The following is a 57671-nucleotide window of genomic DNA, read 5'->3' on the forward strand; positions in this document are numbered from 1 at the left end:
CCCGCACAACGTCCATCTCGTGCGTGATGAGCAGGATCGTGACGCCAAGCTCGCGGTTGATCTTTGTGAGCAGCGCAAGCACCTCACGGGAGGTCTCGGGATCGAGCGCACTCGTGGCCTCGTCCGCAAGAATGAGGCCGGGGTTCGTCGCGAGCGCGCGGGCGATGCCGACGCGCTGTTTCTGTCCGCCGGACAGCTGCTCGATGTGTGAGTCGGCGTAGTCCGAAAGCCCGACAAAGCTGAGGAGCTCGGCCACTCGGGCCCCGCGCTCCGTGCGTGGAGTACCCGCCACAACGAGCGGGTACTCCACGTTTTTCGCGATTGTACGCGAGTGGAACAGGTTGAACTGCTGGAAGATCATGCCGATGCGTGACCGGACGCTTCGCAGCTTGGCCTCGGAGAGGGCGGTGATGTCGACGCCATCCACGAGGATCGCGCCGCTCGTCGCCCGCTCCAGGCCGTTGACGAGTCGAAGCAGGGTCGACTTGCCTGCACCCGAGTAGCCAATCACGGCGTGGATCTCGCCAGATGCGATGTCGATCGAGACATCGTCAACGGCGACAACCTCGGTGCCAGACCGGCCGCGGGCTGGATACCGCTTGCCGACCCCCTGCAGTTCAACTTTCGTCATGAAGAACGAGCTTAGCCCTTGGTCGCGCGGTAGTTGTCCTCGGCGTCGGCAAGGAGCTTAGCGAGGTCGTCCTGCGAGAGCTTCACGGAGACCGCGCCCTCACCGACGTAGTCCTTCAGCGCGGCCTGGAAGGTCTCGTTGTTCTGGTAGATGTCGACGAGCTTCAGGTAGGTCTCGTTGTCCTTGTCCTCGGCGCGTGCCGCGAAGATGTTGGTGTACGGCTCCACCGCGGCGTCGTCGGCGCTATCCGAGCCGAGCGAGTCCTTGAAGTCGAGCCCGCCGAGCTCAACGAAGTCGTTGTTGACGATGCCGCCGTCAACGTCGGGCAGCGAGGCCGGGATAATGTCAGCCGCGAGCTCGGTGACCTTCACGCGCGACTTGTCGGCAACGATGTCGTCGGGAGTCGAGGTCGCGCTGCCGCCATCCTTGAGCTCGAGCAGGCCGAGCTTCTGGAGCACGAGCAGGGCGCGGGCGCGGTTCGACTCGTCGTTCGGGATCGCGATTGTGCCACCCTCTGGGATGTCCTTCACGTCGGTGTACTTGCTCGAGAACAGGTTGAGCGGGTACACGACTGTCGAGCCGAGCGCGACGAGGTCGTCGTCGGCGTCGACGTTATGGGTCGCGAGGTAGATGATGTGCTGGAACTGGTTGAGGTCGAGATCCCCGGCCGAGACGGCCGGGTTCGGCTGCGGGTACTCGCTGAAGTCTACGATCTCGACCTCAATGCCTTCCTTCTCAGCCTCGTCGACGAAGGTCTCCCAGTAGGGCTGGCCGCCGGGGACGACGCCGATGCGCACAGGGCCCGTCGTCTCAGCGCCGTCATCCTTGGGAGCCGAGTCGCTCGCGCAGCCCGTGAGTGCGGTTGCGGCGATAGCGAGGGCCGCGACCGATGCGGCGATGAGACTGCGCTTCTTCACAGACATGATGTTCCTTTTCGTTTGGTGAACTGAGCGTAGGTCGACGCCGTGGCGAGAATCTTGCGCAGTGGCAAGAATCACTATGCCCCGACCGGTACTAGACAATCCTCGCCGTAACGCCACGAATCCCCCAATCGGAGCGTCACATTGCGTCATCCGCGTGGGATACTGAGGTCGAACATTCAGCGAATCGGGGCGGAAAACATCGGCACCCGAGCACATCGGAAGGATCCGTCGGTTCACATGAATCAGCCCACAACTGACCACCTCGAGGCCTGGAACACAAAGCAGGCACTGGCGGAGCGAATGATTCCGCTCATCGGTCAGCTCTACCGCGATCACGACATCGTCATGTCAGTCCACGGACGCAGCCTGATCGGCCGCTCAGCCATCGACATCATTCGCGCCCACAGCTATGCACGCAAGATCGATGAGGTTGAGCTCGACATTGCAGAGACCTCCGCGATCGTCGCGGCACTCACGGCAATCCAACCCGGCCCCGTCTCGATTGACCTCGCACTCCTCGCGAACGGCTTCCGCGCCGCTGCGACAACCGACCTCGAGGCGTACCTCCGCGACGAGCTCGCGCCCGCCCTCGCCGCCAAGCCCGCAAGCGGACGCGACGTTGTGCTCTACGGTTTCGGACGTATCGGTCGTCTCCTCGCCCGCATCATGATCGAGCACGCGGGAAGCCAGAACGGCTTGAACCTGCGCGCAATCGTCGTCCGGAAGAACGGCGAGAACGACCTGCAGAAGCGCGCCAACCTTCTCCGCCGCGACTCGGTGCACGGCCCCTTCAACGGCACCATCAAGGTCCTTGAAGACGAGAACGTCATCCTCGCGAACGGCGTTCGCATCCAGGTGATCTACTCGAGCGACCCGGCAGACGTCGATTACCCCTCGTACGGTATTGAAGACGCGATCCTTGTCGACAATACCGGGCGCTGGCGCGACGCCGAGGGCCTCGGCAAGCACCTCGAGAACTCGGGCATTTCCCGCGTCATCCTCACCGCTCCGGGCAAGGGCGACCTGCTGAACGTCGTCTACGGCGTGAACAACGACAAGATCAGCGACGCTGACACGATCCTCAGCGCGGCATCGTGCACGACGAACGCGATCACGCCAGTGCTGAAGGTCGTGAACGACGCGTTCGGAGTGAAGCAGGGCCACGTCGAGACCGTGCACTCGTACACGAACGATCAGAACCTCATCGACAACTTCCACTCGGGCGATCGGCGTGGGCGTTCCGCTGCACTGAACATGGTGCTCACCGAGACCGGCGCCGCGAAGGCTGTCGCGAAGGCGCTGCCGGAGTTCGAGGGCAAGCTCACTGGAAACGCCATCCGCGTTCCCACACCAAACGTGTCGATGGCTGTGCTCAACCTGCAGCTCGAGCGCGAGACAACCACCGAAGAGCTCAACGCACTTCTCGAGCAGGTCTCACTCACGGGCGCACTTCGCACGCAGATTGACTACGTTGAGTCACCCGAGATCGTCTCCACCGACTTCGTCGGGTCGAACCGAGCAGGGATCGTCGACGGCCTCGCGACCCTCGTCACGGGCTCAAGCGCAGTGCTCTACGTCTGGTACGACAACGAGTACGGCTACAGCTGCCAGGTTGTTCGCATTATCGAGCAGCTCGCGGGCGGACATCCACTGCAGCTTCCCGCTCTCGCCAAGTAAGCTGAAGACACAGACACCCGTACAGGAAGGAACTCGTTATGTCCGAGAAGTACCTCATCGGAGTTGACGGATCAGATCACAGCCGCGCCGCCCTGAAGTGGGGGCTCGCACGCGCCACGGAGCGCGGCGCGACCGTCGAGCTCATCCACGTCGCAGACGACTCCTTCCTGTCCGAAAGTGTCGCCTTCCTCTCGGAGGCACAGTCGGCCTCGGAGCAGATGCTCGCGCACGAGATCGAACGCGCGCGAACCGAGCTTGGGTTCACCGGGGAGATCGCGGGAAGCGCCGTTGTCGGCCACCCGATCGCAGAGGTCGAGGCTGCGTCGAAGCACGCAGACCTGCTCGTCCTTGGCGCGCACACAGGCGGCAAGTTTGCTGGCTCCGTCTTCGGCACTCGCGCGGTGAAGATCGCGGCGGTTGCGCACTGCCCTGTCGCCGTCATCCCGGCAGAGCAGGAAGGCGCCGGCAGCGGCGTCGTCGTCGGAGTTGATGGATCAGAAGCGTCAAAGCGTGCAATCGCGTTCGCCGCCGAAGAGGCCTCGTTCCGTGGCGTGCCCCTCGTCGCGGTCTACGCGTGGATGCCGCCGCTCACCCCCGGTCTCGAATACCTCTGGAGCGAGGAGCTCGTTACCGCTCAGCAGGCAGCGGCCGAAGAGTCAATCGCGATCGGCACTGCGGGCCTTGCTGAGCGCTACCCAGATCTCGAGGTTCGCCGCGAGATCGTGCAGGCTCCCCCAGTCACCGCTCTGCTGCAGGTCGCCGAGACTGCCGAGATGGTCGTTGTCGGTAGCCGCGGTCGCGGCGGCATCTCCCGCCTGCTTCTCGGGTCGGTCAGTCACGGCGTGCTCAACGCGCTGCCGTGCACGACCGTCGTTACCCGCGCGGAGTAATAGTCCATGGCCGGCGATCTTCGCATTGAGCGCGTCGTCACCTTCGGGGTGCTCGGGGCCGGGCGCCCCGGGTACCCGCCGGAGGGCATTGCGTTAGACAACAATGTGTGGATTGTTGGTGACGACGACAGCGCCCTCATCATCGATGCCGCTCACGACGCTGACGCCGTAGTGACCGCTGTCGGCGACCGAGACCCGCTCGGCATCCTGCTCACCCACGGGCACGAGGATCACGTCAACGCAGCGATCGCCCTCGCGGATGCGCTGGACACCCACACCTACCTCCACCCTGACGACCTCTTTTTGTGGGAGGACACTCACGGGGCCGACAGGCTTCCCGACTTCGAACTTGCGGATGGCGCGTCGTTCTCAGTTGGCGGCGCCGAGCTCGTCACGTTGCATACGCCAGGTCATACGCCAGGCTCGGTGAGCTTCTATGCGGGTTCGCTTGGCACGCTCCTGTCTGGCGACACCCTCTTCGAGGGTGGCCCGGGTGCCACCCGCTGGGAATACTCGAGCTTCCCGAGGCTCATCGAGTCGATCAGCAACAGGCTACTCACATTGCCTGCCGTCACGACGGTGCTTCCTGGCCACGGATCGGCGACGACAATTGGGGCGGAGGCCCCGCAGATCGCAGCCTGGGCCGCCCAGTCAACCTAACAGCTCGCTAGAGGACTTCGCCGAGGCGCCTGAACGTCCGGTCAATGTAGCTCATCGGCTCGGCCGCCTCCCCGAAGTGGGCGTCGAGCACCCCTGCGACGACAATCACTGACGAACCGACCTCGAGTTGATGCAGCGAACGGCAACGCAGCGCGGCGCGCACGCCGGGCAGCAACGGTTCGCCAGTAGGGAGCGTCTCCCACCCCTGCTCGGAAGTGAACCGCTCAGTTCCAGAGACTGCAAACGTCTGCGCGATCCCAGCGTGGCGCGCGTCGAGCAGGTGCACAACGAATGAGTCGGCGTGTAGCACTCCCCCTGCGCTACCCGTAGCTCGTGTGACTGAGAACGAGAGCGCCGGTGGGTCGACGGCCACGGAAGCGACGCTCGAGACCGTTAGGCCAACCGGGCCCACGGGCGTCTGCGCGGTGATCAGGCCAACCCCCGCCGGGTGATCGCGGAATGCCCGCTTCAGCGCGTCGCCAGCCTCAAACTCGTTCACCGATGTTCCTCCGCAGTTCTCTCAGATTGTGGGGACGTGGCCGGTTCTCCGACCTTCCCCCGGTCCAACCCGTGAGGATGCGGGGCTATTCCCCTCGGCTCGGCATAGGCCGCGGCGGTGCGAACGAACACCGTGAGCCAGGCGAACAGGAGGCTCGCCGCCATGAATTCGGTGCCGGTGAGGTTGTAGTAACCAAACGGCACCCACAACAGCACCGCGACGACGATGCCGACAACGACGATCAGCGAGAACACGACGAGCTCCCTCGGAACGTCGACGATACGCCTGAGCGACACGAAGACGAACACTGCGAACACGACGAGCATGCCACTCGCTGACCCAACGTGAACGACGATGTTCTCTGCATCGGGGACCGCACCTGCAACAGCCATGCACAACCCAATTGCGGCAAAGAGCCACGAGAGCAAGCGCACGAGCTTCGGGTCGTCGGAGTTGCGGGCGATGAGGCCACGCCGAATGTCGTGGCCAATGTAGTTTGACAGCGCGACGAGCACGAAGCCCGTGATGATGAGCGAGACGTTGAACCTATAGCCGCTCGAGCCCGACTCGTTGCCGAGCTGCGAGAAGTGGAGCTGCCACCAGGAAGCGTCTGGCGAACTCACCATGCTCGCCATCGTGCCAGTGAACAGTTGTAGAGTTGCGAGCACCGCGATGGAGCCCGAGCTGACCCGCGAGCCAATGAGCGCCCCAATGTACGTCATCGCAGCGGTTGCCGCGCCCGACAGCACACCACCGCCAAGTGGGTCGACAGTCAGGCCCTGGAAGCCAAGTTGGAACAAGCTCGCGATCGCCATGACCGCGAGGTACGCGAGCATGCCTGTCGCGAGCGTGAGCGCGAACACGTCGAAGGCCCGTTTCGCGAGCGGCAGTTGGCGCCGCCAGAGGTCACGCCCGCGTCGAGTCTCGACTATGTGTCCGAGCAGATAGGCAAGGCCCGCTCCACCCCCGGCGCACCACGCCGCGATGTTGCCGAGGGATGCGTCGCCCGCGAGGGGCAGTCGCCGGCCGAACATCACGAGCGCCGTCAAGATCCCGGCAACGACGAACGCAGCAACCGCCAGCCGGGTGGCGCGGGACTCGATTGCAGCGGAGCCGCTGCCGACGCGAGGCAAGAGCCTCCCCTGTCGGAGGGTGCCACTCCCCCCACCCTGAGGGTGGCTGTGCGATTCAAATTCGGTTCGGGCGTGCGGTGTCAAGGGATATCCGTTCAATCTGCGCGACACGCGGGTCCCTCGATTTCGGATCTCGCGCGGTTCCACACTAGACTGATCAGGTTCGCTTCGGTGAACGGAGGGCCTGTAGCTCAGCTGGTAGAGCGCCACGTTTACACCGTGGATGTCGTCGGTTCGATCCCGGCCGGGCCCACCGACATACCCCTCACTCGGATTTCTGAGTGAGGGGTATTGCGTTTCTGCGACAGTGGCTGCACTTCTGGCGCGCTCGCATTACGCCTGTGAGCCACACAGCTCGTTTCATTCTTCTGGGATCTGCCCTTATCAATGCCGGTTTCTCGCTCTTCAGGGATTTCTTCTGCAGATCCCATACCGTGGGCTCGCGCGCGTGAGTGTGTCCACCTGTCCACAGCCCCGCCCGAATGTGCTCGCCTAATGCGACTGCCCACTTTAGCCAGTCACCAGACTGTGCAAAGATGGTTCCCTGCATCGCAAGCACCAATGATCAGCACGCTCACACCAGTCGCGCAGTGGGGAATCGTCTTGCCGGCGCCCCCGGTTTCTGCTTCGACATGCACCAGACGGAGATGATTTCGTGAGCTCACCCGAGCGCACTACCCCCGACAAGACGCCCGACTCGCAGCCCTACGCCGCTCAGGCGGAGACGGGGCGCGCACACGAGGAACTGGCAGACCCTGCGACTCATGCGGGTCCCGCGCCGACGGCTACGCCCGCGGCAACCGAGCCGCCAACAAACACCGAGCCGCCAGCACACACGGACCCTCCAACAAACACAGAGCCTCCAACAAACACGGACCCTCCAACAAACACAGAGCCTCCAACAAGCACAGGCGCGCTCCTGCTCGAGCCCGGAGACCTCGACCTGCCCGATACCGTGCACCTGCACGAGGCTGTGCAGATCAACGATGACGACAGTGACGAGCGCATCACGGCGAAGCTTCGCACGCACGGTGTCCGTATTGGCAAGGGCATGATCTCCCCTCGCGTGTTCTGGCCGGCGCTCGCTATCATCCTTGTGCTTGTCGCCTACGCCGCCTTCTGGCCAGACTCCGCTGAGGCGACGTTCAGCACAGTACAAGGTTGGATCGTGGAGAACCTCGGCTGGTACTACATGCTGATTGTCGCGGCGTTCATCGCTATCGCCACGACCCTCGGATTCTCACGGCTTGGCCGTATCAGGCTCGGCCGCGATGACGACGAACCAGAATTCGGCCTGTTGTCGTGGTTCTCGATGCTGTTCGCAGCGGGCATGGGCATCGGCCTCGTCTTCTACGGTGTCGGGGAGCCCCTGACGTATGCGACCGTCGACCCGAAGCCAGGCTGGGAGGGCAACCAGGCCGAGATCGCTGGCCTCGCGATGGCGCAGACGTTCGTGCACTGGGGAATCCACCCCTGGGCTATTTACGCAATCATCGGCCTATCGATCGCCTACGCGATTCATCGTCGAGGCCGCCCGGTATCTATCAGGTGGGCCCTCGAGCCATTGTTCGGCGAACGCGTAAAGGGTTGGACGGGCGACGTCATCGATGTGCTTGCCATCCTTGGCACAGTCTTCGGCGTGGCGACGTCACTTGGGCTTGGCGTGCAACAGATCTCTGCGGGCATGCTTGAGATCGGCATTGTTGACACTGTCGACAACACGACCCTCGTCGTGCTCATCATCGCGGTCACGCTGGTCGCAATGTTCTCGGTGATCAGTGGGATCGGCGCTGGCATGAAGTGGCTGTCGAACATCAACCTGTCGCTCGCAGGCGCGCTCCTCATCTCGCTGCTACTTCTCGGCCCGACGCTGTTCCTCTTCCAGAACCTCACTGAGTCCCTCGGCTTCTACCTGGCGAACTTCATGCAGATGACCTTCGACGTCGGCGCGTTCCAGCGCGGCGAGGGCACGAGTTGGTTCGCAAACTGGACCATCTTCTACTGGGGATGGTGGATCTCCTGGTCCCCCTTCGTCGGCATCTTCATCGCCCGCATCTCCCGTGGACGCACTGTGCGCGAGTTTGTTGCAGGCGTCATGCTTGTTCCGACATTCGTTGGAATTCTCTGGTTCTCTGTACTCGGAGGCAGCGGCCTGTTCCGCCAATTCTTCGGGGCCGGCGACCTTGTACAAGACGGAACACTCGACGTTGACAGCGTGCTGTTCAAGATCCTCGGCGATCTGCCGTTCGGCACAATCTTCTCGGTCGTCGGGATCCTGCTCGTCGCGATCTTCTTCATCACGTCGTCTGACTCGGGTTCGCTCGTGGTCGATATGCTCGCCTCAGGCGGACACCCGAACCCTCCCACATGGTCGCGTGTGCTCTGGTCGGTGATTGAGGGGCTCGTTGCGATCGCGCTACTGCTTGCCGGCGGCCTGAAATCGTTGCAGGCTGCCGCGCTCGCAACAGCGCTCCCCTTTAGCGTGATTCTGCTTCTGATGGCCATCGCAACGGTGAAGGCGCTACGTATTGATGACAGGGTCCTCGAGCGGGCCGAGCGCACTGCAAGAATTGAACGTCTCACCGAGCACATGACCGCACAGTTCGCAGAGAACATCGGCGACCATCTCGCGGTCGAGAACTATGTCGACGACCGCATCGACTACCGCATCTCTCGCACCCGCGGGGCATTTGCGCCCCGCCGTGGAGCGGCAACGCATCAGGTGAAGCCCCGCAACACTGGAAGTCCGGGAGCACGCTAGGTATCCCCCACTGCACGCAGACGGCGGCCCTCACCGAGAAATCTCGATGAGGGCCGCCGTCTCGGTAAACCGTCTAGTTAAACGGTCTAGTTGTGCCACCGATCTGGCTGCTACGCGATAGCGGCAATCGCCTCACGGTACGCACCAAAGTCGCGAGCCTCGCCGGGGGCGGTCTCAAACGATGCGAGCACCTTGCGCCCCTCCCCGATCACGAGGGTGGCGCGGGTCGCGATGCCGCGCTCCTCAATGAACACGCCGTACTCCTTCGACACTGCTCCATGCGGCCAGAAGTCGGAAAGGATCGAGAACTCGTACCCCTCGGCCTGCGCCCATGCCTTCAGCGCGAAGACGGAATCGACTGAAACACCGACGAGGCGCACCTTGCTGTCTTCGAAGATCTGCAGGTTGTCGCGAAGCTCGCACAGTTCACCAGTGCAGATGCCCGAAAACGCGAGCGGGAAGAATACGAGCGCAACCGGGCCCTCCGTGACGAGCTCACTGAGCGTGAGTTCTTCGCCGTGCTGATCGGAGAGTGTGAAATCGGGGGCGATTGCGCCTACCTCAAGAACCATTGTCAACAACCTTTCAGGCGTCACCGCGCCGCTTAGTGGATCCTCTACGCCCAAGACTAGTGGCGGCTCAGGGGAAATATTGTTCGGGATTCACACAGACCTCCCTCAGATTCTGCGTTTGGTCGTGGATGTTCGCTAGTCTGGAAGGTGCCCGCTAACCTTGCGGGGAGTTTTATGAGTTGCGTGCTCAACGGGGCTGAAACCACATGCCCATGGTTTTGCGCGTGGTGGCGAATGGAGCACTTTCCGTGGCTGTGAACACACAAGATCCTTACTCGCAGGATCACGAAGACATGGATCCCGCTGAGACCGCCGAATGGCGCGAGTCGCTTGACGGCGTCGTAGAGACGCACGGTCCCGGCCGCGGTCGCGAGATCATGACGAGTCTGCTCGAGCGCTCGCGCGAACTGCACCTCAGCGTGCCGATGGTTCCAACGACCGACTACGTCAACACGATCGCGTCAGAGAACGAGCCGAGCTTCCCAGGGGATCACGACACTGAGCGCCAGTACCGCTCATGGATTCGTTGGAACGCCGCGATGACCGTACACAGGGCGCAGCGCCCCGGCATCGGTGTCGGCGGCCATATCTCGACGTACGGCTCAGCGGCCTCACTGTACGAGGTTGGCTTCAACCACTTCTTCCGCGGCCAGGATCACCCCGGCGGCGGCGACCAGATTTTCGTGCAGGGTCATGCCTCCCCCGGTATCTACGCGCGCGCGTTCCTTGAAGGACGTCTGAGCGCTGACCAGCTCGATGGCTTCCGCCAGGAGAAGTCGCACGCGCCGAACTCGCTGCCGAGTTACCCGCACCCGCGCCTCGCACCTGATTTCTGGCAGTTCCCGACGGTGTCGATGGGGCTTGGCCCGATCAATGCGATCTACCAGGCTCAGGTCAACAAGTACCTCACCAACCGTGGCATCAAGGACGCAAGCGACCAGCACGTCTGGGCGTTCCTCGGTGACGGCGAGATGGACGAGGTCGAGAGCCGCGGCCAGCTGCAGGTCGCAGCGAACGAGGGCCTCGACAACCTCACCTTTGTTGTGAACTGCAACCTGCAGCGCCTCGATGGCCCGGTGCGCGGCAACGGCAAGATCATTCAGGAGCTTGAGAGCTACTTCCGTGGCGCAGGCTGGAACGTCATCAAGGTCGTCTGGGGTCGCGAGTGGGACGACCTGCTCCAGCGCGACCAGAGCGGCGCGCTGCTCAACCTCATGAACACCACTCCTGACGGTGATTTCCAGACGTATAAGGCCGAGAGTGGATTGTTCGTTCGCGAGCACTTCTTCGGCCGCGACGAGCGCGCGCTCGAGCTCGTCAAGGACTACACCGACGACCAGATCTGGGGCCTCCGCCGTGGTGGCCACGATTACCGTAAGGTCTACGCGGCCTACAAGGCAGCGATGGAGCACAAGGGTCGCCCGACCGTCATCCTCGCAAAGACGATCAAGGGATACGGCCTCGGGCCGCACTTCGAGGGCCGCAATGCGACCCACCAGATGAAGAAGATGACGCTCGAAGACTTGAAGCTCTTCCGCGACACCATGCACATCCCGATCTCTGACGCGCAGCTCGAAGAGAACCCGTACCTCCCGCCGTACTACCACCCGGGCGAGAACGATCCGACGATCCAGTACATGCACGAGCGCCGCCGCGAGCTTGGCGGCTACCTCCCCGAGCGCCGCTCGACGCACATCGACCTCGCGGTGCCGGAGGAGAAGAGCTACGCGATCGCCGCAAAGGGTTCGGGCACGCAGGAGGCCGCGACCACGATGGTCTTTGTGCGTCTACTCAAGGACCTCATGCGCGACAAGAACATGGGCAAGCGCTTCGTGCCGATCATCCCCGATGAGGCACGGACGTTCGGCATGGACTCGTACTTCCCGACCTCGAAGATCTACAACCCGCACGGCCAGAACTACACCTCGGTCGACCGCGAGCTGCTCCTTGCGTACAAGGAGAGCCCGGAGGGCGTGCTGATCCACGTCGGCATCAACGAGGCTGGTGCAGCCGCGGCGTTCACGAACGTGGGCACCTCGTACGCAACACACGGCGAGCCGCTCATTCCGATCTACATCTTCTACTCGATGTTTGGGTTCCAGCGCACGGGCGACGCCATCTGGGCTGCCGGCGACCAAATGGCACGCGGCTTCATGATTGGCGCAACCGCTGGGCGCACCACGCTCACCGGCGAGGGCCTCCAGCACGCGGATGGCCACTCGCTGCTGCTCGCATCGACGAACCCCGCGGTCGTGTCCTACGACCCCGCCTATGGCTACGAGATTGGGCACATCATGCGCTCGGGCGTCGAGCGCATGTATGGCGGCACGCACGAGGATCCGAACGTCATGTACTACCTCACGGTGTACAACGAGCCGATCATCCACCCCGCAGAACCTGCAGATGTCGACGTAGACGGCATCGTTCGAGGCATCCACCGCGTCAGCACCGCGTCGGCGGGCACTCACAAGGCACAGATTCTCGCCTCAGGCGTGGCAGTCCCGTGGGCGATCGAGGCCCAGGAGCTCCTCGCAACTGACTGGGACGTTGCAGCCGATGTGTGGAGCGTCACGAGTTGGAGCGAGCTCCAGCGCGACGGCCTCGCAGCCGACCAGCACAACTTTGAGAACTTCGGGGGCGCACAGCGCACCGCGTACCTCACCGAGAAGCTCGCAGGCGCCGAGGGACCGAAGGTTGCAGTTAGCGACTGGACGCCAGAGGTTCCCGAGCAGATTCGCCCGTACGTTCCTGGCGACTACTCGGTGCTCGGCGCGAACGGCTTCGGCTTCTCGGACACACGCGCGGCAGCGCGCCGGTTCTTCAAGATCGACCGCGAGTCGCTCGTGGTGAAGGTGCTGCAGCGCCTCGCGCTCGAGGGCAAGATCGACGCGAGCGTGCCGGTTGCCGCGGCCGAGAAGTACAAGCTCGCTGACGTCAACGCCGGAACCACTGGCGGCGCGGGCGGGGACGCCTAGCGGGCGAACGGATGAGTCCCAACAAAGCTCAGGAACTCGCCTGGCTCCGCACGATCTCGGGCGAGCTGGCTACGCTGACGGTGACGCGGCTCGAGGACACGCTCCCCTGGTACGGGAGCATGCCCCCGAGCCGCCGATCGGCAGTCGGCCTTGTGGCGCAGACCGGGATCAGCTCGTTTATTCAGTGGTACGAGAACCCCGGTTCGACCCCGTGGATCGCCTCTGACGTTTTCAGCTCGGCTCCTCGTGAGTTGCTGCGCTCGATCAGCCTGCAGGAAACGCTCCAGCTCATTCGTGTTGTCGTGACAGTCGTCGAGGAGCGCGTGGCTCCCCGCAGTGACTCGCTCCGTGAAGCGATCATGCACTATTCGCGTGACGTCGCGTTTGCTGCTGCGGACGTGTATGCGAGACAGGCAGAAGCTCGAGGCTTGTGGGACGCACGGCTCGAGGCCCTCGTTGTGGATTCGATCCTGACAGGCGAATCCGACGACGAACTTCCGAGCAGGATCGCCGCGCTCGGCTGGCACGGTGACGGCGAAGCGGCAGTGCTTGTTGGCAGCGCCGAACGCTCCGTCGATGTCGATCAGATGCGACGGACGGCGCGACACGCGGGTGCCGATGTGCTCATCGGATTGCAGGGCACCCGGCTCGTGCTCGTTCTCGGCAGAATGGCCCCGCCTCAGCAGGCCGATCCGACAGCAGCCGCCGAGGAGCCGCAGCGAACCTTCCTCGAGATCGCAGCCAAGCTGTCCGACGGCTTCGCTGATGGGCCGCTCGTGCTCGGGCCGACTGTCGACAACCTCATCGAGGCGTCTCGAAGCGCCCGGGCTGCGCTTGCGGGCGTCGCGGTCGCACGGGCGTGGCGCCATGCGCCCCGCCCGGTTCCCGCTGACGACCTCCTTCCCGAGCGGGCACTCGCGGGCGATGGACTTGCCCGGAGAACACTCATCGAGCAGATCTACGAACCGTTGCTCGCCCACTCGGCCGAGCTCATGGAGACCCTCTGGTGCTACCTCGACAACGGCAGGTCGCTCGAGGCGACAGCCCGCGAGCTGTTCGTGCACCCGAACACGGTTCGTTACAGGCTCAAGAAGGTCTCCGAGGTGATTGGCTGGAACGCGACTGGGGCACGAGAGTCCCTGATTCTGCAATCTGCCCTCATCGCTGGTTCGATTGCACAGCAGGGCGGCAGGCGTCAGCCGAAGCGAGGCTCCTAGCCAAGTTTCGGCACCAACGGGACCCTTTCTGGCCGCTACCTACAACGAATCTTTGAATTTATCGTTGGTTATATGCAGCTAGTTCCGCTCGCATCTGAGAAACTATTTGACGTGATTGTTATCGCTTGCCCGGGTCAGGGCTCCCAAACCCCCGGTTTCCTTACTGACTGGATCGCGGATTCAGCGTCCCGCAGCTTCCTCGAGGCCGCCTCGGAGGCCTCGGGCGTCGACCTCGTTCGGCACGGAACCCAGAGTGACGCTGAGACGATTCGCGCAACTGAGATTGCCCAGCCGCTGATTGTCGCGGCTGCAATCCTGTCGTGGCGTGCACTTGCCGCGCGGCTTGATGGCGCAGGTCTCGACGCGACCACGTTAGGCGCCACAGTTGGCACCGCTGGTCACTCTGTTGGCGAGTTTGCCGCGGCGGCGATCTCAGGCGTCGTGAGCGAGACCGACGCCGTGCGCCTCGTCGGCGTACGCGGCCGCGCAATGGCGGAGGCAGCCGCTGTTGAACAGACAGGAATGTCGGCGGTGGTTGGCGGCGTTGAGGCTGACGTGCTTTCGGCAATCGAAGCTGCGGGTCTCACTGCCGCGAACCGAAACGGTGGAGGGCAGATTGTCGCCGCGGGTGCACTGGCGGATCTCGCCAAGCTCGGTGAGTCGGCGCCGCGCGGTGCTCGCGTGATCCCGCTGCAGGTCGCTGGAGCGTTCCACACAAGCTACATGGCGTCGGCAGTTCCCGTCCTCGCGCAGGCAGCAGAGTCCACTGCGGTCAGCGATCCCTGGCTAAAGCTCTGGAGCAACGCCGACGGCGGACTTGTCACATCTGGTGCCAGCTTCCGCGACTCACTCGTCTCGCAGATCGCGAGCCCTGTTCGCTGGGACTCATGCATGGAGTCATTCCAGGCGGCCGGCATCACCGGATTCATTGAACTCACCCCCGCCGGTGCTCTCACCGGCATCGCGAAGCGCGGCATGAAGGGCATCCCTTCGGTCGCCGTAAAGACTCCGGCTGATCTTGATGCTGCCGTGCAGCTCATCACCGACGCAGCCTGATCGAAAGGATCGACTCATGGCAACTCTTGTACAGCCAACTGGCCCGGCGCACACACGCGTGCTCTCGGTTGGCGCATCCCGCGGCGACCTCGACGTACCGAACGACGACCTCGTTGGCCCTATTGACTCGTCTGACGAGTGGATCAGGCAGCGCACGGGCATCGTTCAGCGCCGCCGGGCCCGCAAGGGCCTGAACGCTGTCGATCTCGCGGTTGAGGCTGGCCAGGAGGCCATTGAGAAGTCTGGTCTCGAACTCGCAGACATCGACGGTGTGATCATCTCGACGATCTCGAACGTTGCGGTGACGCCGTCAATGGCAGCGCTCGCCGCGCACAGGCTCGGTCTCACTCCCGCGGCGGCATTCGATATTTCTGCCGCCTGCGCTGGCTACGTGTATGGCGTCGGCCAGGCCGACGCACTCGTCCGTTCGGGTGTCTGCAAGAACGTCCTCGTGATCGGTGCCGAGAAGCTCTCGGACGTCGTTGACCCGACCGACCGTTCGATCTCGTTCTTGCTGGGTGACGGCGCTGGCGCCGTGGTCGTCGGAGCGAGCGATCACACCGGTATCGGCCCGACAGTGTGGGGCTCGGACGGCGAGAAGTGGGACACGATCAGCATGACGTCGACGTTCGAGGAGTACCGCGAGGCTCCCGGAGTCGTTGCGTGGCCTACGCTGCGCCAGGACGGCCAGACCGTGTTTCGCTGGGCAGTGTGGGAGATGGCGAAGGTCGCACGCCAGACGCTCGAGGCCTCCGGTATCGAGCCGTCTGATTTGGCCGCGTTCATTCCGCATCAGGCGAACATGCGAATCATCGACGAGCTTGCGAAGCAACTGAAGCTGCCCGAGACCGTCGCGATTGCACGCGATATCGAGATGCAGGGAAACACCTCTGCAGCGTCGATCCCGCTTGCGATGCACGCGCTGCTCGCAGAGCGCCCCGAGCTCTCGGGGGGCCTGGCACTCACGATCGGCTTCGGGGCCGGTCTCGTCTACGGCGCCCAGATCATCGAACTTCCGTAGCTTTTCGCTCTGGGACGCACCGCGCGCCCTGTCGACTTCCCGCGGGAAGTTGCGAGAAACTACTGCACGAGGTTTACTACAAACCCCCATTAAATAAGGAGAATCCAATGGCATTCAGCAACGAAGAGGTCCTCGCAGGTCTCGCCGAGCTCGTCAACGATGAGACCGGTATTGCGGCCGACGTTGTCGCCCTCGACAAGTCGTTCACCGACGACCTCGACATCGATTCGATCTCGATGATGACAATCGTCGTGAACGCAGAAGAGAAGTTCGACGTGAAGATCCCCGACGAAGAGGTCAAGAACCTCAAGACCGTCGGCGACGCAGTCGACTTCATCGTCAAGGCTCAGGCCTAAGCGAAGCTTTCGCGGCGGGATGAGCGGCGGCCACTATCGGCCGCCCCATCCCCGCCGCTCGCTTCATCACACAGACTTTCGGGAGAACAGCCCCACAAGGGCGACTCCCCCAGAGCCACGCGGAGAGCGCAACACATGAGCAAGAAGATCGTCGTCACCGGTATCGGTGCGAGTTCGCCCCTGGGCGGTACCGCTAGCGAGAGCTGGGAAGCTTTGCTTGCAGGCGAGTCGGGCGTACGTACTATCGAGGCCGATTGGGTTGAGAAGTACGACCTTCCAGTGTCATTCGCTGGCCAGGCCCGAGTGCAGCCGGCTGAGGTGCTTGAGCGCCCAGTCGCCAAGCGCCTCGACCCGTCGAGCCAGTTTGCCCTCGTCGCGGCGAAGGAAGCTTTCGCCGACGCTGGCTCACCCGAGATTCCCGCAGAGCGTCTGGGCGTCGACTGGGCAACAGGCATTGGCGGCATCTGGTCGCTGCTTGACGCGTGGGACACGCTTCGTGAGAAGGGCCCGCGTCGCGTGATGCCCCTCACGGTTCCCATGCTCATGCCGAACGCGCCGTCAGCGGCGATCTCCATGCATTTCACAGCTCGCGCGTTCGCGCGCACCGTCGCCTCAGCCTGCGCCTCGAGCACCGAGTCGATTGCAAACGCCTACGAGCATCTGCAGCTTGGACTCGCCGATATCGTGATCGCAGGCGGCTCCGAAGCCGCCATTCACCCGGTCACGCTCGCGTCGTTCTCGTCGATGCAGGCGCTGTCACGCCGAAACGACTCACCGGAGACTGCCTCACGCCCCTACAACACTGACCGTGACGGTTTCGTGATGGGCGAGGGCGCCGCTGCGCTCGTGCTCGAGACCGAGGAGCACGCGCTCGCTCGCGGTGCCAAGATTTACGCCGAGATCGCCGGCGGCGGCGTGACCGCTGATTCCTACCACATCACCGCAAATGACCCCGAGGGGCACGGCGCCATCCGCGCGATGAAGCTCGCACTCTCGCAGGCGGGTGCTCACCCCGAGGATGTCACCCACATCAACGCGCACGCGACGTCGACCCCTGTCGGTGACATCAATGAGTACACTGCCCTGCTCGGAGTGTTCGGCGATCGCGCACGCGAGATCCCGGTTTCCGCAACAAAGGCCGCGACTGGACACCTGCTGGGCGGCACAGGCGCCCTGGAAGCACTGTTCTCGGTGCTCGCTGTGCATAACCGCGTCGCTCCCCCGACGATCAACCTCGTCGATCAGGATCCCGAGATCCCGCTCATGGTGTCAAGCGAGCCGCAGCAGCTCGCCGATGGCCCGCAGCTCGCGATCTCGAACTCCTTTGGGTTCGGTGGCCATAACGCCGTCGTCGCCATCCGCTCGTACGACGCCTAGCGCGACACATAGGAGCCGTCGGGCGGGCGCTATTCGAACAGCGCCTGCCCGACGAACTCACCGGCGCCGATCCCGCCCGGCACCGCCCACAGTCCAGACCCAATGTGACGAATATACTCGTTGAGCAAGTCTGGCTGCAGTGAGCGCTGCACACGAACGAATGTCTCGGGCGAACGCTGGAACGAGATAAAGAAGAGGCCCGCGCCAAGCTGGCCGAGTCCGTTTGAACCGTCGACGTAGTTGTAGCCGCGGCGCAGCATTTGACTGCCCGAATTGTTCTTTGGGTGCGCGAGACGCACGTGCGCGGCAATGTCGATCACTGGTTCCCCAGAGGCCGGCAGCTTGGCAGCAAAGTCAGGTTCGTCAAACTCGTCGGCACCGGTGAGGGGCGCGCCAGCTCGTTTCGATCGCCCGAAGATGCGCTCCTGCTCGGCGAGAGACGCGCGATCCCACGTCTCAATCGTCATCTGTATCTTCCGCGCGACCAGGTAGCTTCCGCCGCGGAGCCAGGCTGGCGCTTCCTCACCGACCCACACATGCTCGGCGAGCCCCGACGAGTCCTCGGCCATGACGTTCGCCGTCCCATCTTTGAAGCCGAACAGGTTCCGAGGCGTCTCCTGAGCCCGCGAAGTCGACGCGGTACGGCCAAAGCCAAGCTGGCTCCAGGCAAGGTGCGCGCGGCCAGCGGCAATGCGTGAGAGATTGCGGATTGCGTGCACCGCGATCTGGGGGTCATCGGCGCATGCCTGCACGCACAGGTCGCCTCCGCTCTGCGTATCGTCGAGAATGTCGAACGCGAAGGCCGGGAGCGGTTCGAACTCGGCGGGGAGCAGCGAGCGGAGGCCGAAGGGGTCGCCTGCCTGTGTCTCCGCGGCCCTGTCGGCATGCCCGACGAAAAGGCTGCGTCCGAATCCGAACGTGAGCGTGAGGTTGCCAACTCCGAGCCCCGTCGCCTCGCCGGTGTCGTCTGGCGGCAGAAGGCCGTTGTCAGGCTCCATTCCGTCTCCGACTTCCTCGCCGCGGGTCAGCCTCTCGGCGGCCTCAGTCCAGTCACGGAGGAGCGCGATGAGGTCGTCACGGGTCGCGCCGGAGTTCATCGTGAAAGCGGCGAAGTGCAGTCGATCTTGCGCTGGGGTAACGATGCCCGCCTGGTGAGCGCCACGGAATGGCACGGCGCCGGGGCTCGGTGCATCGCCATGGTGCCCGTCACGCGAAAGCAACGTTCTGGCGGCGGCGGCCCCGCCTGCGCCGCCTGCAGCGAGGCCGATCGCCCCAGCGCCGAGTAGCCCGAGAAGTTGGCGTCTCGATGTACCACTCGGTAGCTGCGTCCGAGGATCCTGATCGGGGCCGCCCACCGCTGGAGTGTCTCGCCTCACGTGTACTAGCTTCCCACAACGCCCGCGGTAAGCCGCGACATCGGCTCGCTCAGCGCGGTGAGCTTCGCCGCGAGCTCGTTGCGCTTCGTCGCATCCACGGTGTCATACGATACAAAGCCAGCCTCGTAGGAGCCGTATCCGGCGAGCGTGTCGAGCATGTCGACGAAGCGTGCGTCGAGTTCGGTGGCGAGTTCCTCACCGCCGTTCGCGACGAGCAGCGCGCGCACGGTATCGAAGGCAACCTGCGCCCCCTCGACATTCGCGGTGAAGTCGTACAGGTCGGTGTGCGCGAACTCGTTTTCTTCCCCCGGGAGCTTTCCGTCAGGCGCAGCAACCTCATCGAGCAGCCCCTTCGCCCCCTCAGTGATGTCGGCGAGAGTCAGCGTGAAGTCGGGGCTCCTCACCTTGTCGTTGAGCTCGGAGATGTCAGCGACGAGCTGATCGCCAATTGTTGCGCGCTCCTCGGGCGTGAGCGCAACGAGGTCATCCTTCGGGTAGTGGTTCTTCTCAGGCTGCGAGTAGTTCTCGATGGCCCGGTCGAGCCACAGATCCTGTTCGATTCGATGAAAGCCAGTGAACGGCAGCCCCTCCTCGATCGCGCCTGGCTTTCGATAGTCGATCTTCGGATCGAGATCCCCAAACTGCTCCGCGGTTGGCTCGATCCGTTCGTAGTTGATACGCGCGATTGGGAACAGCGCGCGCGCCTCGTCGTCGTTGCCTGCCTTGTACGCTGCAACGAACTCTCCCACCCGCGGAACGAGCTCCTCGGTTTGGGTCTTCACGTAGGCAACGTACTGCGCAACCACTGCGTCCTCCTCCGGCGTGGTCGCGACAGCGTCGCCACTCACAGTGAACGCGGCATGGCCGACGCCAGCACCGATCATGCCTGGTTTGCACGCAGTGAAGTACTCCCCTGGGCCAACCTGCACCGTGAGGTCCCGGCTGGTGCCTGGCGCAATGTTCTCAACCTCGCCGACGATAGTGAGCTTGTTGCTGCCGAGCAGATAGAACTCGGTGACCTTCGTCCCGTCGTTCTGCACAGTGAAGGTCAGGGTGCCGCTCGTTCCGGTCGCGTTGGCAACCTCGCAGCCCTCATCGTTCGCGGTGACTGCAATTGACGTTGCGTTCGGGGCTCCATTTGGTACGCACCCAGCAAGCAAGAGGGCTGTTGCGCTAAGCGCAGCAACAGCGGCAGCGTTGCGAAGATTGGATGAGGTCATGGGCGTTCCTTTCGTGTGGCGTGCTGCCCGGCGTACGAACGCACGAGGAAGAGTGGCAGCGTGATGATGAGATAGCCCGCCCACGCGAGCACCTCGAGTTTGGTCATTTCAGGTGCGAAGCCGAGTGTTCCCTTGAGGATCACGGCGATCAACCCGTCTGGCGCGATGATGTGCGAAACGTTGAACGCCCACGCGGCCTCCCCAAACCATGCAGCGACGACAGGCCCGGCGCCCTCTGGCGCCGCAACAAACGGTCCCGGCAAGAACCCAGCCTCTTGCAGGTCGTGGATCCCGTACGCCAGCACACCGGCGGCGAAGACGAGCAGCAACACTCCAGTCCACCTGAAGAACACCGTGAGGTTGACCCTCAGGAGGCCTTTGTACAGCGCCCAGCCGATCGCGATGGCAATCAGGATGCCGGAGATCGCGGTGAGAAAACCGACAAGGGGCGCCGTGCCGCTCGCGCGGGTTGTCGCCCAGATGAAGAGTGCAGTCTCGATGCCCTCGCGGGCAACCGAGACGAATCCGATCAAGGCAACCGCCCACCCTGAGCCGACAAGCGCACGATCGACCTGGCCGCGGAGCTCGCCACTGATGCCACGCGACATCTTCAGCATCCAGAACACCATCCACGTCACCATCGCGACCGCAAGGATCGAGAGGGAACCACCAATGGCCTCCTGTGCGGTAAACGACAGCCCGTATGCGCCGTAGGTCAGGATCGCGCCGAGCCCGAGCGAAAGCAGGATCGCTGCCGCGACACCGAGCCAAATCTTTCGGGCGGCGTCGGGCCGGTTGAGCTTTCCGACGTAGGCAAGTAGGACCCCGACGACGAGCGCCGCCTCGAGCCCCTCGCGAAGGCCGATCAGCAGGGTCGCAATCATGGGCTGCCTTTCACTGAAACATTCATCTGTTCTAGGTAAGGCACGCCTTACTCGGAAACATTAGCACGATTCATCTGATGAATGGAACAGCCCGTGGATTGGGAGGGGCCACCGAAAAGACGTGCCGTCGACTGGGCGGGCCGAATGAACCAGGTGCCGCAATTCCACTAAGCTAGAGCGGTAGCACACGGGGCGTTAGCTCAGTCGGTTAGAGCACTGGACTCATAATCCATCGGTCGCGGGTTCAAGTCCCGCACGCCCTACTCATCGCCGTGTCGCCCAAGGTTCGCCTCCGGGGCAGCAAGGTTCGCCTCCGGGCTGGCAAAGCCCCGACATGTCCATGCGGCGCCCACCAGGTCTTCCCATGTGGTCCGGAAGTTTGGGCCTATGCCTGGTCTCGCATCACAGAATTGTTACGTTCGCCTGCTCGGCGAAGCAAAACGAGTAGGGTTGCCTGCAGGGCTGCTGACAACGGCGTCGCCAGTCCGCCCTCTTCAGGCTCCACCGCTGAGCTACCGTGTGACGAGCGTCCGAGTGGTGTTCGCACGCGCAAGCGACTACTCCGCGTCGTCTGGGGTGACAACTGGCAACTTGCCAGTGTGGTCGAGTACCGACTGGCCCGACTGGGGGTGGAACCGCGAAATGCCGATGACCCCGATCATCGCTGTCGCCCCTGTTACCGCGAAGGCGATTGCGACCCAGAGCGGCGCATCGGCGGCCTCCCCGAGGATGAGGATGCCGATGAGCACCGCCACCATCGGGTCGATGACCGTGAGTCCCGCGACCACGAGGTCCGGCGGCCCAGACGAGTAGGCGTTCTGCACAAACAGCATGCCGAGCAGTCCGCCTGCGGCAAGAGCAGCGACGCATGTCCACGTCAGCCACTCGAAGTCGCCCTGCTGGAAACGCGAGATGACCACCTTCGCGAATGTCGCGACGAAGCCGTAGAGCACTCCGGCGCCGACGATGTAGATGAGCGCGATGCCACGGTGGCGGTAGAGCACGAACATCACGAGCGCCGCAAGGAGCACGACGCCGAACGTGATGAGGATCGCGATGAGTTTCGAGTCTGTGACGACCTGGTCGGCGACGTTCGTCGCCGCGACGAAGACAAACACCGCGATACTCACGACCGCAAGAGCGATCGAGGCGGTGACGCGCTTTCCGAGCTTGACCCCAGAAACCCGGGAGTTCAGCACTGAGGTGATGATGAGGCCGACGACGCCGATCGGCTGGACTATCGTGATCGGCGACAGTGAGAGCGAACCGATCTGGAAGACGACTGCGAGCCCAAGTAGCACTGTTCCCACCACCCAGGAGGGTCTCCTGAGCAGCTTGAGCATATGCCTGATTGAGAGCCCCGCGTGGGCGCTCTCCCCCGTGAGACGTTCGACCTTGTTCAGGCCGCGCGACTGGTACTGCGCGCCAAAGGCGAGAAGTGCTGCACCGATAAGCGCGAGCGGAATCCCCCAGAACTGCCTGGGGTCAACGGCCATGGCCTCGGTCGCAGCCGTGACGATGGTGTCGAGCGCCTGTGGCAGCTCTGTGGGTGAGATCACCTGGAAAGCTTAGCTGTCGCCGCGCATGAGCTCAACGAGGCGTGCGGCAGCAGTCTCAACCTCATCGTTCACGATGATCTCATCGAACTCATCAGCGGCTGCAAGTTCGATCTTCGCGGTCTCGAGCCGGCGGACGCGCTCCTCCTCGCCTTCGGTACCTCGACCGACGAGCCTGCGCACAAGTTCGTCCCAGCTCGGCGGCGCGAGAAACACGAGTCGGGCGTCTGGCATGCTCTGCCGTACCTGACGTGCACCCTGCAGGTCGATTTCCAGGAGCACGACTTCGCCACGCGCGCTCGCGTCCATGACGGGACCGCGCGGGGTCCCATACCGGTATTTGTTATGCACTGTCGCCCACTCGAGCAACTCGTCAGCGGCGAGCATCCTGTCGAAGTCTTCGTCAGTGACGAAGAAGTAGTGCACACCATCGATCTCGCCGGGGCGCGGCGCCCGGGTCGTGGCAGAGACTGAGAGCTTCACGTCTGGGTGATTGTCGCGCACATAGGTCGCGACAGTCCCCTTGCCGACAGCCGTCGGTCCGGCAAGCACGGTGAGCGGCGGTCGCTCCCCGCGCGGTAGCGCGCCTGAGCGCTCACGCACGAACGTCTCGAGCCGTTCGCGCTGCAGCGCGCCAAGCCCACCGAGTCGCTTGCGCTCCGAGATCTGCAGCTCGTCACGAATGCGCTCCGCTTTCACCTGCCCGATGGAGGGAAACGAGAGGAGGTAGTCGGTGATCCTCAGCGTGGCCGCGGCGTGGCCGGGCACCTTCGAGTACTCGAGCACCTTGAGCGGTGAGATCTCGCCGCCGCGCAGCTTGCGCTTCAACTCGGCGCGAGCCTGACGCGCCGCCACGGCCGCCTTGTTTGCCGCGACCCGGTCTACCTCCGGCATTCCTGCCTGCTGCTTCGTCATGATCTCCCGTAGAGCGCCTCAGTGATACGTTCGGCCCGGTCTTGGACGCGGGCCGCGAGGCCATCGCCTCCACCACTAAGGATACTGCGCGATTCGTTCGCGAGCACAGCGTGGCCGATCCCCCCGAAGATCGAGGCAGCGTCCTCGATCCGCGCGCCCTGGTGGCCGAAGCCCGGAGCGAGCACTGGAAGCGCCGGGCTGACGCGCTCAGCCGTATCGATGCCGAAGTCGGCGAGGGTGAGCGTCGCACCGAGCACAACGCCCACTGAACCGACGCCGTCCGTCGGGTGTTCGGCGGCGTTGAACGCGTTCGCGCTCGCGACCATTGACTCGGCGAGCGTCTGACCGTCGCCGCGCACCGCGGTCTGCACCGCACGCGCCTCGGGATTTGACGTGGCCGCGAGCACGAACAGCCCCTTGCCGTGCTCGCGCACGTACGGGAACGCCCCGGCGAGCGTCTCGAAGCCCATATATGGCGCGACTGTCATCGCGTCTGCTTCGAGCGGCGAGCCAGGCGCGAGCCAGGCCTCGGCGTACGCGGCGAACGTCGAACCAATGTCTCCGCGTTTCACGTCGGCGACGATAAGCACGCCAGCGTCACGCGCGTCCGCGAAGACACGCTCCAGCGCGACGAAGCCAGCGGAGCCGAAACGCTCGTAGAAGGAGATCTGGGGCTTCACGCACGCTGCGACGCCGGCGGCGGCCGCGACGACGTCGCGGCCCATCCGCTCGGCGCCTGCGGGTGAATCGTCAAGCCCCCACTCGGCGAGGAGCGGCGCGTGCGGGTCGATACCCACGCACAGGTGCCGGCTCGCGGCGAACTCCGCCGCGAGCCTGGCACCGAAGCTCGGCATCACTCCGCCGCCGCGAGCGCGGCCTGGCGGTCTGCCTCGTACTCCTGCAGCGACTTGACGTCGAAGCCCTGCGCGAGCGCAGACAGCGCACCAACGGCGGCCGAGAGCTCCGAGACCGTCGTGAAGATCGGCTTGTCGGCCGCCACGGCGGCCGCGCGGATCTCGTACCCATCAGCGCGCGCCGAGCTCCCCGAAGGAGTGTTCACGATCATGTCGATCTCACCACGGTTGATGAGGTCGACGATCGTGTCGCCCTCGGCCTGCAACGAGTGCTTGCGCGCGGTCTCCGATGCGATGCCATTGCGGGCGAGCACAACCTGCGTGCCCTGGGTTGCGAGGATGCGGTAGCCGAGCTCCTGCAGGCGAAGCGCGGGCTGCACGACGGCGCGCTTGTCGCGGTCGGCAACCGACAGAAAGACCGTTCCAGATTTCGGCAGGGAGCTGCCGGCCGCTGCCTGGCTCTTCGCGAACGCGGTCGGGAAGTCGCGATCCATACCCATGACCTCGCCGGTCGAGCGCATCTCTGGCCCGAGGAGCGAGTCGACGACCAGCCCCTCGTTGGTGCGGAAGCGCTTGAACGGGAGCACGGCCTCCTTCACGGCGATGGGGGCGTCGATCGGAGCACGCGAGCCGTCGCGCTCGGGGAGGAAACCCTCAGCGATGAGCTGGGCGACGGTCTCCCCCGCCATGATCCGCGAGGCGGCCTTCGCGAGCGGAATACCGAGCGCCTTCGACACGAACGGCACCGTGCGCGATGCGCGCGGGTTGGCCTCGAGCACGTAGAGCACGCCCTGACCGATCGCGAACTGCACGTTGAGCAGTCCGCGCACGCCGATGCCCTCGGCGATGCCAAGCGTCGCCTCGCGCACCTGGGCGATCTGGTCGTGTCCGAGCGTGACTGGCGGCAGGGTGCAGCTCGAGTCACCCGAGTGCACACCTGCTTCCTCGATGTGCTCCATGACGCCGCCGACGTAGAGCTGCTCGCCGTCGTAGAGTGCATCGACGTCGATCTCGATCGCGTCGTCGAGGAAACGATCCACGAGCAGCGGGTGGCCGGGCCCGACGAGGGCGTGACCCTCGATCCGCTCGAAGTACCCGTGCAGCGACTCGGTGTCGTACACGATCTCCATGCCGCGGCCGCCGAGCACGAACGAGGGGCGGACGAGAACCGGGTAGCCGATCTCCTCCGCGATCCGGATCGCGCCTTCCTTATCGATTGCGGTGCCGTTGCGCGGAGCTGTGAGGCCGGCGCGCTCGAGGATCTGGGCGAACGCGCCGCGCTCCTCTGCGAGGTCGATCGCCTCGGGCGTGGTGCCGAGGATCGGGATCCCGGCGTCCTTCAACGGCTGCGCGAGCCCGAGGGCGGTCTGCCCGCCGAGCTGCACGACGACGCCGAGGAGCTCACCCGACGCCTGCTCGGCGTGGATGACCTCAAGCACGTCTTCAAGCGTGAGCGGCTCGAAGTACAGGCGGTCCGACGTATCGTAGTCCGTCGACACTGTCTCGGGGTTGCAGTTGATCATGATCGTCTCGTACCCGGCCTCTGACAGCGCGAACGAGGCGTGCACGCACGAGTAGTCAAACTCGACGCCCTGACCGATACGGTTCGGGCCCGAGCCGAGAATGACGACCTTCTTACGATCCGACGGAGTGACCTCGGTCTCAAGGTCGTACGACGAGTAGTGGTACGGCGTGAGCGCCGGGAACTCGCCGGCGCAGGTGTCGACAGTCTTGAATACCGGGCGCAGGCCAAGACCGTGGCGGAGGCCGCGCACCTCAGACTCCGAGATGCCGCGGATGGCTGCAATCTGCGCGTCCGAGAACCCATGATCCTTCGCCTCGCGAAGCACGTCGAGCGAGAGCTGCGGGGCAGCCTTCACCATCTCAGCTACCTCATTGATGAGCACGATCTGGTCGAGGAACCACGGGTCGATCGAAGTCGACTCGAAGACCTGCTCAATCGATGCGCCAAGGCGCAGCGCCTGCTGCACGTCGACGATACGGCCGTCAGTCGGGCGCTTGATCGTCTCAAGGATGTCAGCAACCGGGCGGCTCTCTTCACCCCAATGGAACGACGTGCCGCGCTTCTCAAGCGAGCGCAGCGACTTCTGCAGCGCGGTCGTGAAGTTGCGGCCGATCGCCATCGCCTCGCCAACCGACTTCATGGTCGTCGTGAGGGTGTCATCTGCGGCAGGGAACTTCTCGAACGCGAAGCGCGGGGTCTTCACGACAATGTAGTCGATAGCCGGTTCAAACGACGCGGGTGTCTTCTGCGTGATGTCGTTCGGGATCTCGTCGAGCGTGTAGCCGATCGCGAGCTTCGCCGCGATCTTCGCGATCGGGAATCCTGTTGCCTTCGAGGCGAGCGCCGACGAGCGCGAGACGCGGGGATTCATCTCGATGACGACGACGCGGCCGTCCCTCGGGTCGATCGCGAACTGGATGTTGCAGCCGCCGGTATCGACGCCAACGCGGCGGATGATGTCGATAGAGATGTCGCGGAGGTTCTGGTACTCGCGGTCGGTGAGCGTGAGCGCCGGTGCGACGGTGATCGAGTCACCGGTGTGCACGCCAACTGCGTCGACGTTCTCGATCGAGCAGACGACGACAGCGTTGTCCTTGGTGTCGCGCATGAGCTCAAGCTCATACTCCTTCCACCCGAGGATCGACTCCTCGAGCAGCACCTCCGTCGTCGGGCTGTAGTGCAGGCCGTCGGTGACGATGCGCACGAGCTCTTCCTCGGTGTACGCGAAGCCCGAGCCAAGGCCACCCATGGTGAACGAGGGGCGAACCACGAGCGGGTACCCGAGATCCTTTGCGTACTCCTTCGCGTCCTCGAGGGTGTTCGCGACGTACGACTTTGCGACTCCCGCGCCGGCAGCGATCGCGATGTCCTTGAACAGCTGGCGATCCTCGCCCTTCTGGATCGCGTCGACCTTCGCGCCGATGAGCTCGACGCCGTACTTGTCGAGAATCCCTTGCTCGTGGAGCTCCATGGCCGCGTTGAGGGCTGTCTGCCCGCCGAGGGTCGGAAGGATCGCGTCTGGCTTCTCCTTCTGGATGATCGTCTCGATGACCTCGGCCGTGATTGGCTCGACGTAGGTCGCGTCAGCGAAGTCGGGGTCGGTCATGATCGTCGCAGGGTTCGAGTTCACGAGAATGACGCGTACGCCTTCCTCGCGAAGCACGCGGCAGGCCTGAGTTCCCGAGTAGTCGAACTCGCAGGCCTGGCCGATGACAATCGGGCCAGAGCCGATGACGAGGACAGAGTTGATGTCTGAACGCTTGGGCATGTCTGGTTAAGCTCCCTGAGTGGTGGTGTCGTCGGCTGCGGCGCGGTCTTGGACCAGAGCGCGGAAGCGGTCGAACAGGTAGAAGGCATCGTGCGGGCCGGCGGCCGCCTCGGGGTGGTACTGCACCGAGAACGCTGGGATGTCGAGGCACTCGAGGCCCTCGACAACCTGATCGTTCAGGCTGTAGTGACTGACCTGGACGCGACCGAAGCCGGCAGGCGACTCGAACTCGCCGTCGATCGGCGCGTCGACTGCGAAGCCGTGGTTCTGCGCGGTGATCTCGACGCGACCGGTGCGCTTGTCGAGCACTGGCTGGTTGATACCACGATGCCCGAAGGGCAGCTTGTAGGTGTCGAGACCGAGCGCGCGGCCGAGCAGCTGGTTGCCGAAGCAGATACCGAAGTACGGCAGGCCGTCGCGCAGCAGCTGCGCGAGGAGCTCGACCTGTGCGTCGCTTGCAGCAGGGTCACCAGGGCCGTTCGAGTAGAAGAGCGAGTCTGGTGCGAGCTCGCGGATCTCTTCGAGCGTCGTCTGCGCAGGCAGCACTGTCACATCGAAGCCGTGCTCCGAGAGGTACTGCACTGTCGCACGCTTGATGCCGAGGTCGAGCACTGCGATCGAGCCGACGCGCTGGACGCCCTCGGCAGACGGCACCTCATACCGCTCAGGGGTCGTGACCTCCGCCGACAGGTTCTTTCCCGCCATACCAGCCTGGTCACGAACGAGCGCGAGTTGCTCGTCAGCTGACAGCTCGAGGTCTGCACCCGAGAACACGCCAGCGCGCATGGCGCCGACCGAACGGATCTTCCGGGTGACGGCCCGGGTGTCGATCCCGGAGATGCCGACGACGCCGTCGTTGACAAGATCCTCATCGAGTGAGCGCTGGGCGCGGAAGTTTGATACCCGACGAGCCGGATCGCGGACGACGAAGCCCTCGACCCAAATCTTGCGAGACTCCATATCGGTGTCGTTTACACCGGTGTTTCCGATGTGCGGCGCGGTCATCATCACGATCTGCCCCGCATACGAGGGATCGGTCAACGTCTCCTGGTACCCGGTCATCCCCGTCGAGAACACAATCTCGCCAAGCGAGCGTCCGGTCGCGCCGTATGCGCGACCTTCGTATCGCGTACCATCCTCGATCACGAGCACAGCTGCTCCTGTGGGGAGTGCGGATGCTGGCGGCACCGTCACTTCATTCGTCGTCGTGGTCACGCGTCCTCCTGGCTCGTGTGGGTGGTCTTGCTTGAAGCAATTGGGGGTGAAAAGTTCTCGGTGGCTGTGCCCGGGGCGATCTCGCCAACTGCGGCTGCGAATCGTCGCTGGTCGCCAACCGTCGAAAAACGGAAACTCGACTCGACTGGGCGCCCATCGGTGCCCTCCCAGCCCAGCAGCGCGAGGCCATCGCGTTCGACGACCTTTCCGATGCGGCCACCGGCCGAGTCGGTGCCGCGCACGCTTGCAGCGGCGAGGTGGACCGGGCGTTCGCCTGTCACAGCAATCTCGACGCCGTCGCGGCGAACCGTGACGTCAGCCCAACCCTTGTAGCGCAGGCCCGGGATCGCGAGCCGCTCAAGCGGCGCGCCCGCCGGCGTCGTCGAGACGTAGCCGACGTGCTCGAACGTCTGCACGACGTCACCGGCGAGGCCGTGGTCGGGCAGCGCGAGCCCTGCGTCGCGCCGATTGCGTGCGCGCCAGGCGAGCGCCATAAAGGTGAGGATCCCGGAGGCGATGACGAGCCACAGGATCAGGAACATTGTGCGGCTCATGCGCTCGCTCCGTTCTGTGCGTTCAAGTGCTGTGCAGCCGCATTCCGTGCAGCCGCGTGCTCGGCAACGAGTGCCGTGTCGATGAGCTCGCCGTCTGCGAGCGTCAGGTAGCCCTTCCTAATGGTGTGCGCGACCCGGCCTGGCAGCTCCATCCCGAGGAACGGCGAGTTTGTGCTGAGCCCATGCAGGCGCGCGGTGTCGAACACGCTGACGCCCTCGGGGTCGACGAGCACGATGTCGGCTGGCTGGCCGACGTCGATGGCGCTCGGGTGCTCCCCGTCGGCGCCAACCGCGAGCCTGCCGATTTCGGCGGGCTTTCGCGACAGCAGCGCCTCGAGCTCGGCCCAGCTGGCGTGCCCGGGCTGGATGAGCGAGAGCAGCGCGATCGGGAAGGCCGATTCGAGGCCGACCATCCCGAACGCCGCCGAGTCCCACTCGCATTCCTTGGCTTCGACTGGATGCGGCGCGTGGTCGGTGGCGACGATGTCAATGAGCCCGTCGGCGACGGCCTGCCTGAGCGCGCGAACGTCTTCCTCCCGACGAAGGGGCGGGTTCACCTTGTAGCGCGCGTCGTAGCTGCGCGCGAGATCCTCGGTGAGAATGAGGTGGTGTGGCGTCACCTCCGCGGTCACCTGAATGCCGCGAGCCTTCGCCCACCGAATCACCTCGACCGATCCGGCCGTCGACAGGTGGCAGATGTGCAGCCTCGCGCCGACGTGCTCTGCGAGCAGCACGTCGCGAGCGATGATCGATTCCTCGGCGACCGCTGGCCACCCCTTCAGTCCGAGCTCGCTTGAGAGCGCGCCCTCGTTCATCTGCGAGCCCTCGGTGAGGCGGGGATCCTGCGCGTGCTGCGCGATCACGCCGTCAAACGTTTTCACGTATTCGAGGGCGCGGCGCATGAGCAGCGGATCGTGCACGCACTTGCCGTCGTCGGAGAAGACGCGCACCTGCGCGCGGGACTGAGCCATCGCACCGATCTCGCTCAGGCGCTCACCCGCGAGGTCCTCGGTGACGGCGCCGATGGGGCGCACAGTCGCGTAGCCGGCAGCGTCGCCGAGAGCCTGCACTTGTTCGACAACCCCGGCCGTATCCTGCACGGGTAGCGTGTTCGCCATCGCGAACACTGTCGTGAACCCGCCGGCCGCGGCGGCGCGGGTGCCTGTCAGCACGGTCTCCGATTGCTCGAATCCCGGCTCACGGAGGTGGGTGTGGAGGTCGACGAAGCCGGTGAACGCGACGAGGCCGTCGGCGTCGATGACGTGCTCGCCGTCGCGCGGCTCGAGCCGGGGCTTCCCCGCGACTCCGCCGCGCTCGACAATGCGGCCGTCCGCGACACGCAGGTCCATCTGCTGAGCGCCGGTGATGTCGGCGCCGCGCTCGACGAGGTCGGCCGCGAGTCGCGCGCCGCGGATCAGGATCCCTTGAGTCATTACCTTCTCCTTCATCCTTCGGTTCGTTCGCTCTGGGGCCGCTCGCCTGACAGCAGCAGGAAGAGGCAGGCCATGCGCACTGAGACGCCGTTCGCGACCTGCTCGAGCACTGTCGACCGTGGCGAGTCGGCGGCGCCCGAGGAGATCTCGAGGCCGCGGTTCATTGGGCCGGGGTGCATCACGATCGCGCGCTCTTGGAGGCGAGCGAGTCGAGCGTCGTCCAGCCCCCAGTTGCGGGCGTACTCGCGTTCGTTCGGGAAGAACGCAGCGTGCATGCGTTCCGTCTGGATCCGGAGCATCATGACGACGTCGGGCTGTTCCGAGGCAAGGGCTTCATCGAGCGAGTGGTACAGCGTCACCGGCCAGTCGCGCACGCCGAAGGGCAGGAGCGTTTCGGGCGCAACGAGGCTCACCTTCGCCCCGAGCGCGTGCAGCAGCCAGAGGTTCGAGCGCGCGACGCGCGAGTGGGCGATGTCGCCGACGATGATTACGGAGGCGCCATCGAGGCCCCTGCCCCTGCTCGCATCGCCGTGCAGGCGACGGCGCATCGTGAACGCGTCGAGTAGGGCCTGCGTTGGGTGCTCGTGCATTCCGTCGCCTGCGTTGAGCACCCCCGCATCGATCCAGCCGCTCGAGGCGAGACGCGCTGCAGCGCCGCTCGCGGGGTGACGAATGATCACTCCGTCGGCGCCGATCGCCTGCAGCGTCTGCGCGGTATCCTTCAGGGACTCGCCCTTCGAGACCGAGCTCCCCTTCGCGCTGAAGTTGATGACGTCTGCGGAGAGCCGCTTCGCGGCAGCCTCGAACGAGATCCGGGTGCGCGTCGAATCCTCGAAGAAAAGGTTGACGACTGTCTTGCCACGAAGCGTGGGGAGCTTCTTCATCTCGCGCTGCTGGGTCGCGGCCATGTCCTCGGCGGTGTCGAGGATCAGGATCGCGTCATCCCGGTTCAACGTGCGCGTGTCGAGCAGGTGCCTCATGCGTGTTCCCCCGCGTCTCGCGTGCCACCACTGATCGTGACCGAGTCCTCGCCGTCGTGCTCCGCGAGCTTCACCGAGATGCGCTCATCGCGCGAACTCGGGAGGTTCTTGCCGATGTAGTCTGCGCGGATCGGGAGTTCGCGGTGCCCTCGGTCGATGAGCGCCGCGAGTCTGACTGCCTTTGGCCTGCCGTGGTCGCCAAGCGCGTCAAGCGCGGCTCGCACGGTTCGGCCGGAGAACAGCACATCGTCCACGAGCACGACCGTGACGCCGTCGACGCTTACGGGCATGTCTGTGGGGTGCGGGGTGCGAGTCGGGTGCTGCGCGAGATCGTCGCGGTACATCGTCGTGTCGAGGCTCCCGACTGGAACGTCGACACCCTCGATACGCGAGATGTTCTCGGCGATCCGCTGCGCGAGCATCGACCCGCGAGTGGGGATGCCGACAAGCACGAGGTCAGCAACTCCCTTGTTTGCCTCGATGATTTCATGCGAGATTCGGGTCAAGGCCCGCGAAATCTCGGCTCCATCGAGAACCGTTCGCGTGGTCATTCACCGCCCCCCTTCTGCGCCTCACTGGACACCATTAAAGAAAAGCTGTAGCTGCACTAGTCTAGCGCACCGTTCGCACCGCATTCACCCACAGACGCTGATTCAGGCTACGCGCCCGCGTGCTCCGCAATCTTGCCGAGCACACCGTTCACGAAGCGACTCGAATCGTCTGTCGAGTACTCCTTTGCGAGGGCGACCGCCTCGTTGATCGCGACCGCGGCAGGAACCTCGGGGTTGTGCAGCATCTCCCATGAAGCGATTCGCAGCAGTGCGCGGTCGACGTTCGGCATCCGCTCGATCGTCCAGCCCTGGGCGTAGCTCGCGATGAGTTCGTCGATCTCCTCGCGGTGATCGTTCACGCCGTCGACGATCTCGCGGGCGTAGAGCCACGAGGCGACGCGGTCGGGCTCGCCGACCGCGCGCTTCGCTTCATCTGCGACAACTTCCATGACCGGCGTGTTCATCACATCGGCCTGGAAGAGCATGTCAAGGGCGCGCTTGCGCGCCTTCGTCCGTGCTGACACGCCTAGTCGTTGACGCGGCCGAGGTAGTCACCCGAGCGGGTGTCGATCTTCACCTTGGTGCCGGCCTCAAGGAAGAGCGGCACCTGGATCTCAGCGCCGGTCTCAACAGTCGCGGGCTTCGTGCCGCCTGTCGAGCGGTCGCCCTGAAGGCCGGGTTCGGTGTAGGTCACTTCAAGCACGACCGAGGCGGGAAGCTCAAGGTAGAGCGGCTCACCCTCATGGAGGCCGATCTGGACCTGCTGGTTCTCAAGCATGAACTTGTGAGCGTCTCCGACGACGACCGCGGGAACCGTGATCTGATCGTAGTCAGACATGTCCATGAAGACGAAGTCAGCACCGTCCTGGTAGAGGTACTGGAAGTCGCGGCGATCGACGGTTGCCGTCTCGATCTTCGTTCCAGCGTTGTAAGTCTTGTCGATGATCTTGCCCGAGACGACGTTCTTCTGCTTGGTGCGGACGAACGCGCCGCCCTTACCTGGCTTGACGTGCTGGAACTCGAGGACGCTCCAGAGCTGGCCCGCCTCCTTGATAACGGTGCCGTTCTTAATGTCGTTCGAGGTTGCCATGCGGTGTTCTCCAAAGCCTGAGTGAAAGTTCGTGCGCCGTGCGCGCCGATCCATCTTACACCGCGGGGGCTCGGCACGCCTTGGGGGCTACAGGTTTCGGCCGTCGCGACGTACCATGACGCCATGGCACTGCACTGGAAACTCATCATTGATTCTGTCGAGCCACATCCGCTCGCTGATTTTTGGGCGGCCGCGCTCGAGTACGTTGTCGAGGATCCTGGCGCGCTCGTCTCCGAACTCGTGCGGAACGGTGACCTTCCCGAGTCGGAGACCATCGTGCATGCCGGGACACCGAGATTCGCGGGCCTCGCTGCCGTTCGCCACCCCGACGACCCATTTGATCCTGTAACTGGCGCCGGTCACGGCCGGCGCATCCTCTTCCAGGCTGTCCCCGAACAGAAGTCAGGAAAGAATCGCCTTCACATTGACGTCCATGACACAGAACGCACGCTCGAGGAACTCGCGCACAGGCTCGAGCTGCTGGGCGCCACGCGCGTCGAGCGCATAGACCAGGGCCCCGCGGGCGTCTGGTGGATCATGCGCGATCCTGAAGGCAACGAGTTCTGCGCGGTTGGCGCGTAGCAGTTTTGTGCACACCCGCCAATACTGCGCGCGGGGACTTAGCTATCTTCTAGTATCGGGGCATGCATATGCTTCCTCGTACGCTCTGGCACAGGTGGTTCGTGGGCCCGCGAGGGCCGCGCCTCGATTTCAGCGCTGTCTCGCGTTCCGACTTTCGAGTGTGGCCGACAGACCTCGACATCCTGCGGCACATGAATAACGGCAAGTACCTCTCACTCATGGACGTTGGCCGCTTCGACCTCATGCAGCGAAACGGCGTGCTCGACCTCTTCGCTCGCGAGGCCTGGTATCCGGTCGTCGTTGGCCAGACAATTTCGTACCGCAAGTCGCTGAACCCTTGGATGAAGTTCACCATCGAGTCACGCATTCTGGGTGTCGACGAGCAGGCTGTCTACATGGAGCAGCGTTTTGTGCGCCCCGCGCCGAGCGGGAGCGCGATCGCAGGCGAACCCGAGGTGTATGCTCGGGCGATCGTACGTGCCCGGATCCTTCGCCGCGCGGGCGGCGTCGTGCCAATCGACGAAATTCTTGCGAGGTCGGGCGCTGAGCCTGACGCGCTGCACGTCCCTGCTGAGTATCTCACCTGGGGCGAGACGACCAAGCTGCCGTCGACGCGAGTCGACGCCCCGAGTACGTGGGGTGAAGGTTCCCACTCGTCGAGGCAATAGCGGCTGTCGAAGTGACGGCGGCGGTCCAGGCATTAGCGGCGGTCAAAGTAATAGCCACGGTCGAGGGAGCCGACGCGAGGCGCTAGCGTAGCGGTATGGAAGCACGGATCTGGCCTGGACTCATCGCCATTCTCTTTGGCAGCCTGTTTCTCATCGTCATCATCGTGCCGTTGATCGCCGCGAACTACCGCAGGTTCGGCCGGCTCTCCCCCGGCCGAATCTTCATCTGGGGTGCGTTTACTGTCTACGCGTGCGCTCTGCTGACGTACACCATGCTGCCGCTGCCTGAACCTGGCAGCTACGAATGCGTCGCTCCAAGGTTTACCCCGGGAGACTCCGTCGCCGACATTGCCGACTACGACACATCGTCGGCGCGTGCGCTCGTCACGAACCCCGCGGTGCTGCAGATCGCCTTCAACGTCCTGCTATTCATGCCGCTCGGGTTCTTCACCCGCCTCCTTTGGGGGCGCGGTGTGCTCGCGACGGCGCTCATCGGTCTCGGGATCTCGCTCTTCATCGAGACCTCTCAGCTCACCGGCCTCTGGGGCATCTATGACTGCGCCTACCGCCTCTTCGACGTCGATGACATTATCGTGAACACTACGGGCGGGCTCCTCGGCGCTCTTCTCGCAGCCATGCTCAGGCTGCGGCCGGTGACCCCGCGTGGTGAGCTCGGACCGCGCCCGGTCACGTTCGGGCGCCGCTTCCTCGGGATGCTTGGCGACCTGGTCTCCGTCGGGTTCATCAGCGTCGTCGCTGAGATCTCGCGAAACCTCGTGCAGATCAGCGTGCTCGGCCAGGACCCGGCGGTCGTGGCCGAAAACCCGTCGCCTGCGTTTGGCTGGGTAGCGGCGCTCGCGATCCAGCTCGCGCTCGTCCTACTGACGGGCCGCACGATTGGCGACTTCATTGTCAACGTGAGGTACAAACCTGGCGCCGTCCCCGCGGCGCTCGCCCGGCCGCTCCGCTTCATCGGCGGCATCGGCGGCTACCAGCTGCTGAATGCACCGGCCCTGACCGACGCCGGTTTCGGGTGGGCGCCGGGGCTATTCACGCTCACCGTGTTTGTGTGGGCGATCGCAACGCCCGACCGCTCCGGCCTTGCGGGCAACATCTCGGGCCAGCGTGTCGTTGATGCGTTCAGGGCGGCCCCGGAAGCGTAGGCACGGCGCAACCTGAGCTGAGGCGGGAACCAATCGGCCCCCTCGCCTACCCGATCGGCGGGCGGGCGCCGAGGTGGGGGCCTTGGTTTCCGACCTCGCGGGTGTTCACCCTGACGCTGCGCTCGCTCGTGTCGAACAGTTCACGGGCGGCGAACCTGCCGCCGCTGAGCGTTCCGTGTACCCACGTGAAGCTGCTCCCGTCGAGCAGCGGCTCGCGAGCGGCGACGTGCATGAGCTGCAGCATCAGGATCTCGGGGAGCGCAGGATGCGGCCCGTGCGAGTGACTGAGCCCGACGAGTGGCGGCTTCGGCGTTGCGGGCACCAGCCTCAGCGTCCAGGACACTTCGCCGCCCTGCACCGCACCAGCCTGCACCGCGCCAGCCTGTCCCGCACGAGCCTGCACCGCGGCTACGCCCCGCGGAACGGCGTCAAGTAGCTCGAATTCGGCGGTCACCTCGGGGGCGAGGATGAGCGGCGCGGCGAGCGACAGCGGACTGCTCGGTTGGCGTGCTGCAGCGCGGAAGAGGGCGACCCAGCCGTCGCTCCCAAGCCCGTAGATGGTCGGCACGACGGCGAGCGAGGCATCGGCCATGAGCGCGCGGGCGAGCGCGGCGTGATCGGCGCCGGCGGCCCAGAACTCTTCGGGCTCGGGGACGCGCAGGTCGCGCCAGCCAGCTACCTCACGAGCGAGCTCAAAGCCGCGGGTGAAGCGCACTGCTTCGAGGCCGTCAATGCTTGAGAATGCCGCCTGACCGAGGTCCCCCTGCCTGGCTGCCAGCGCGGCGACATCGAGCATCGCCTCGGCGCCGCTCGCTGGCGCGGTTCCGCCGGCAGCCCGGCGGCCCTCGGCGTGTGCTCGGTCGAGCTCGTCGGCGAGGTCCGGAAACAGCAGCCTCGCGAGGCGTGCCTCGTTCTCCGACCCCTGCGCGCCCACATTTCCTGGCATAGTGTTCCCTCCGCTCCGAGCCTATCGGGGTTCGATCGGTCGCGCGGACTCGCAGGCTAGCGCCCGAGTCCAGCCTCAGTGACCAGGCGCTCGAGCACGACAGGGAGCTCCTCCGCCGCGTCGAGCCGCATTCCGTCAGGCGCGAAGCGTGCGGCGAGATCGTCGGTGTTGATCCCGATCCCGAACACCGTCACCCCGAGCGCTCTGAGTCGCGCGAGCTCGCGGGCTGCCGCCGTCGCGTCGTTCGTGCCGCCATCGCTGACGAGGATCGCGATGCGTCGGCGCGAGACCGCGTCGCTACCGGGCCTGCCGCTCGGCCCGCTGCTCTGCCTGCTACCGAGCCAGCCCCCAAGCCCGAACTCTGTGGCTGCCGCCCTGAGCGCCGCGGCGTCGTTCGTGGAGCCCTGCGGAGCGTGGATGGCCGAGTCCAGCGCGACGCGTGCGGCGTCGTCGAGCGCGCCTGCAAGCGGCTTCACCGTGAGAGGCGTGGAGTCGAACACGATGAGCGCCGTGCGCAGGCTCAGCTCGAGATCGATGCCGAGCGCGCCTTCCTCGGCAGCGATGTCGCGTTCGACACCCGCGAGCGCTTCAAGCATGATGAGCGCCGCGGTCGCGGCTGCCGAGGCAGCGGGGCCCTGCATTGACGCCGAACGGTCGATCAGCAGCACGTAGTCGGTGCTGCCCTCCCGCCGGCTGCGCCTTGGGCGTCGCTCGCGTCGGAGAAACGCGCGCGGCCGCTCAACTCCGGCTGCCGCATCGGCGACGGCCCGTACGAGCGATTCGCGATCGAGTAGGTCGCCCTCGGGCTCGGGCGTGCGGGAGAACGCGCGCTCGAGGTGCACCCGCTCGGAGACAATCTGCCGCCACACGTCGCGCACGCGCTCAATGCTGCGGGCGTGCTGCGTCACCCTGTCCCGATAGCTCGACAGCGCCGCCGCACCGCCGCCACCGCCCGGGGTGCCGAGTTCTGTCGCGCGGTCGGGCCGGTCGTAGTCGGCATCGTGGCTGGTGTCGCGGTCGGCGTCGTCTGGGCGTGCGAGTTCGGGGAGCTCCATTCCTTCGACCCAGGATCCCGATGCCGGGAGCGGCGTCGATAGCACTGTCTCTACAAAGCCCGCCTGCTCCGCGGCGAACAGATCGGCACCCTCGGCGCCGTCCTTGCGGTCGCCGGCGCGCGCCTGCTCGGTGTCGTCATCGCTCGTCGCGGTGCCGCCGGGCGCCTCGTCGCCATCGGTCTCGCCACCGGCACCGTCGTCGCCGTCGGTCTCGTCACCTGCAGCGTCGTCTCCTGCACCGTCGTCGGTCTGTTCAGCAGCAGCAGCTAGGGAACTGTCGAACGCGTCGGCGCCGGGATCCTGATCCGCGGACTCGCCGCCAGCCCGACCGTCCTGCGGCGCGCGCCCGACAATGTCTAGGGCGAGCAGCCGAAGATACGCCGGAGCGAACAGGCCGTACGCGCGCTCGAACCGTTCGATCGGCGAGCGTCGGGGGTCCGGCGAGAGCGCGAGAAGCAGCGCGCCCGAGGTCATGCCCGCCGCCCCGTCGAGGGCCGCAAGCTCCCGCTGCACCTCGGGGGCGAGAGAGTCGTGGTAGGGCGCGGTCCCGGCTCCCCCGCTCGCCCAGCGCGCGGCGGCGGTGTCCAGGACGAGCGACACCCATTGGAGATGCCGCGGCAGCTCGGCTGGATTCGCCCAGCCCGCGGCGACAATCGCCCGCACCACGGGCATTCGCAGGTTCGGGAGCGCGGCGAGCAGCTCCGCCGCCGCGAGGAGCCGATCGAGCGCCGCGAGCAGCGGTTCAAGCTCGGGCCGCGCGCCGCCGAGCGCGAGCCGCCGGCTGCGGCGCGACGGCGCGACCCGCACTTCGCGCACTGATTCCCAGAGCAGCAGCAGCGCGCGAGCGACCACGTCGTCGGGGTCGCCCGACACGGTGGCCCAGCCCAGCCCGACGTGCGCGACTCCATCCCGCACGCTCCAGGCATCGCCGTCGTGCACGACGACAGGGATGCCGAGGACGGCTGAGGCAGCCGCGAGCGCGCCGCGCGTCACAGCCTCGCCCCGCACATGCTCCATGCGCACCACACTACCGAGAACACCTCAAGGAGAACTCGGCTCACCGCCTGATGGTAGCGTGGCAGCATGCTCTCGTACGACGCAAATCCAGTGCTCGCCGAGGCCGCAGACGTCAGCCGGGAGCTTGCGCGCACCCGCCGCGTCGCCGCCGGGGGAACGTCGCCACGCGCCGCGCTCGCCGCCGACGCGCAGCAGGCGCTGGAGGGGCGTCTCCAGGCACTCTACGACGACCCCGAGAGCAGGGAGATCATCGACCGCGCCCTGACTGAACGGGCGGCGACGCTGCGCGCCGCGGTGACCGCCTGGCGCGCGACCTTGTCGGCGCGCGAGCTGCGACAGCAGGCCGCCGCGGTCGCGACGGATGCCGCGCGCGAGGGGCGGTCGCTGATCCAGGCCGAGGCGCTGCTCGTCGCGACGCTTCACGGACGCGCAGACAGAATTGAGGCGGACCGCGAAGTCGCGCTGCAGGATCGTCTGACGACGGAAGAGGCTCGCGACGGGGCGCTCGCGGCGCTCGCCGCAATCCGCATCCGCGAAGCCCGGGCACAGTTGCGTCGCGGGCTGCTACTCACCGGTCAGATGCGCGCGATTATCGCCGAGGCGACGCCGGCCCTCACCCGCGGAGAGCCGCTGCTGCTGCTCGGAGAGACTGGCGGCGCAAAGACCGCGCTCGCCGAGTACCTCTCGCGCATCGAGCTCGGGAGCGAGCCGGAGCTCGTCTCCGGGTACGGCGACATCACAAGCTCGCAGCTCATCGGCAGCCACGAGCTGCGCTCAGACGGCGGAGCAACCGTGAGTGTCTTCGTGCCAGGCCCCCTGCTTCGCGCAATGACCGAGGGGCGGCCAGTTATCCTCGACGAGGTGAACGCGATGCCCGCCGAGTTTCTCAAGCGACTCAACCGCATCCTGCAGCTGCGACCGGGACAGTCGTTTGCCGTGCAGGAGAACAACGGCGAGGCTGTTGAGATCGCCCATGGATTCGCCATCCTCGCGACCGCCAATGAGCAGACGCCTCACCGGTACCGCGGCATCGATCGCATGAGCGCCGAGCTTGTCAACAGGTTCGGCGCGAACAGTTACCGGGTGCACTACCCCGACGCTGGCCTCGAGTACACGGACGCCCCGCGCGAGAATGCGCTCCTCGCGGCCGCCGCCATCGCCGACGAGACGGGGAACGTCCCGCTGCCAACCGACGATCTCGAGCGGGTCGCGCGCGCCGCGTTCATCAGCCAGCAGGTGTTTGCTGGTGCGCACGGGGAAGGCTTCGGTCGATTCGTGTCGACGGAGCGCGAGATCGATGGGCGGCCTGGCCTCGAAGAGTCCGTGCTCGCGCCACGCACGCTCGTCGCAATCGTGCAGAAGGTTGCCGGGAGCGCCGGGCAGGTCACCCTCGACCACGCGCTCGGCAGGTTCGTCGATGGTGTGATGCACGCGGAGGATCGTCAGGTGCTCACCCTCATCCTGCGATCTCAGGGATTCCTCGTGGGAGCCCGAGTTCACACGAGCTGACGACGGCACTGCCTGTGCACACCGCACATAATGGAGTCAACAAAGTGCACTCGGCACAGTGACGGGGTGTCCACTCGAGCATAGCCTGGCGATGACCCTCTTCCATTCCTAGGCAAGGATGCTCATGGCAAGCAGCACGCACGGCGACGATTTCGCGCTCACGAGAGTGCCCCAGTCCTCACGCAAGCACTGGTTCGGGATCGCAGTGCAGCGATTCGGTCAAGTGTCTGCACTCTCCCAATTCCTGCTCGGCGCGACCCTCGGCTACGCGATGACGTTCGGCGACGCCGTGCTCGCGTTTCTACTGGGTTCGCTGATCCTCGAGGTCGTCATCGTCTTCGTCGGGCTCATCGGCCAGCGCGAGGGCCTGAACACCTCGCTGCTCGCGAAGTGGACAGGCTTCGGCGAGGTCGGAGCCTCCCTCGTCGGGCTCGCGATCGGCATCAGCCTCATCGGCTGGTTCGGCATTCAGTCCGCCATCTCCGCCCAGTCGCTCGACAACCTCATGCCCGGCATCTTCCCTGTGTGGGTCTGGAGCCTCCTCTTCGGGCTCGCTGTCACGGCGATCGTCGCGTTTGGCTTCAAGGGAATGCAGCTGCTCGCGAATGTCACGGTTCCGTTGTTTCTCATCCTTGTCGGCTGGTCAGTCATCAGCGAGCTCTCCCGGCACGACATCGGCGAGCTCATGACCGGGCCGCCGCCCGGGCCAGCGATGAGCGTGTGGGCCGGCACTGGCATCGTCGCCGGCGGACTCATCGTCGGCGCGATCATCTCTGCAGACATGACGCGGTTCAACCGCACCGGGCCGGACGTCGTGAAGCAGACAGTCGTCGGCGTGACCCTCGGCGAGTTCGTCATCGGGCTCTCGGGCGTGCTGCTCGCACACGCCACCGCGAGCGGCGATATCGTCGCCATCATCACCTCCTCGGTCGGTTTCGTTGGACTGCTCATCGTCATCACCGGGACGCTGAAGATCAACGACTGGAACCTCTACTCGTCGACGCTCGGCCTCGTGAACTTCATCTCGACGGCGTTCGGCAAGAACCTCAACCGAGTCACTACGACGGTCGTGCTCGGCGTCGTCGGTTCGGTCCTGGCCGCCGCTGGCATTCTCGGCCAGCTCACCGGGTTCCTCACCCTGCTCTCCGTCGCGTTCCCGCCGATCGCCGGCATCATGGTCGCCGAGTACTTCATCGTGAAGATCTGGCGCCCCGAGCTCGAGGCCTCCCGCGCCGAGGGCCGCCTCCCGGCCACGGCACCGCGGCTCGTCCCCGCGACGATCATCATTTGGCTCGTCTCCTCGGTCGCGGGCTACTTCATCACCTGGGGTATCCCCGCGGTGTTCTCCCTGCTCATCTCGATGGTGCTCTACATCATCGCCGGAAAGCTCGGGTGGGTGCGCCCGGTCGGCACCGTGCAGACCCGCGAGCCTGAGGCTGCTGCTGGCACAGCGAGCACAGCCGGCACCGCCTAGCCCACACTTGCGGCCTCCCCCGGCCGCCCCTTCTCTTCCCACACCCAGCGAAAGCGAGAATCATGCATATCGGGATCGACGTCGGCGGCACCAACACCGACGCAGTGCTCATGAACGGCAGCGAGACGCTCGTCGGCATCAAGCACTCCACCACCCCTGACGTGACGGCGGGCATCATCCAGGCCATCCAGGGGCTCCGCGACAAGCACAGCTTCGCGGGGGCCGATATCACGGCAGTGATGATCGGCACCACGCACTTCATCAACGCCCTCGTGCAGGCCAAGCGCCTCGCCCCCACCGCGGCTCTCCGCCTCGGCCTGCCTGCGACCCAGGCGCTGCCGCCGCTCGTCGATTGGCCAGCGGAACTCAAGGACGCCATCGAGGCTCGCAGCTACCTCGCACACGGCGGCTACGAGTTCGACGGCCGCCCCATCAGCCCGCTCGACCCCGAGGAACTCCGTGCGCACGCCGCTGATATGCGGGAGCACGGGATCCGCTCGGTCGCGATCTCGTCGGTGTTCAGCCCCGTCAACCACGACCTTGAGGTAGAGGCCGCGCGCATCGTTTCCGAGGTGCTCGGAAACGACGTCGCAGTATCGCTGTCGCACGAGATCGGCCGCATCGGACTACTCGAACGCGAGAACGCAACGGTCATCAACGCCGCGCTCCGCGAGCTCGCGTCCGAGATCGTCGACGGCCTGACCGCCGCGGTCCGCGCCGAGGGTATTGAAGCGCCGATCTTCTTGAGCCAGAACGACGGCACACTGATGGACGAGGACTACGTGCGCCGCTACCCCGTCGCGACCTTCGCGTCTGGCCCAACAAACTCGATGCGTGGCGCTGCGCTCACGAGCGGGCTTGAGACCTGCGCGGTCATCGACGTCGGTGGCACCACAGCCGACGTTGGGCTGCTCATCAACGGGTTCCCGCGCGAGACCGCGAATGAGGTAAAGGTGGCCGGCGTGCGCACGAACTTCCGGATGCCTGACGTGCTCTCGCTCGGCATTGGTGGCGGCAGCATCGTCGACACGGAGACCGCCGAGGTCGGGCCGGAGTCCGTTGGTTACCGACTCTCCACCGATGCGCTGGTCTTCGGCGGCGACGTGCTCACGGCGACAGACATCGCGGTCGCGGCGGGCCGCGCGAACATTGGCGACGCGTCGAAGGTCGCGCACCTCGATCCCGCATTCGTGCAGCGCGTGCTCGACAGGATTGCGGAGCGCGTCGCGGAGGCCGTCGATCGGATGCGCACGTCGCCCGAGCCGATCCCGGTCGTCGCTGTCGGCGGCGGTTCCGTGCTGCTGCCCGACGTGCTCCCGATCTTCGGCGAGGTCTCCAAGCCTGAGAACTACGCCGTCGCGAACGCGATCGGCGCCTCGATTGCGCAGGTCGGCGGCGAGATCGACAAGGTGTATTCGATCGCGCCGGGCGAGCGCGAACAGACTATCGCCGAGGTGCGCGCCGAGGCCATCGAGAAGGCGGTCGCGGCGGGCGCGAAGCCCGACACAGTCGCCATCATCGACTTCGATGAGGTGCCTATTCCGTACCTGCCAGGCAACGCCACGCGCATCCGCGTGAAGGCTGTCGGCGACCTGAGCATGGAGGGCTAACCGTGAGCTGGAAGATTTCAGTCGACGACATCGACGACCTCGCGCGCGGATCCGCCGTGCTCGGCACCGGCGGGGGCGGCGACCCGTACATTGGCGGCCTGCTCGCAAAGGAGGCCCTGCGGCGGCACGGCGACGTCACCGTCGTCACGCTCGACGAGCTTCCCGACGACGCGGTCGTCGCCTGCGTCTCGATGCTCGGCGCGCCGACCGTCATGGTTGAGAAGCTTCCGAGTCTCGACGAGGTCATGCGACCGGTAACAGAACTCAGCGAGCACTATGGCCGGCCGATCACGCACATCATGTGCATCGAGGTCGGTGGCGTGAACTCGACGATCCCGATCGCAGCGGCCGCCGCGACGGGCCTGCCGGTGCTGGACGCTGACGGCATGGGCCGCGCCTTCCCCGAGCTGCAGATGGTACTCCCGACGCTGTATGGCGTCACATCATCGCCGCTCGCGTACTCCGACGAGAAGGGCAACGTCGGCGTGCTCCGCACCGTCGACAACGCGTGGGGTGAACGGATCATCCGCGTCGCGGCCGTCGAGATGGGCTGCTCCATCATGCTGTCGGGCTTCCACATGTCGGGCGCGACCGCGAAGAAGGCACTCGTCGCCGACTCTCTCTCGCTCTGCGTGAACGTTGGCAAGGGCATCGTCGACGCACGTGCGGAGAAGGTCGACGCCGTCGAGCGGGCGACCGATATCCTTGGGGGCCGCGTGCTCTACGGCGGCAAGGTCACCGATGTCGAACGCGCGACCACCGCGGGCTTTGCTCGCGGCCGCGCGACGATCGAGGAGGATGGACGCACCCTCACCCTCCTCTTCCAGAACGAACACCTCATCGCGGAACTCGACGGCGAGGTGCTCGCTACAACCCCCGACCTCATCATGGTGCTCGACCACGAGACGGGCGAGCCCGTCACCACGGAGGGCCTCCGCTACGGCCAGCGCGTGCGCGTCATCGCTGCGCCCGCCGACGAGCGTTGGCACTCACCGGCGGCGATCGAGATGGTCGGCCCGCGGTACTTCGGCTACGACCTCGAGCCGCACCGCTTCGACGGCTCGGTGCGCCCGGGCAGCCCGATCGCCGACGCGGCGCCCGACGCGTCCCAGTCTGCTGGAGCGACGGCGTGAGCTGGACACTGACCGCTGCCGACCTTCCCGACCTGGCGCGCGGTGCCACCCTGCTTGGCACGGGCGGCGGGGGCGACCCCTACATCGGGCAGATGCTCGTCCAACAGGTCCTCGGGGACGGCGGGATCACCATCCTCGATCCCGACGAGCTCGCCGACGACATGTTCGTGATCCCGACCGCTCAGATGGGCGCCCCGACCGTGATGGTCGAGAAGATTCCCGCCGGCACCGAACCGCTCGCGGCGCTCCGCACGCTGGAGACGCACCTCGGGCGGGCAGCGGAGGCCACAATGCCGATTGAGTGCGGCGGCGTGAACTCGATGATCCCGCTCATCGTGGCGGCAGAGTCCGGCCTCCCAGTTGTTGACGCTGACGGGATGGGGCGCGCATTCCCGGAGCTCTCCATGGAAACGTTCGCCGTCTACGGCGTGCAGGGGTCGCCGCTCGCTCTCGCGGGCGAGCGCGGCGAGCACGTCATTATCGACACCGGCATCGACAACCGCCAGATGGAATCGTTCGCCCGGGCGATCACGATCCGGCTCGGCGGCGTCGGCCACATCGCCGAATACGCCATGACCGGAGCGGATGTGCGTAGGACCGCGATCCCGCGTACCCTCTCGATGGCACTCGCGCTCGGGCGGGCGATCAGGATCGCGCGCGAGGAGCACCGCTCCCCCTTCGCAGCGCTCGCTGACGCGCTGTCGGCGACGCTGTACTCGCACGTGCGCGAGCTGCACGTGGGGAAGGTCGTCGACGTCGAGCGCCGGACGACCGAGGGCTTCGCGCGCGGCAGGGCGGTCATCGAAGCGGTGGACGGTTCGGGTGAGCCCGTGGTGATCGCCTTTCAAAATGAGAACCTCACGGCGTACCGCGGGGAGGAACTGCTCGCGATCGTTCCCGATCTCATCTGCATCGTCGACCACGAGACGGCAGAGCCGATTACGACGGAGGGGCTGCGCTACGGCCAGCGGGTGCGCGTGCTCGGCATCTCGACGCCCGACCTCATGCGCACCCCCGAGGCGCTCGACACGTTCGGGCCGAGCGCCTTCGGACTCACTGAGACGTTCGTACCCGTCGAAACGCTCTCCGGCGCTCCGATCGCTGGCGCAGCGGGCGGTGCCGCGGACGGTGCCGCGGCTCCCGTCCGGTAGCGGACCGGTCTGGGCGTACGGAACATGGGTGCGCGTCGCGTCGCAGCGCGCACCCACACCCCGCCGAGGTCCCATCCCGGCGGCATCATCTACGCTTGAATACATGGCTCTCACCCTCACGTCAGCCGACCTCCCGCTGCTCTCGGCGGGGGCATCGTTCTGCGGCACTGGCGGCGGCGGCTCCCCCAAGCTCACCGAGCTCATGGTTCGCTCGGCATTCTCGGAGCCGATCGAGGCCGTCCTCCCGGGCGAACTGCCGCCGGACACTCAGTGCTTCGCGCCCGCATTTGCCGGGTCGACGCTTCTACTCAGCGAACGACTCCCCTCACACGACGACTTCGGCAAGCTCATCGCGGTCGCCGAGCGGTGGATCGGCGCGAGGCTTGAGGCGGCCTGCTCGTTCGAGGCCGGCGGGATGAACGCGCTGACACCCTTCCTCTTCGCCGGCGACCGCCTCATCATCGACGCCGACTGCAGCGGGCGCGCCGTCCCGACTCTCGACCGCACGAGCCTCTACATCGAGCGGCTTCCCGGGCTGTTCGCCGTGTGTTCCACGGGTGCCGGCGGCGTCGCCCTCATCACATCCGAACGCGCGAAGGACGTTGACGGCCTCATGCGGGCGGCGATGATCCAGTCCGGTGGCGCGGGCGCCGTGCTGTTTGCCGGCTTCAGCGCCCGCGACCTCGAGACGGCTTCGCTCCATGGGCACCTCGCGCGCTCCCTCGAGTTCGGTCGGGCGCTCCTCGAGACCGCCACCGCCCCGGTCTCGACGCTCGCCGACCGGCTCGGCGCCACGCTCGTTGGCGAAGGCAGAATCGTGAGCCTCACCCAGGATTCCCGCGACCCTCATGTGCATGCCGCCGAGGTCGCCGGGAGAGACGGCTCCGTGATCCGGCTCGTGTCGCGCTCGGAACACCTCGCCGTACTCGTCGACGGCGAGACTGTCGCGGCCGCGCCCGAGTACATCGTCGCGGTCGACGTGCTCTCGCGTGAACTCATCGAGGTGACGGACCTGCGGCTGCACCGGCACGTGGCGATCCTGACCCGCCCCGCCGACGACTGGTGGCGCAACTTCCCGCGGCGCGCGGCGAAACTCTATCCGTCGTCGTACGGCCTGACCGGATTGGATCCCGAATGGTAACCACCCCGCGCACCCCACAGGCTACGCTCGACCTCGCGAGCCTGCTTGCCCACCCCGACAGCGGCGGCGTCACCCACATCGCAGGCCCGGCGACCGGCACCTGGCAGAACCTCACTGTCGACGAGCCCGAGTCAGCCGCCGAGGGGCTGCTCGTCGCCACCACCGCGTTTCCTAGCACGAGCTGGCAGCAGGACGCGCTCGTGCGCCGGGTCCGCGATCGCGGGTTCGCAGCCCTCGCACTGACTGGCGCCAGACTTGCTGGCCCTGGCGCACGAAAGCTCGCGGACAGGCTCGAGCTCACCCTGCTCGACGTTGACCGCCCGATAGCGCTCGCCCGAGCCGGCTGGCAGCTCCAGCAGGCCAGGGACGCACTTACTATCGACTACGTACGCAAGGTCGCGCAGGCCTTCGAATACCCCGCGGCGGACCTCGCCGACCTGCTCGGTCACCTGTGCGCAGCCATCGGGCATGGGATCGCTCTCATCGATTCCGGAAGAACGGTGCAGCAGGCCGGTGGCGTGCTCTCACCTGAGCTGCATGCCGGGCTCTCCTTCACGCCCTGGATCAGCGTCGCGCGTGTCGGCGACGCTGCCGCCACCTCGGTGCGCGTCGACAGTTCGACCAGACGCGGGTTGCGGCTCGCAGTGTTTGATGCCGGGCTCAGCGACGTGCAGCTGCGCGCGCTCTCAACGGTTGCGGAGATCATGATGCCTGCCGTGGCGGCGCGGATCCTGATCGACGAGCTCGACACCGTGAACGACGCGTCCTCCTCAGCTGACCTGCTTCGCGCGTTCATTGAGCTCCGGGGGGTCCGCGACCCCGATGTCCACAAGCGTATGGCCGAACGAGGCTGGCGGACGGCGGGCTATCACCTGGGGTTCCAGTTCACAGCTCGCACCCGTGTCGACCCGGTGGGGCTGCTGCGCGCGGTGTCGCACGAACTCACCGCAGTCTCGGTCGAGTCGCGGGTGGCGCTCAGCGGAGGTGGCGTGTTGGGCTGGCTTACCTTCACGGATCCGCCCGCCTCGAGCGAGGTGGAGCGGTTCGCGGGCGCGCTCAACGGCGTGCACCAGCAACTCCGTCGGACACGCGATGTGGCGCTCGGCATCGGATCGCTACAGAGCGGCGAGACCGGGCTCGCCCGCACACTCAACGAAGCCGGCGATGCGGCAAAGATCGCGACGTCGCGCTCTTCCTCCGGCTATCTCGTGCGCGTGGACAGCCTGGGGCTCGAACAGCTCCTCCTCGCGTGGACAGGCACCGACACGTTTCTACCTGCCGCCGAATCACTGCTCGCTCCGCTCCTCACCGAAGCGCCAGAGCTTCTCGACACCCTCGCCGCGTACTTCGATCACGAGTCGGGCATCCAAGCGACTGCCGCGGCGCTCGGGCTGCATCGCAATACCGTCTCGCAACGCGTCCAACGTGCGCAGGAACTCGTTGGCGCGGATCTGACCTCACCGGAGACGCGGCTCGCGCTCCACCTTGCGTGTCGGGCGGTGCTCGCGCCGAGGGGTTAGGGGCGCAACGTTCGAAGCCGCCGTATGACTCATGCCTGCCGCCTCGAACACCTTCGTCCGCTCGGAACAGGCGCGCTCACGAGCGAGACGAGACGAGGCCAGGCAGGGCTCGCGCTCGCCTAACGCCCCAAGTAATGCAAATATGGAATGCAGCTATACGACAGGCGTATCAACTTCCGAGCAATAATCGTCTTTCAGGTATCGACAGCACCCGGTTCAGAGGAGTTTGCAATGGAGCAACACCACGTCGTGGCTTTCCTCGCACTGACTGAAGAACTGCATTTCGGACGGGCAGCGGACCGCGTGTTCGTCACGCAGCCCACGCTCAGTAGAACGATTCGCAGCCTCGAGTATGAGCTCGGCACACGTTTGTTCGACCGACTGCACCGTCGAGTGGAGCTCACGGAAGCGGGATCCGCCTTTCTCGAGCCCGCGCGAGCGCTGTACGCGTCGTACGAGCGAGCGCTGAACAGTGTCGTCGCGGCGGCCCAGGGTCTCAACGGGACCGTACGTCTCGTCTTCACCGGCCCATCGTCCTATCGGCGTGTCGCCGACCTTGCCTCAGCGGTCTCCTCTCGTTTTCCGAACGTCAAGCTCGAGCTCATTGGCGGCGGGTTTGCCGGTGAAGGGTTGCACCGGCTGCTGAGCCATACAGCTGATGCAGCACTCGGTCGGTGGACAACGCTCCCTGAAAGCGTGTCGGCTCGACCCCTCAGCCAGGAAAGGTTCGTCATCGCGGTCCCGAGTACTCATCCTTTGGCGGGAGAGTCGAGCGTTCCCTTCGGTGCTTTCGCTACGGAACCGTTCATTCAACTCAAGGAGCGTTCTCCCTCCGTGGTCACTGAGAGGTTTACTGAGCTCTGCGCCCACTACGACATTTCTGCCAGCATCCGGCAATCGGCACCAGACACCTGGACCGCACTTGCGCTTGTCGCTTCTGGAGTTGGGGTCGCACTGACGCTGACCTCGGTGCGCGACAACACCAACGTGTCGGGGGTGACGTTTCTCGATCTTGATGATGACGTGGCGCCGACGTGGTTGAGCTTAGCTTGGCTGAAAGCGAACGACAGCCCGGCCCTCGCGTCAGTGCTTGGGGCGGTTGATTCCCTGCAAGAGCCCGGCACCCAAGACCGGGTACAAGGGTCCCCACCGCTTCGGCTCCGGAATCGAACCGGCCCCTGCGAGTAGCGCGGTATGCGCAGCCTGCATCAAGCGATGTGAAGTTCGGATCGGTAGGTTGAGTTGTGCGCGACATGCTGGAGGGGAATACACCCCCGAACAGGAATGGATGCGCAATGTCCGATCTCCACAATGCCTCACACCATACCCGCTCGGAAGAGCGGTACGAAGCCTCGATGCCAGACACTTACGGAACAAACGCATTCGAGAACGACCTCGATCTACAACGAATACTCGAATCCACGTTACCCACCCAGCTCTACGCCCAAGCGAAACCGCATCTTGCACGCCTGGGGCGGCTCGTGGGCACCACCCTCGATGATCTCTCTCGTCGCGCTGACGCCAACCCTCCACGGCTTCGTTCGCTCGACAAACGAGGCAACCTCATCAATGAGGTTGAATTTCATCCGGCCTACGCGGAATCTGAGCGCATCGCAGTGGAGGAGTTCGGTCTCGTGTCGATGTCTCATGAACCGGTCTTGGACTTTGCCCGCCCGGTTCCACACCTGCTGAAGTACGCATTCTGGTATGTCTTCGGTCAGGCCGAGTTCGCGCTCGCCTGCCCCATGAGCATGACAGACTCCGCCATTCGTGTGCTCCGACGCTTTGGCAGTGAGCAGCTGAATCACGCCTACGCGGAGCGAATGGTAAGCACGTCTGCCGACCGCTTCACCGGGGCCCAGTTCATGACGGAGAAGCAGGGCGGATCAGACGTCGGAACAAACACAGTCGAAGCCCGCAAAGTCGGTGACGAGTGGCGGCTGTGGGGCAACAAGTGGTTCTGTTCGAACGTTTCAGCAGACCTTGCCTTGGTCCTTGCACGACCCGAGGGAGCATCACCAGGCACCTCAGGCCTCGCGATGTTTCTCATGCCACGCATCCTGCCAGACGGCAGCATGAACAACTTCAGAATCAGTCGCCTTAAGGAAAAGCTCGGTACCCGGGCGATGGCTTCTGGTGAGGTCGATTTCTTCGGTGCGGTCGGCCATCTTGTCGGTGATCTGGGAACCGGGTTCAAGCAGATGATGTCGATGGTGAACTCGTCCAGACTCTCAAACGCGATGAGGTCGACTGCGCTCATGCGTCGAAGCTTTGTCGAAGCACTGACCTCAGCACAAGGACGGCCGGCCTTTGGAGCCCTCCTCGTGGCGCAGCCACTCATGCGCGCCACGCTATTTCGCATGCTCCTCGAAACGGAAGCGGCGACTGCGATGCTCTTTCACACCGCGCAGATCTATGACCACGCAGACCAGGCACTCGGGTCGCTGACGCCCCCCGAGCGTGCCCTCAGTGTTCCGCCGGAACCTTTCTCCCGGTATGTACGACTCCTCACCCCCATGCTCAAAGGAGTCATCTGCAAGCGCGCTCGGACGGTTGTTGCCGAAGGAATGGAAGCGCGTGGTGGCAACGGCTACATCGACGATTGGGTGGATGGAAAACTATTGCGCGACGCTCAACTTGGTTCCATTTGGGAGGGGACCACGAGCATTGTCGCGCTCGATGTCCAGCGCGCAATTCTTCGGGACAATGCGGGAGCCCCGTTCTTTGCGGACATCCAGCAGAAACTCAAAGACCTTATCTCCGACAAAACGGTCAGCCCTATCGCGCAATTCCTGATGGACTGCAGCAACGAAGCGGAACGTACGGCTCGGGAGCTCGACCTTGTTGATGCCGCCGAGCGCGAGCTCGGGGCGATTGAGTTCATGAACAAGATGTACAACCTGCTCGCTGCAACTCTGCTGCTCGAGCTGGCCGACCGAGAGGCCAACGACCTCGGGAGCTTCAGAAAACTGGCGGTCGCACTTGGATACATCGAAACGCACATGCTCCAGGCGACGGGGCCGCAGGAGCCACCGAGCTTCCTGCTCACCGCAGCAGGTGAGTCGGTCTTGACAAACGCTCACGTCGAACTCGAGTCGCTGACTGAGACGCACGGTCGAGTTGTCGAGCACATTCACATGTTGAAAGCAGCCCGCGGCAGCGCCCTCGCAGCACACCCAAGTACGAGGGAGGGCTGAGCGATGAGCTCGGGCGCGGGGCAAGTGACGAGCGGGGCGCTTGCCGGAATCAAGGTGCTGGACCTCAGCCGTGTCGTGGCTGGGCCGCTGTGTGCGAGCCTACTTGGCGACCTGGGCGCAGACGTCATCAAAGTGGAAGGGCCGAACAACCGTGATGAGACGCGGGGCTGGCTCCCGCCAGACGTGGATGGCGTCGGGCTGTACTTCGCTTCTGCAAACCGCAGCAAGCGCGCCATCGCTGTCGACATCAAGGAGCCGGAGGGACGAACACTGATCCTCGAACTTGCGGAACAAGCGGACATCGTCATCGAGAATTTCACCACTGGCACCCTTGACCGGTTGGAGCTCGGCTATCAACAGCTCTCGGCGATCAACGCGGGCATCATCCTGTGTTCTATCACTGGCTTCGGCCAGACAGGCCCCGCCCGCAACGAACCCGGCTACGACTTCATCGCTCAGGCCATGTCGGGGTTTGTCTCGATGAACGGCGCGCCGGACGCCGAGGGCACCAAAACGCCGATTGCGTTTGCAGACCTGCAAGCCGGTCTCCATGCCACCATCAGCGTACTCGCCGCGCTCCACGCTCGAGCGACGACAGGACGGGGCCAGCACTGCGACATTTCACTCCTCGATTCGATGTCCTTCTCACTGCTCAACCTGGCAACAACGTACCTGAATACTGGCGAGGTGCCCCCGCGGTATGGGAACGAACACCAAACCTTGGTTCCGTACCAAAGGTTCGACACGCTCGATGACAGCGTGATAATCGCAGTGGGCAACGATGCTCAGTTCACCCGCCTCTGCGAGGCCCTCGGGGACGCAGAGCTCGCACGTGATTCCCGCTTCCTCACCGCAAGCCAACGGATCTCCCACCGAGACCAGCTCATTCCAGTCCTGCAGGCCCAACTGCTGCGTTGGCAGTCGGCGGATTTGCTCACCGCACTTCGAGAGGCGCGGGTACCGTGCGGTCCGGTCAATACAGTGGCGCAGCACTTCGGCGATCCGCAGGTCACAGCCCGCGGACTTGTTCGTAGTGTCAGCGCTCCCGGACACGTCTCGCTCAAGCTGCTGAACTCACCGCTGGGCCTCGGTGACACACCTACGAGGATCACGCTCCCTCCGCCACACTTTTCGGAGCACACAGATGAAGTACTTGCGGGCCTTGGCTACTCCCCCAGTGCCATTCGCAACCTTCGCGACAAGGGCGTGATACCAAGCACTTGAGTCAACCGAGGTCTTCGCCCGAAGACCTCAGACCCTTCATTCAACGATGCATGAAAGAGGAATACCTGGAGCAAAAGAGACTTACTAATCCACGGGCTATCTGGGTTGCAGTGTTCATTTCTAGCTTCCTCGGGCTCTTCGTAGACGGATTCGACCTACAGATGCTGTCGCTCACGCTTCCCAGTTTGAAGGCGGAGTGGGGACTCACAAATACGCAAGCGGGGCTCCTCGGCACGGCCTCTCTGGCGGGCATGGGCTTCGGGGGCGTCGCGGGCGGTTGGCTCGCGGACAGGTACGGCAGAGTCAGAATGGCAGCCCTCATGATCATTCTGTTCTCGATCGGCTCCTTTGTCTTAGGCTTCACCGAGGCTCCCTGGCAATTCATGGCTGTTCGCTTCATTACCGGGCTTGGGCTCGGCGCTGAGTACACCATTTGTATGATGCTGATGGCGGAGTACACCAACGCGGATCGCCGCGGAATTACGATGGGTGCCTTGATGGCCTCGTACTCGCTCGGATACCTCTCTGCGGCGCTATTGTCAGGCGTGATCATCCCCAACCACGGTTGGCGCTGGATGTACTGGATTGCGATACTGCCAGTTCTGCTGGCGCTGTATATCAGGCGCGTAATTCCCGAACCTGCCGGATGGCGAGAGCGACAGGAGAGCAGCCGGAAGGGCTCAACGACACCACGAGAACGGAATCAGTGGCGACAGCTCTGGAGCAATCGGCTCACCAGGAAGCTCTTCTTCCTCTGGACCGCTGTCGCGATCTTCCTCCAGTTCGGCTACTACGGCGTCAACACCTGGCTCCCGTCATACGTCGCTGGCGATCTTGGCGTTGAGTTCTCGTCAATGACACTCTACGTTGCAGGGACATACACGGCGGGGCTGGTGAGCAGGCTACTCGGTGGCTGGCTTGCCGATCGCCTCGGAAGACGGCTCGTGTTCTCAATCGGTTCCTTCGTCACCGCCGCGCTGCTTCCGATCATCTATCTCTACCAAAACCCACAGAACATCATCGCCTTCCTCCTCATTCTCGGTTTCATGTATGGCTGGCCATATGCCGTGAACGGCGCCTACATGAACGAGAGCTTCCCCACAGAGCTGCGCGGCACAGCGACCGGTGCGGCCTACAATATTGGCAGAATTGGGGCTCTCCTCGCACCGCTCATCATCGGTGTGATCGCTGACTCATTTAGTGTCGGCCTCGGGCTTGCCGCGCTTGGCATCGGGTACGTCGTGGCGGGCCTGATCACGTTCTTCTTCATTCGAGACAAACTCTTTGATCCCTCCCAGGCTAATACCGATGAAATACAGCAGCAACGCGCCCTGAATGCCGGCACACGCCCGCGTTTGCGCCGGTCGCACGTGAGCGGGCCTCACACCGACTAGACCGTCGCCCATAGCGTCGTCGCGGGCGAGCTGGTTCAGCCGATCGGGCCACAGCACTACGGGGCGGGTGTCGCAGCTCGGGGTTCCGCCAGGACGACACAGCGAGGGCAGCTATGTGAAGGCAGCTATGTGAATTTCACCCGACTGACCGGCCTGTCCCTGTGCTGTCTACCTGTTGGGCTCGTCCAGAGCATGGTGCCGCCTTTTTCCTGTTGGACATCCCAGTCCGAGTGATGTTTCAGCATATGGTGGCCTCGGCACAAGTGTGCAAGATTTTCTACAGAGGTTGGGCCGCCATCCTCCGCAGCGATGGTGTGGTCGACGTCACACCGGTGGGCCGGAACTCGGCACCCCGGGGCCCGGCAGCGCTGGTCGCGCGCACGGAGATGTCGTCTGATCGCTGGCGTTGGTCGGTATCGGTCGACGGATCGGAGGTTCCCGGCGGAGTCGACCGCGAGCAGATCCCAGGCAGTTGCTTCCGACGCTACGCGCCGCGCGATCCCTTCGGCGAGCGGTCCATACCCTACAAGTTCGGCGACGTACTCAACCTCGCTACCTGCGCCTGGAATCTTGCCGCTCTCGGACTCGGATCGTCGTAGCTGAGTTCCCTCGGCCTCCCAGCCCACCCGGGAATCCCAGTTTTCCGGGTCCCCCAGTCCTTCCAGGTTTCCCCCTGCCTGCCCGCTTTCACAGGCCTCCACGTTCTCCCTGACCCCAGCTCTGGCATCCGCCCGCGCGATCGATCCGGAGAGAGTCGAACGAAGCCCGAGTACCGCTTCGGAGACGAGGACCTGCACGCGACCAGCAATCCCGTCGGCCGCCGTTGCGGTGTCGCCGGACGCTCCGAGCAGCAGGTCACGATAGACGTCGACCCTCACCGCGGCGATTGGGCGCCGCGCCACATCGACTCGCCCTGAATCGACGTGAGGCGGAGCCTCCGTTCCCTGCGCACCATGCTGAGGCGGGCGAGAGAATGAAGGCTGTGCCCTCTGGCCGTCTGCCGCATTCGTCGCTGCGCCGCCGTCAAGGCTTCCCCCGGCACCGCCGGCCTGCGCCGTCTTCTTCGCGATTCGGGCGACCCGATCATAGATCGCGTGCGCGTCCACCGCGGGCAAGTGGGCGATGAGGTCGGCCATTCCGTCCTCAGCTTCAACAAGCCGCAGACACCGTCGCGCCGCAGCGCGTTCATGTTGCTCTTCGAGTGACTCTCGCTGCTCATGTGAGGCAAGCCGCCGGGCGACCGGGCGCAGACGATTCGGGGTCTCCTGCCGGGCGATCTCGAGCACGCGCCGCTCATACCGCTCACGCTTTTCCGCCTCGAGCTCTCCGTCGCCGACGGTGAGCGGGGCGCCCTCCGACGTCACAACGCGGAGGTGACGAATGGAGATCTCGCCAACGCCAAGCGCTCGGAGTGCGGTTGGGAAGGACCGCCGCGCGTCGTAGGCTGTCTGCAAGAGTCGCTCTGCCGTGTGCTCGCTCTCGTGCATTGCCGTAGCGAGTTCCATTCGGAGTGATCGAAAGCCAAGCTCTGCCCCAGCCGAGGTGTGTCCGGGTGCCACGGTGGCCGCTTCGAGGGCCTCGCCGAGCACTTGCAGCTGCTCTGCCTCGATGCTCCGCCGTTGCGACTCGAGCGTCTCAAAGCGCGTGATCGCGGCGTCAATCGCCTCGAGCTGGGTCTGCGAGAAGCGAGCGTCTGTTGTCATGTGTGCACCTAAACACCAACCACTGACATTTAGCCTCGGAGGCGAGCGCCCACGCTGCTCGGGCCGCTAACCAACTTCTCGGTACAGCCTGCCGGCGGCTTCAACAACCGCAGGGTGCTCAGCGCTCAACGCCTGAATCCCGACAACCTTGAGACCGGCCGGGGGCACGCCACCTTCACCCCAGAGCAACACCGAGGTCTCCGCAGGCATCTGCGACGACCACCAGCTGATACCACCACGGTCGCCCGACCGCTCCTCGAACACCCGCTTAGCGAGCGCCTGCGTCACCCCAAGGTCCTGCACGACGACCGCGCTCGGGCGCACCCCGAGATCGAGCAGCACGCGCGCGTCATCAAGGTCGACGAGCTCCGGGCCAGAGTACTCGAGCTCCAGGATCGCTCGCGGCTCGCCAGCCGGAGTGAGAAACACCTCAGGGATCCATCGGCGCTTGTTGTAGAAGCTTTCGGCGACGGCGCCGACGGCAGTCCTCGAGAAGTACCACGAGTCATACAAGTCGGCATTGTCCCACCTGCCGTGAAACTGTGGGCGCGGCACGAACGACCAGTGGCCAGGCTTGCCCTGGCGGGCGCCGGTCACCCGCGGATAGCAGCGAAAGAGTCGCAGTGGCTCCTGCGAGTAAGGCTCCTGCATGCGGTTACGCGTACGCGCCCTCGTCTTCGGCATCAATAGCGCCAATCACCTCGGCGACGCGGCCCAGCTTGATGCACTCGCGCGGCGTCGATCCACGCAGAAACTGATTCGGGGAGTCGAGCCAGATCGGCACGACCTTCGTGTGCATCGTCGACTCTGCTCGGGCGATGATGTACGCGAAATCCATGATCGACCGCGCAGACTCAGGCGAGGGCACCTGCGAGCCTTGCCGCCACCGAGTCACCTGCGAGGGCTTCACGCCAAGTAGCTCGGCGAGCAGCGCACCGTTACCCGCTGCCCCCAGCAGCATGCGAAAACCGTCGGCGAAGCCGGGTTGGTGTGTCACTGCGATGCTCATGCACCCAGTCTACGCGCAATTCTAGGATTGCGCGAGTGGCCCTAGCTGGCGATCTCCTGGTAAGCGAACTGCAACATTGACTCGTCAACGCCCGCGAGCACGCGCGGCTTGCCGATATCGTCGAGCACGATAAAGCGAAGCATTCCAGCGCGCGCTTTCTTGTCACGCTGCATCGCCGCTAGCAGCCCCGGCCAACGCCCAGCGGGGTACGACAGCGGGAGCCCGAGAAGTGTCAAGACGTTTCTGTGCCTGTCAACAGCGGCGTCAGAGAGCGCGCCCGACATCCGGCCGAGCTCGGCGGCGTAGGACATTCCAATCGAAATCGCGACTCCGTGCCGCCACTGGTACCGCTCAGCGTGCTCAATCGCGTGGCCAAGTGTGTGGCCGTAGTTCAAGATCTCGCGGAGCCCGCCCTCCTTGAAGTCTTCCGAGACGACACGCGCCTTGACTCCGATCGCAAGCTCGACGACTCGCTGAAACTCGGGCGCCTGTGGATCCGTGGCCTT

49 protein-coding genes and 2 tRNA genes (2 of these 51 cut by a window edge) are annotated in these 57671 nt (G+C 65.0%); 26 read left to right on the forward strand and 25 right to left on the reverse strand.

Features of this window, described 5'->3' with window-relative positions:
* Nucleotides 1-631 carry the 5' portion of a methionine ABC transporter ATP-binding protein gene (locus tag KI794_RS08225; RefSeq protein WP_119283856.1) on the reverse strand. The gene continues 398 nt to the left of window position 1, outside the view, so 631 of the gene's 1029 nt are visible here — the first part of the coding sequence; it begins with the start codon at nucleotides 629-631; its stop codon lies beyond the left edge, outside the window.
* An 11-nt stretch (nucleotides 632-642) separates the two neighbouring features.
* A complete protein-coding gene (locus KI794_RS08230; RefSeq protein WP_119283857.1) occupies nucleotides 643-1554 on the reverse strand; it encodes a MetQ/NlpA family ABC transporter substrate-binding protein in 912 nt (303 codons plus the stop codon).
* Nucleotides 1555-1791: 237 nt separating this feature from the next.
* Between KI794_RS08230 and KI794_RS08235 the strand changes: the two genes are divergently transcribed.
* From KI794_RS08235 to KI794_RS08245, 3 genes are read left to right on the forward strand one after another with little or no spacing between them, the layout of a single operon-like run.
* Complete coding sequence (locus KI794_RS08235; protein WP_255807719.1) at nucleotides 1792-3231, forward strand: glyceraldehyde-3-phosphate dehydrogenase; 1440 nt, start codon at nucleotides 1792-1794, stop codon at nucleotides 3229-3231.
* A 38-nt stretch (nucleotides 3232-3269) separates the two neighbouring features.
* Complete coding sequence (locus tag KI794_RS08240) at nucleotides 3270-4121, forward strand: universal stress protein (protein ID WP_119283859.1); 852 nt, start codon at nucleotides 3270-3272, stop codon at nucleotides 4119-4121.
* Between the two features lie 6 nt (nucleotides 4122-4127).
* Nucleotides 4128-4781, forward strand: coding sequence for an MBL fold metallo-hydrolase (locus tag KI794_RS08245; protein WP_119283860.1), 654 nt, complete (start codon nucleotides 4128-4130; stop codon nucleotides 4779-4781).
* A 7-nt stretch (nucleotides 4782-4788) separates the two neighbouring features.
* Here KI794_RS08245 and KI794_RS08250 read toward each other — a convergent pair whose 3' ends face one another.
* On the reverse strand, nucleotides 4789-5280 hold the full coding sequence (locus KI794_RS08250) for a flavin reductase family protein (protein WP_255807720.1): 492 nt from the start codon (nucleotides 5278-5280) through the stop codon (nucleotides 4789-4791).
* Nucleotides 5277-6413, reverse strand: a complete 1137-nt coding sequence (locus KI794_RS08255) for a DUF998 domain-containing protein (RefSeq protein WP_255807721.1) — start codon at nucleotides 6411-6413, stop codon at nucleotides 5277-5279. Before KI794_RS08255 ends, KI794_RS08250 begins: the two co-directional genes overlap by 4 nt.
* 180 nt (nucleotides 6414-6593) lie before the next feature.
* Between KI794_RS08255 and KI794_RS08260 the strand changes: the two genes are divergently transcribed.
* A tRNA-Val gene (locus tag KI794_RS08260) sits at nucleotides 6594-6666 on the forward strand.
* A gap of 666 nt (nucleotides 6667-7332) precedes the next feature.
* Entirely contained in the window at nucleotides 7333-9174 is a 1842-nt protein-coding gene (locus KI794_RS08265) for a BCCT family transporter (protein ID WP_255809751.1), read from the forward strand.
* A 110-nt stretch (nucleotides 9175-9284) separates the two neighbouring features.
* Here KI794_RS08265 and KI794_RS08270 read toward each other — a convergent pair whose 3' ends face one another.
* Complete coding sequence (locus KI794_RS08270) at nucleotides 9285-9746, reverse strand: peroxiredoxin (RefSeq protein WP_119283862.1); 462 nt, start codon at nucleotides 9744-9746, stop codon at nucleotides 9285-9287.
* Nucleotides 9747-9994: 248 nt separating this feature from the next.
* Between KI794_RS08270 and aceE the strand changes: the two genes are divergently transcribed.
* From aceE to KI794_RS08300, 6 genes are all read left to right on the forward strand, one after another.
* Complete coding sequence (gene aceE / locus KI794_RS08275) at nucleotides 9995-12721, forward strand: pyruvate dehydrogenase (acetyl-transferring), homodimeric type (RefSeq protein WP_119284292.1); 2727 nt, start codon at nucleotides 9995-9997, stop codon at nucleotides 12719-12721.
* 11 nt (nucleotides 12722-12732) lie between these two features.
* Nucleotides 12733-13938, forward strand: coding sequence for a PucR family transcriptional regulator (locus tag KI794_RS08280; protein WP_255807722.1), 1206 nt, complete (start codon nucleotides 12733-12735; stop codon nucleotides 13936-13938).
* 111 nt (nucleotides 13939-14049) lie between these two features.
* Nucleotides 14050-14994, forward strand: coding sequence for an ACP S-malonyltransferase (locus KI794_RS08285; RefSeq protein WP_255807723.1), 945 nt, complete (start codon nucleotides 14050-14052; stop codon nucleotides 14992-14994).
* A 16-nt stretch (nucleotides 14995-15010) separates the two neighbouring features.
* The gene (locus KI794_RS08290; RefSeq protein WP_119283864.1) at nucleotides 15011-16015 is read left to right on the forward strand and encodes a beta-ketoacyl-ACP synthase III; all 1005 of its coding nucleotides are present in this window, start codon (nucleotides 15011-15013) and stop codon (nucleotides 16013-16015) included.
* Nucleotides 16016-16122: 107 nt separating this feature from the next.
* Nucleotides 16123-16371 carry an acyl carrier protein gene (locus tag KI794_RS08295; RefSeq protein WP_010157098.1) on the forward strand — a complete coding sequence of 83 codons (249 nt, stop codon included), beginning with the start codon at nucleotides 16123-16125 and terminating at the stop codon, nucleotides 16369-16371.
* A gap of 135 nt (nucleotides 16372-16506) precedes the next feature.
* A complete protein-coding gene (locus KI794_RS08300) occupies nucleotides 16507-17748 on the forward strand; it encodes a beta-ketoacyl-[acyl-carrier-protein] synthase family protein (protein WP_119283865.1) in 1242 nt (413 codons plus the stop codon).
* A 29-nt stretch (nucleotides 17749-17777) separates the two neighbouring features.
* Here KI794_RS08300 and efeB read toward each other — a convergent pair whose 3' ends face one another.
* Genes efeB through efeU form a run of 3 tightly spaced genes read right to left on the reverse strand, consistent with a single transcriptional unit; the run spans nucleotide 17778 to nucleotide 21228 of the window.
* Nucleotides 17778-19103: an iron uptake transporter deferrochelatase/peroxidase subunit gene (gene efeB, locus KI794_RS08305; RefSeq protein ID WP_255807724.1), complete on the reverse strand. Its 1326-nt coding sequence runs from the start codon at nucleotides 19101-19103 to the stop codon at nucleotides 17778-17780.
* A 26-nt stretch (nucleotides 19104-19129) separates the two neighbouring features.
* Entirely contained in the window at nucleotides 19130-20344 is a 1215-nt protein-coding gene (gene efeO / locus KI794_RS08310; RefSeq protein WP_255807725.1) for an iron uptake system protein EfeO, read from the reverse strand.
* A complete protein-coding gene (gene efeU, locus KI794_RS08315; protein WP_255807726.1) occupies nucleotides 20341-21228 on the reverse strand; it encodes an iron uptake transporter permease EfeU in 888 nt (295 codons plus the stop codon). The genes efeO and efeU overlap by 4 nt, the downstream gene beginning before the upstream one ends.
* Before the next feature lie 189 nt (nucleotides 21229-21417).
* On the opposite strand from efeU, the gene KI794_RS08320 reads away from it, so the two are divergent.
* Nucleotides 21418-21491: transfer RNA gene (locus KI794_RS08320), tRNA-Ile, on the forward strand.
* A gap of 294 nt (nucleotides 21492-21785) precedes the next feature.
* Here the strand turns inward: KI794_RS08320 and KI794_RS08325 are convergent.
* The 11 genes from KI794_RS08325 to efp all read right to left on the reverse strand — a co-directional run bounded on the left by KI794_RS08325 (nucleotide 21786) and on the right by efp (nucleotide 33669).
* Nucleotides 21786-22787, reverse strand: a complete 1002-nt coding sequence (locus KI794_RS08325; protein WP_255807727.1) for a DMT family transporter — start codon at nucleotides 22785-22787, stop codon at nucleotides 21786-21788.
* A gap of 9 nt (nucleotides 22788-22796) precedes the next feature.
* Entirely contained in the window at nucleotides 22797-23699 is a 903-nt protein-coding gene (gene gmk, locus KI794_RS08330) for a guanylate kinase (RefSeq protein WP_119283869.1), read from the reverse strand.
* A complete protein-coding gene (gene pyrF, locus KI794_RS08335; protein WP_255807728.1) occupies nucleotides 23696-24553 on the reverse strand; it encodes an orotidine-5'-phosphate decarboxylase in 858 nt (285 codons plus the stop codon). The genes gmk and pyrF overlap by 4 nt, the downstream gene beginning before the upstream one ends.
* The gene (carB, locus tag KI794_RS08340) at nucleotides 24553-27846 is read right to left on the reverse strand and encodes a carbamoyl-phosphate synthase large subunit (RefSeq protein ID WP_255807729.1); all 3294 of its coding nucleotides are present in this window, start codon (nucleotides 27844-27846) and stop codon (nucleotides 24553-24555) included. The genes pyrF and carB overlap by 1 nt, the downstream gene beginning before the upstream one ends.
* A 6-nt stretch (nucleotides 27847-27852) precedes the next feature.
* Nucleotides 27853-29061: a glutamine-hydrolyzing carbamoyl-phosphate synthase small subunit gene (carA, locus tag KI794_RS08345; protein ID WP_255807731.1), complete on the reverse strand. Its 1209-nt coding sequence runs from the start codon at nucleotides 29059-29061 to the stop codon at nucleotides 27853-27855.
* Nucleotides 29058-29615, reverse strand: coding sequence for a PH-like domain-containing protein (locus KI794_RS08350; RefSeq protein ID WP_119283873.1), 558 nt, complete (start codon nucleotides 29613-29615; stop codon nucleotides 29058-29060). The genes carA and KI794_RS08350 overlap by 4 nt, the downstream gene beginning before the upstream one ends.
* The gene (locus KI794_RS08355) at nucleotides 29612-31048 is read right to left on the reverse strand and encodes a dihydroorotase (protein WP_255807733.1); all 1437 of its coding nucleotides are present in this window, start codon (nucleotides 31046-31048) and stop codon (nucleotides 29612-29614) included. The genes KI794_RS08350 and KI794_RS08355 overlap by 4 nt, the downstream gene beginning before the upstream one ends.
* Nucleotides 31049-31059: 11 nt before the next feature.
* On the reverse strand, nucleotides 31060-32028 hold the full coding sequence (locus tag KI794_RS08360) for an aspartate carbamoyltransferase catalytic subunit (RefSeq protein WP_255807735.1): 969 nt from the start codon (nucleotides 32026-32028) through the stop codon (nucleotides 31060-31062).
* Nucleotides 32025-32579, reverse strand: coding sequence for a bifunctional pyr operon transcriptional regulator/uracil phosphoribosyltransferase PyrR (gene pyrR, locus KI794_RS08365; RefSeq protein WP_255807737.1), 555 nt, complete (start codon nucleotides 32577-32579; stop codon nucleotides 32025-32027). Before pyrR ends, KI794_RS08360 begins: the two co-directional genes overlap by 4 nt.
* 107 nt (nucleotides 32580-32686) lie before the next feature.
* The gene (gene nusB / locus KI794_RS08370) at nucleotides 32687-33103 is read right to left on the reverse strand and encodes a transcription antitermination factor NusB (RefSeq protein ID WP_119283876.1); all 417 of its coding nucleotides are present in this window, start codon (nucleotides 33101-33103) and stop codon (nucleotides 32687-32689) included.
* A 2-nt stretch (nucleotides 33104-33105) separates the two neighbouring features.
* Nucleotides 33106-33669: an elongation factor P gene (efp, locus tag KI794_RS08375; protein ID WP_119283877.1), complete on the reverse strand. Its 564-nt coding sequence runs from the start codon at nucleotides 33667-33669 to the stop codon at nucleotides 33106-33108.
* Between the two features lie 123 nt (nucleotides 33670-33792).
* Here efp and KI794_RS08380 point away from each other — a divergent pair, with 123 nt between their 5' ends.
* The 3 genes from KI794_RS08380 (at nucleotide 33793) to KI794_RS08390 (ending at nucleotide 36082) form a co-directional block, all read left to right on the forward strand.
* Nucleotides 33793-34251, forward strand: coding sequence for a VOC family protein (locus tag KI794_RS08380; protein WP_119283878.1), 459 nt, complete (start codon nucleotides 33793-33795; stop codon nucleotides 34249-34251).
* Between the two features lie 62 nt (nucleotides 34252-34313).
* Entirely contained in the window at nucleotides 34314-34919 is a 606-nt protein-coding gene (locus KI794_RS08385; protein WP_255807739.1) for an acyl-CoA thioesterase, read from the forward strand.
* Nucleotides 34920-35014: 95 nt separating this feature from the next.
* Nucleotides 35015-36082: a VanZ family protein gene (locus KI794_RS08390; protein WP_255807740.1), complete on the forward strand. Its 1068-nt coding sequence runs from the start codon at nucleotides 35015-35017 to the stop codon at nucleotides 36080-36082.
* Between the two features lie 46 nt (nucleotides 36083-36128).
* Here the strand turns inward: KI794_RS08390 and KI794_RS08395 are convergent, their stop codons facing one another.
* Together KI794_RS08395 and KI794_RS08400 are read right to left on the reverse strand one after the other, a co-directional pair.
* Nucleotides 36129-37028, reverse strand: coding sequence for a hypothetical protein (locus KI794_RS08395; RefSeq protein WP_119283881.1), 900 nt, complete (start codon nucleotides 37026-37028; stop codon nucleotides 36129-36131).
* A 56-nt stretch (nucleotides 37029-37084) separates the two neighbouring features.
* A complete protein-coding gene (locus tag KI794_RS08400) occupies nucleotides 37085-39100 on the reverse strand; it encodes a vWA domain-containing protein (RefSeq protein ID WP_255807741.1) in 2016 nt (671 codons plus the stop codon).
* A 66-nt stretch (nucleotides 39101-39166) separates the two neighbouring features.
* Between KI794_RS08400 and KI794_RS08405 the strand changes: the two genes are divergently transcribed.
* From KI794_RS08405 to KI794_RS08455, 11 genes are all read left to right on the forward strand, one after another.
* Entirely contained in the window at nucleotides 39167-40609 is a 1443-nt protein-coding gene (locus KI794_RS08405) for an AAA family ATPase (protein WP_255807742.1), read from the forward strand.
* A 124-nt stretch (nucleotides 40610-40733) separates the two neighbouring features.
* On the forward strand, nucleotides 40734-42083 hold the full coding sequence (locus tag KI794_RS08410) for a purine-cytosine permease family protein (RefSeq protein ID WP_255807743.1): 1350 nt from the start codon (nucleotides 40734-40736) through the stop codon (nucleotides 42081-42083).
* 62 nt (nucleotides 42084-42145) lie between these two features.
* Nucleotides 42146-43693, forward strand: coding sequence for a hydantoinase/oxoprolinase family protein (locus KI794_RS08415; protein ID WP_255807744.1), 1548 nt, complete (start codon nucleotides 42146-42148; stop codon nucleotides 43691-43693).
* Nucleotides 43694-43695: 2 nt separating this feature from the next.
* Nucleotides 43696-44826 carry a DUF917 domain-containing protein gene (locus tag KI794_RS08420; protein WP_255807745.1) on the forward strand — a complete coding sequence of 377 codons (1131 nt, stop codon included), beginning with the start codon at nucleotides 43696-43698 and terminating at the stop codon, nucleotides 44824-44826.
* Complete coding sequence (locus tag KI794_RS08425) at nucleotides 44823-45977, forward strand: DUF917 domain-containing protein (RefSeq protein WP_255807746.1); 1155 nt, start codon at nucleotides 44823-44825, stop codon at nucleotides 45975-45977. The genes KI794_RS08420 and KI794_RS08425 overlap by 4 nt, the downstream gene beginning before the upstream one ends.
* A gap of 103 nt (nucleotides 45978-46080) precedes the next feature.
* The gene (locus KI794_RS08430) at nucleotides 46081-47118 is read left to right on the forward strand and encodes a DUF917 domain-containing protein (protein ID WP_255807747.1); all 1038 of its coding nucleotides are present in this window, start codon (nucleotides 46081-46083) and stop codon (nucleotides 47116-47118) included.
* Nucleotides 47112-48638 (forward strand): PucR family transcriptional regulator, encoded by a 1527-nt coding sequence (locus KI794_RS08435; protein ID WP_255807748.1) that lies wholly within the window; start codon nucleotides 47112-47114, stop codon nucleotides 48636-48638. Before KI794_RS08430 ends, KI794_RS08435 begins: the two co-directional genes overlap by 7 nt.
* Nucleotides 48639-48869: 231 nt before the next feature.
* Nucleotides 48870-49826: a LysR family transcriptional regulator gene (locus KI794_RS08440; protein ID WP_255807749.1), complete on the forward strand. Its 957-nt coding sequence runs from the start codon at nucleotides 48870-48872 to the stop codon at nucleotides 49824-49826.
* Nucleotides 49827-49993: 167 nt separating this feature from the next.
* Nucleotides 49994-51835 carry an acyl-CoA dehydrogenase family protein gene (locus tag KI794_RS08445; protein ID WP_255807750.1) on the forward strand — a complete coding sequence of 614 codons (1842 nt, stop codon included), beginning with the start codon at nucleotides 49994-49996 and terminating at the stop codon, nucleotides 51833-51835.
* Nucleotides 51836-51838: 3 nt separating this feature from the next.
* The gene (locus KI794_RS08450) at nucleotides 51839-53059 is read left to right on the forward strand and encodes a CaiB/BaiF CoA transferase family protein (RefSeq protein ID WP_255807751.1); all 1221 of its coding nucleotides are present in this window, start codon (nucleotides 51839-51841) and stop codon (nucleotides 53057-53059) included.
* Between the two features lie 110 nt (nucleotides 53060-53169).
* Nucleotides 53170-54453, forward strand: coding sequence for an MFS transporter (locus KI794_RS08455; protein WP_255807752.1), 1284 nt, complete (start codon nucleotides 53170-53172; stop codon nucleotides 54451-54453).
* 125 nt (nucleotides 54454-54578) lie between these two features.
* Here KI794_RS08455 and KI794_RS08460 read toward each other — a convergent pair whose 3' ends face one another.
* The 4 genes from KI794_RS08460 to aroB form a co-directional block, all read right to left on the reverse strand.
* Nucleotides 54579-56156, reverse strand: a complete 1578-nt coding sequence (locus KI794_RS08460) for an HNH endonuclease signature motif containing protein (protein ID WP_255807753.1) — start codon at nucleotides 56154-56156, stop codon at nucleotides 54579-54581.
* 66 nt (nucleotides 56157-56222) lie between these two features.
* Nucleotides 56223-56807 carry an RES family NAD+ phosphorylase gene (locus KI794_RS08465; RefSeq protein WP_255807754.1) on the reverse strand — a complete coding sequence of 195 codons (585 nt, stop codon included), beginning with the start codon at nucleotides 56805-56807 and terminating at the stop codon, nucleotides 56223-56225.
* A 4-nt stretch (nucleotides 56808-56811) separates the two neighbouring features.
* On the reverse strand, nucleotides 56812-57165 hold the full coding sequence (locus tag KI794_RS08470) for a helix-turn-helix domain-containing protein (protein ID WP_119283892.1): 354 nt from the start codon (nucleotides 57163-57165) through the stop codon (nucleotides 56812-56814).
* A 41-nt stretch (nucleotides 57166-57206) separates the two neighbouring features.
* Nucleotides 57207-57671, reverse strand: the 3' end of a protein-coding gene (aroB, locus tag KI794_RS08475) for a 3-dehydroquinate synthase (protein ID WP_119283893.1). The gene runs 624 nt beyond the window's last position; 465 of the gene's 1089 nt are visible here — the last part of the coding sequence; its start codon lies off the right edge, out of view; it ends in the stop codon at nucleotides 57207-57209.

The organism is Leucobacter aridicollis, from assembly GCF_024399335.1.
In the GTDB taxonomy this organism is placed as follows: domain Bacteria; phylum Actinomycetota; class Actinomycetes; order Actinomycetales; family Microbacteriaceae; genus Leucobacter; species Leucobacter aridicollis_A.

Bases quoted from the DNA above. Each gene is read 5' to 3' on its own strand.
- efp (WP_119283877.1), bottom strand. From the start codon at position 33,669: ATGGCAACCTCGAACGACATTAAGAACGGCACCGTTATCAAGGAGGCG.
- KI794_RS08295 (WP_010157098.1), top strand. From the start codon at position 16,123: ATGGCATTCAGCAACGAAGAGGTCCTCGCAGGTCTCGCCGAGCTCGTC.
- KI794_RS08240 (WP_119283859.1), top strand. From the start codon at position 3,270: ATGTCCGAGAAGTACCTCATCGGAGTTGACGGATCAGATCACAGCCGC.
- KI794_RS08360 (WP_255807735.1), bottom strand. From the start codon at position 32,028: ATGAGGCACCTGCTCGACACGCGCACGTTGAACCGGGATGACGCGATC.
- KI794_RS08300 (WP_119283865.1), top strand. From the start codon at position 16,507: ATGAGCAAGAAGATCGTCGTCACCGGTATCGGTGCGAGTTCGCCCCTG.
- KI794_RS08385 (WP_255807739.1), top strand. From the start codon at position 34,314: ATGCATATGCTTCCTCGTACGCTCTGGCACAGGTGGTTCGTGGGCCCG.
- KI794_RS08435 (WP_255807748.1), top strand. From the start codon at position 47,112: ATGGTAACCACCCCGCGCACCCCACAGGCTACGCTCGACCTCGCGAGC.
- KI794_RS08380 (WP_119283878.1), top strand. From the start codon at position 33,793: ATGGCACTGCACTGGAAACTCATCATTGATTCTGTCGAGCCACATCCG.
- KI794_RS08235 (WP_255807719.1), top strand. From the start codon at position 1,792: ATGAATCAGCCCACAACTGACCACCTCGAGGCCTGGAACACAAAGCAG.
- KI794_RS08395 (WP_119283881.1), bottom strand. From the start codon at position 37,028: ATGCCAGGAAATGTGGGCGCGCAGGGGTCGGAGAACGAGGCACGCCTC.
- KI794_RS08440 (WP_255807749.1), top strand. From the start codon at position 48,870: ATGGAGCAACACCACGTCGTGGCTTTCCTCGCACTGACTGAAGAACTG.
- KI794_RS08400 (WP_255807741.1), bottom strand. From the start codon at position 39,100: ATGGAGCATGTGCGGGGCGAGGCTGTGACGCGCGGCGCGCTCGCGGCT.
- carB (WP_255807729.1), bottom strand. From the start codon at position 27,846: ATGCCCAAGCGTTCAGACATCAACTCTGTCCTCGTCATCGGCTCTGGC.
- efeU (WP_255807726.1), bottom strand. From the start codon at position 21,228: ATGATTGCGACCCTGCTGATCGGCCTTCGCGAGGGGCTCGAGGCGGCG.
- KI794_RS08270 (WP_119283862.1), bottom strand. From the start codon at position 9,746: ATGGTTCTTGAGGTAGGCGCAATCGCCCCCGATTTCACACTCTCCGAT.
- KI794_RS08290 (WP_119283864.1), top strand. From the start codon at position 15,011: ATGGCAACTCTTGTACAGCCAACTGGCCCGGCGCACACACGCGTGCTC.
- KI794_RS08390 (WP_255807740.1), top strand. From the start codon at position 35,015: ATGGAAGCACGGATCTGGCCTGGACTCATCGCCATTCTCTTTGGCAGC.
- KI794_RS08445 (WP_255807750.1), top strand. From the start codon at position 49,994: ATGCCAGACACTTACGGAACAAACGCATTCGAGAACGACCTCGATCTA.
- KI794_RS08280 (WP_255807722.1), top strand. From the start codon at position 12,733: ATGAGTCCCAACAAAGCTCAGGAACTCGCCTGGCTCCGCACGATCTCG.
- KI794_RS08410 (WP_255807743.1), top strand. From the start codon at position 40,734: ATGGCAAGCAGCACGCACGGCGACGATTTCGCGCTCACGAGAGTGCCC.
- KI794_RS08245 (WP_119283860.1), top strand. From the start codon at position 4,128: ATGGCCGGCGATCTTCGCATTGAGCGCGTCGTCACCTTCGGGGTGCTC.
- KI794_RS08450 (WP_255807751.1), top strand. From the start codon at position 51,839: ATGAGCTCGGGCGCGGGGCAAGTGACGAGCGGGGCGCTTGCCGGAATC.
- KI794_RS08350 (WP_119283873.1), bottom strand. From the start codon at position 29,615: ATGAGCCGCACAATGTTCCTGATCCTGTGGCTCGTCATCGCCTCCGGG.
- efeO (WP_255807725.1), bottom strand. From the start codon at position 20,344: ATGACCTCATCCAATCTTCGCAACGCTGCCGCTGTTGCTGCGCTTAGC.
- KI794_RS08465 (WP_255807754.1), bottom strand. From the start codon at position 56,807: ATGCAGGAGCCTTACTCGCAGGAGCCACTGCGACTCTTTCGCTGCTAT.
- pyrF (WP_255807728.1), bottom strand. From the start codon at position 24,553: ATGCCGAGCTTCGGTGCCAGGCTCGCGGCGGAGTTCGCCGCGAGCCGG.
- KI794_RS08430 (WP_255807747.1), top strand. From the start codon at position 46,081: ATGGCTCTCACCCTCACGTCAGCCGACCTCCCGCTGCTCTCGGCGGGG.
- gmk (WP_119283869.1), bottom strand. From the start codon at position 23,699: ATGACGAAGCAGCAGGCAGGAATGCCGGAGGTAGACCGGGTCGCGGCA.
- KI794_RS08460 (WP_255807753.1), bottom strand. From the start codon at position 56,156: ATGACAACAGACGCTCGCTTCTCGCAGACCCAGCTCGAGGCGATTGAC.
- KI794_RS08355 (WP_255807733.1), bottom strand. From the start codon at position 31,048: ATGACTCAAGGGATCCTGATCCGCGGCGCGCGACTCGCGGCCGACCTC.
- KI794_RS08470 (WP_119283892.1), bottom strand. From the start codon at position 57,165: ATGAGCATCGCAGTGACACACCAACCCGGCTTCGCCGACGGTTTTCGC.
- KI794_RS08405 (WP_255807742.1), top strand. From the start codon at position 39,167: ATGCTCTCGTACGACGCAAATCCAGTGCTCGCCGAGGCCGCAGACGTC.
- pyrR (WP_255807737.1), bottom strand. From the start codon at position 32,579: ATGACCACGCGAACGGTTCTCGATGGAGCCGAGATTTCGCGGGCCTTG.
- KI794_RS08230 (WP_119283857.1), bottom strand. From the start codon at position 1,554: ATGTCTGTGAAGAAGCGCAGTCTCATCGCCGCATCGGTCGCGGCCCTC.
- KI794_RS08415 (WP_255807744.1), top strand. From the start codon at position 42,146: ATGCATATCGGGATCGACGTCGGCGGCACCAACACCGACGCAGTGCTC.